We start from the raw sequence: 57,671 nt of genomic DNA, 5'->3' as shown, positions 1-57,671 counted from the left end.
TTTTGTATCAACACGGCCAGTGCGGTCATAATTTCCGCAATACCGGCTTTATCATCCGCACCCAGCAGCGTTTTGCCGTCTGTGGTGATCAACGTCTGACCCAGAAGTTGATGCAGCACCGGGAACATTACCGGCGACAGAACCTCATCGCCAATACCGAGCGCAATATCGCCGCCACGGTAATTTTCAACGATTTGCGGATTGACGTTTTTGCCACTGAAATCCGGTGAGGTATCCACATGGGAAATAAAACCGATAGCGGGAATATTACCGGCAACGTTTGCGGGCAACGTTGCCATCAACGTCCCCTTGTCGCTCAAGGTAATATTGACCAGCCCCATCTCTTCGAGTTGCTGCTTAAGCAACTGCAATAACTTCCACTGTCCTTCAGTGCTGGGTACCTGCCGCACGCCCGATTTTGATTGGGTGTCCAGCGACACGTAGTGTAAAAAACGCTCAAGTAGTTTATCCATGCAGTCACCCTCACTTTTTGTGACAACATTATCAATAAGCAACAAAAGACAAATATTGCGTCAGGTCACTTTTATCCCCGCAAGTGAGAATATTTCGCCATGACATCCTTCTGAATATAAAGCTAAGTCAGTAATTCGCAACAAGGATTGGCGATTACAACGCTTTGCCGTAGAATAACGGCCCTCATTAAGAGTCATCAAGGTGGTTAACCACAAACCCCGCATCGGTCAGCCATCCGTTGCGTTTACATGGGACAGAGTAAAAAATTGAATAAACAACCGCGTTCGCTTTCTCCACTGGTGCAACTAGCGGGAATTCGCAAGAGTTTCGATGGCAAAGAGGTGATTTCCAACCTGGATTTGACCATCAATAATGGCGAATTTCTCACGCTACTTGGCCCCTCTGGCTGCGGTAAAACAACCGTTCTTCGCCTGATTGCCGGTCTGGAAACGGTTGATTCCGGTCATATTATGCTGGACAACCAGGACATCACTCACGTTCCTGCGGAAAACCGCTACGTGAATACCGTATTCCAAAGTTATGCCCTATTCCCCCACATGACCGTGTTTGAAAATGTGGCCTTTGGTTTACGCATGCAAAAAACCCCCGCAGCCGATATTCCTCCGCGCGTCACCGAAGCCCTGCGCATGGTGCAACTGGAAGAGTTCGCTCAGCGAAAACCGCATCAACTCTCCGGTGGCCAACAGCAGCGCGTGGCGATTGCCCGTGCGGTGGTCAATAAACCGCGTTTGCTTCTGCTGGATGAATCTCTCTCTGCGCTGGACTATAAACTGCGTAAGCAGATGCAGAACGAACTGAAAGCGTTACAGCGTAAACTCGGTATCACTTTTGTTTTTGTCACCCACGATCAGGAAGAAGCACTGACAATGTCAGACCGTATTGTGGTCATGCGTGATGGCAAAATTGAGCAGGATGGCACACCGCGAGAAATCTACGAAGAACCGAAGAATCTGTTCGTCGCCGGGTTCATCGGTGAAATCAATATGTTTAACGCGACGGTCATTGAACGTCTGGACGAACAGCGTGTCCGTGCTAACGTTGAAGGTCGCGAGTGTAATATTTACGTGAACTTCGCGGTAGTCCCCGGACAGAAGCTACACGTACTGTTGCGTCCGGAAGATCTGCGTGTTGACGAGATCAACGACGATAATCATATTGAAGGACTTATCGGTTACGTGCGTGAACGTAACTATAAAGGCATGACGCTGGAGTCAGTTGTTGAACTGGAAAATGGCAAGATGGTAATGGTCAGCGAATTCTTCAACGAAGACGATCCTGACTTCGACCACTCGCTCGACCAGAAAATGGCGATTAACTGGGTAGAAAGCTGGGAGGTCGTACTGGCTGATGAAGAACACAAGTAAATTCCAGAGTGTGGTGATCGTCACCATTGTCGGTTGGCTTGTGTTGTTTGTCTTTCTGCCCAACCTGATGATCATCGGCACCAGCTTTTTGACCCGTGACGACGCTAATTTCGTCAAAATGGTCTTTACGCTGGAAAACTATGCTCGCCTGCTCGATCCGCTCTATTTTGAGGTGCTGGTTCACTCCCTCAATATGGCGCTGATTGCCACACTCGCCTGCCTGGTACTCGGCTATCCGTTTGCCTGGTTTTTGGTAAAGCTGCCGGAGAAAGTGCGTCCACTGCTGCTCTTCCTCCTGATTGTTCCGTTCTGGACCAACTCGCTTATTCGCATCTACGGACTCAAAATTTTCCTCAGTACCAAAGGCTATCTCAACGAGTTTCTACTCTGGCTCGGCGTGATTGATACGCCCATTCGCATTATGTTTACCCCCAGCGCGGTCATTATTGGCCTGGTGTATATCCTGCTGCCATTTATGGTGATGCCGCTCTACTCCAGCATTGAGAAACTGGATAAACCGTTACTCGAAGCTGCGCGCGATCTGGGCGCCAGCAAACTTCAGACCTTCACCCGCATTATTATCCCGCTGACAATGCCGGGAATTATTGCCGGATGTTTACTGGTTATGCTGCCAGCCATGGGCCTGTTTTACGTATCCGACCTGATGGGCGGCGCGAAAAACCTGCTGATTGGTAATGTGATTAAAGTGCAGTTCCTGAACATCCGCGACTGGCCGTTTGGGGCCGCCACCAGTATTACCCTGACCATCGTCATGGGGCTGATGCTGCTGATCTACTGGCGCGCTTCCCGCTTGCTGAACAAGAAGGTAGAACTCGAATGATCGGTCGACTGCTTCGCGGCGGTTTTATGACCGCTATCTACGCGTACCTGTACATTCCAATCATCATTTTGATTGTGAACTCCTTTAACAGCTCGCGCTTTGGCATTAACTGGCAAGGCTTTACCACCAAATGGTACGGCCTGCTGATGAACAACGACAGTTTGCTGCAGGCGGCACAGCACTCACTGACGATGGCCGTGCTCTCCGCGACCTTTGCCACACTGATCGGTTCACTGACTGCGGTCGCTCTGTATCGTTACCGTTTTCGTGGCAAGCCATTTGTCAGCGGCATGTTGTTTGTGGTGATGATGTCGCCGGATATCGTGATGGCGATTTCGCTGCTGGTGCTGTTCATGCTGATTGGTATTCAGTTGGGCTTCTGGTCGTTGCTGTTTTCGCATATTACCTTCTGCCTGCCTTTTGTGGTGGTGACAGTCTACTCACGTTTGAAAGGCTTCGACGTACGTATGCTTGAGGCAGCAAAAGACCTGGGTGCCAGCGAAGTGACTATTCTGCGCAAAATCATTCTGCCACTGGCCATGCCTGCAGTAGCTGCGGGTTGGTTGCTGAGCTTTACGCTGTCGATGGATGATGTCGTGGTTTCGTCCTTCGTCACCGGACCCGGCTATGAAATTTTGCCATTAAAAATCTACTCAATGGTTAAAGTCGGCGTATCACCAGAAGTGAACGCACTGGCAACCATTTTGTTGGTTCTGTCGCTGGTTATGGTGATCGCCAGCCAGCTTATTGCACGTGATAAAACCAAGGGCCGTTGAGGCCCTTCATTCAGGGGACGTTAAATGAAAAAATGGTCACGCCACCTGCTCGCGGCGGGTGCTCTGGCACTGGGCATGAGCGCCGCTCACGCTGATGATAACAACACGCTGTATTTCTATAACTGGACCGAGTACGTTCCGCCTGGGCTACTGGAACAGTTCACTAAAGAGACCGGGATCAAGGTCATCTATTCGACCTACGAGTCGAATGAGACCATGTACGCCAAGCTCAAAACCTACAAAGACGGTGCGTACGATCTGGTGGTGCCTTCCACCTATTACGTCGACAAAATGCGCAAGGAAGGCATGATCCAAAAGATCGATAAGTCGAAGTTAACCAACTTCCACAACCTCGATCCGGAAATGCTCAATAAGCCGTTTGACCCGAACAACGACTACTCAATCCCGTATATCTGGGGTGCGACAGCCATTGGTATTAACAGTGATGCCATTGATCCCAAAACCGTGACCAGCTGGGCTGACCTGTGGAAACCGGAATACAAAGGCAGCCTGCTGTTAACGGATGATGCCCGCGAAGTATTCCAGATGGCGCTGCGCAAGCTGGGATACTCCGGGAATACCACCGACCCGAAAGAGATTGAAGCCGCGTATAACGAGCTCAAGAAGCTAATGCCTAACGTTGCAGCCTTCAACTCCGATAACCCGGCTAATCCGTATATGGAAGGCGAAGTTAATCTGGGGATGGTGTGGAACGGTTCTGCATTCGTGGCGCGTCAGGCAGGTACACCGCTGGAAGTCGTCTGGCCGAAAGAAGGGGGTATTTTCTGGATGGATAGTCTGTCTATTCCAGCAAATGCCAAAAACAAAGAAGGTGCGCTGAAGCTAATTAACTTCCTGCTGCGCCCGGATGTTGCGAAAGAAGTCGCGGAAACCATTGGTTACCCAACGCCAAACCTGGCGGCACGTAAGCTGTTAAGCCCGGAAGTGGCGAACGATAAAACGCTCTACCCGGATGCGGAGACCATCAACAAAGGAGAATGGCAGAACGATGTTGGTTCCGCCAGCGCCATCTATGAAGAGTATTATCAGAAGCTGAAAGCAGGACGCTAATTGCCCTCCTCGTAGGCCGGATAAGACGCACCAGCGTCACATCCGGCGTATCATCACTGCCCGATGGCGCGATGCTTATCGGGCCTACGCCATCCGTGCTCACAGCCCTTTTAATAACTTCTCAACAAACTCAGGCACCACCTGGCTTGCCGGGCCGTAATACTTCTCTTCAAACTCGCTACCCACCTGGCTTGGCTCAAGATTTAACTCCACCGTATGCGCCCCATGCAAACGCGCTTCGTGGACAAACCCCGCGGCCGGATAAACATGTCCTGACGTGCCAATGGCAATGAAAACATCTGCCATCGCCAGTGCCATATAAATTTCATCCATCCCCAGAGGCATTTCACCAAACCAGACAACGTGCGGTCGCAGTGGCGCTGGGAACTGGCAGCAATGGCATTTGTCTTCCGGCGTGACGTCCCCTGTCCAGTCTAAAATCTGCCCGCTTTGCGAACAGCGAACCTTAAGGAGCTCGCCGTGCATATGGATAACGTTCTGGCTACCCGCACGTTCGTGCAGATTATCGATATTTTGCGTTACCAGTAGAAAGCGATCACCCAGCTCGGCTTCGAGTTTTGCCAACGCAATATGCGCCGCGTTTGGCTGAATTTCGGGCTGCTGCAACTGGTGACGACGGGCGTTATAAAATGACTGAACCAATCCAGGATTACGGCTAAATCCTTCCGGCGTTGCCACATCCTCAACCCGGTGTTCTTCCCAAAGACCATCCGCAGCACGGAAGGTACGAATCCCTGATTCAGCAGAAATCCCCGCACCAGTCAGGACTAACACCCTTGGTTTTTCCACCAGTTCAGGCACCACTCTGTCTCTGAAAAAGATCCGTTGACGCAGGCGATCGCGCAAATGGCGTTTATTTTTACGAAAACGGCTTAATCGATGACCCCGACGCGACAGCATAACAACCTCTTTGTATTAATCGGTAAGATGTAGGAAAGCGGCTCCGCGCATCCCACCCGCATCACCGTGTCGTGCCTGCTCAATACGCGGCACACGGGCAACGGGCAGCAAATGACGTGGCAGTCGATCCGCCAGTTGCGTCGTAATAGCGGTAAAGTTCGACAAGCCACCGCCAATCACCACTAAATCTGGATCGACGATAGTCAGGATATTCCCCAGGCAAACGGCCAGCAAATCCAGATAACGCTCTACATGCGCACGCGCATGCTCATCGCCTTGCTCCCAGAGGGCGATAATTTCACGGGCATCCAGAGGTTGATGGTAGTAATGCTGGTACAACCATGCAAATCCGCCACCGGAAAGATAGCTTTCGATGCACCCCAGTTGACCACATCCGCAACGACGCAGTGGGAAATCAAATCCCATCAACGTCAACGCATCAACAGGCAAACGGATATGGCCGAACTCGCCGGTAATATAGCTACGTCCAGTGATAGACTTTCCGTTAAGCACCAGGCCACCACCGACACCAGTGCCGAGGATTAAGCCCATGACTAACGGATACTGGGTGAACTCATCGTCCCAGGCTTCGGAGAGTGCAAAACAGTTGGCATCATTATCCAGACGCACATCGCGATCCAGTCGTGCGCTGAGATCGGCCCGCAGCGGTTTGCCACTGGCGGCAGGAACGTTAGCCGCATACAGCGTGCCGTCTTCGGTCTCGGGCATGCCCGGAATACCAATCCCTACTGACCCCTTAACGCCAAAGCGCTGGTCCGCCTCTGTCACCAGAGCGCACACCGCATCAAGGAAAGCGTCATAGCTGTCGCGTGGCGTAGGGACACGTTTCTCCCACTGCAACCGACGGTGATTATCGAAGACGCCTAACGCAATTTTTGTTCCGCCAATGTCAAACCCGTAATACATCACCGCTCCTTGATACACGTCTTCCTTCAGGCTGCCTCTGCGTTGGCTGCACCCTCACACCCCGTCACATCGTTGTTTATGCGTCTGGTGATTTTCGGGCTTGCCGCCTTGAGACAGCATGAATGCCTTAGTGTATATCTTGTTGTTATTGGCCGCTAAGTACTCTCGCAGGGTCAATATTGCTGGCGCGACGCGCCGGATACCAACTTGCCAAAAGACTCAGCAACAATGCTGTCACCAACACGTAAATCACATCCAGCCAGTGCAATTCAGATGGCAGGAAGTCAATAAAATAAATATCGCCCGAAAGGAACTGATGGCCGATAAGCGCCTCAATACCATTGATGATCGGTGTGAGCTGCAGAGAAACAACAACACCAATAACCACACCTATCAGACTACCGAACAGACCCGCCAGCAGTCCATACCAGACGAAGATAGCGCGGATCAACCCGTCTTTCGCCCCCAGCGTTCTTAATACCGCAATATCACCGCTCTTGTCTTTTACCGCCATCACTAACGTTGAAACGATATTGAAACAGGCAACGCCAATCACCAACACCATGGCCAGATACATAATGGCGCGAATCATCTGGATATCGCGATACATATAGCCGTAAGTACCGATCCAGCTCTTAATGTAGACATAGTTGTTGGTCACTTCACCGGCGTCTCTGACCAACTTATTGGCGTTAAAGACATCGTTGACCTTCAGGGCAATCCCGGAAACGCTGGAGCCCATATCCAGATACTGCTGCGCGTCTTCCATTGGGATCATGGCGAAGCTGTGATCGAGCTGACCGCTCAGTTGCAGAATACCGGTAACGTGCAAACGCACACGTTTAGGCTGCTGTAGCTTGTGATCGGCGCTGGCATTGGGGATCATAATCGACACCCAATCCCCCTGCTTCACCTTCAGCGCGTCAGCAATCCCCTTACCAATAATGACCTGCTGCTCACCCGCTTTGAAATTATCCCAGGCATGGTTTTGCACAAATGACGGTAGCGCACTTAAACGTTGCTCCTGCTTCGGATCCACGCCTTTTACCTGTACGGCACGCAAGTTCGCCCCACTCTCCACCAGCCCGGTGAAATTGATATACGGCGCTGCAGCGACAATACCCGGTACCTTCTGCACGTTGACCAGCGCTTCCTGCCAGTTATTCCACGGCTGGTTCACCGCTTCTATCTCACCGTGCGGCACAACCGCCAGAATACGGTTGTTCAGCTCGCGCTCAAAACCGTTCATGGCGCTCAAACCGACAATCAATACCGCCACACCTAATGCAATACCGATGGTGGAGATGACGGAAATCAGCGAAACCATACCGCCGCGCCGCCGACCACGGCTAAAACGTAACCCAATCAATAACGATAAAGGCGAAGCCATTACTCTGCTCCCATCAGGCTCAGTTCGGCCGTCAGGCGACCATCGCGCATTTCAAGCTGGCGGCTCATGCGCTTCGCCAGTTGCAGATCGTGCGTCACAACCAGAAATGCTGTGCCCTGAGAACGGTTCAACTCACCCAGAAGCTCAAAAATACTGTCCGCGTTACGCGCATCAAGGTTACCTGTTGGCTCATCTGCCAACACCAGACGCGGGTTATTCACCAGCGCACGGGCAATCGCAACACGTTGACGCTCGCCGCCTGAGAGTTCGGACGGACGGTGGCTGGCACGGTGATCCAGCCCAACCGCTTTCAGCATGTCACGTGCGCGCTCGGTAATTTCAGCCGGCTTCTTCTTGCCAATCAGTAGCGGCATCGCCACGTTTTCCAGCGCGGTAAAGTCTGGCAACAAATGGTGGAACTGGTAAATAAATCCGAGCTTCTGATTACGCAGTTCCGCTTTCGCCGCTGACGAGAGTTTGCTCATCGGTTGACCGCTAAAAATGACGTCGCCGGAAGTCGGCGTATCCAGCCCGCCGAGCAGATGAAGCAATGTACTTTTGCCGGAGCCTGAGCTGCCGACAATCGCCATCATCTCACCCTCGCCGACGCAAAAACTGACATCGTGCAGAACATCAGTCTGCACCGTGCCTTCCTGATAGCGTTTGCACAGGTTGTCGCATTGCAACAGGATCTTATTCATAACGTAAAGCCTCAGCGGGTTGAGTGGCGGCAGCGCGCCAGGAAGGATAAAGCGTAGACAGCAGTGCGATGGCCATTGCCACCAGTGCAATAACGATCACCTGCAACGGCTCAATAGCGACAGGCAACGCGGCACCGTCCAGCAGCACGCCGATAATCGGCATCAGGTTGTTCAGTTGGCTGGCAAGCAACGTGCCCAGCACGGCCCCCAGCAGCGCGCCGATAATCCCGGCACTGGCCCCTTGAACCATAAACACCATCATTATTTGCCGCGGCGTGAGCCCCTGCGTTTGTAAAATCGCCACTTCCCCTTGCTTCTCCATTACCATCAGACCCAGCGAGGTAATAATATTAAACGCCGCTACCGCCACGATCAGGCTCAGCAACAGCCCCATCATGTTTTTTTCCATTCGCACCGCCTGGAACAGCTCACCTTTACGCTCGCGCCAGTCCTGCCATTTGGTGCCTTGCGGTAACGTTTGTTGACTCAGCGTATCAACCTTGAGCGGTTCATTTAGCCACAGACGCCAGCCGGTGATATTGCCTGCCGGATAACGCATCAGACGTGACGCATCCTGGATGTTGGTCAACATCTGATAACCATCGACTTCACTATTGGCGGCAAAGGTACCAATCACCGTAAACAAACGCTGGCTCGGCAAGCGTCCCATTGGCGTAAACTGGCTGGCAGAAGGCACCATCACGCGAATTTGATCGCCGCGATTCACACCTAACTGTCCGGCAAGCTGCTCACCGAGGATGACATTATACTTACCCGGTTCGAGATCTGTTTGCTTCACATTGACCAGATACGGCGTTAACGGATCTTTTTGCGCCGGGTCGATGCCCAGCATCACCCCGACTGCCACGCTACGCGCACTCTGCAGGACCACATCGCCCGTTGTTAGCGGCGCAACACGGTTGACGCCGTTCAATACCACGGCTTTTTCCGGCAACTGCTGCGGGTTAAGAGAGCCTTGCTCAGCCGAGAGAATAGCCTGAGGCATCAGACCAAGGATGTTATTTTGCAGCTCGCGCTCGAAACCGTTCATCACCGACAATACCGTGACCAGCGCCATTACCCCAAGAGTAATGCCAATGGTAGAGAGCCAGGAAACGAAACGACCGAAGCGATCTGCTGCACGCCCACGCATATAACGCAGGCCAATGAATAGAGCGACAGGTTGGTACATGAAATCCGTCTGGTTGCTGTTAGCAAAGTCACGAGTATATAAGCGAAAGCGGGATGGGTAAATGACTGAACCGTAAGTGTTCGTCAGCATTGTTCTGAAAAGTATAACCAAATCAATTCGCTAAAGTTTCCACTTTTCCCTCATCCTTTGTTCCTGATCTTTATCTTAAAAAAATAAAAAGCAGACGGTTACGCATTACAGCGAAGGAAGGGTTTTGCAGGATGGCAGGCTATCTCACACACTATGGATACGCCACTGCAATGAATAAAAAAGAGTTATGGATTAATCAAATCAAAGGGTTATGTATCTGCCTGGTAGTTATTTACCACTCGGTCATTACCTTTTATCCCCATCTCACCGCCTTTCAGCATCCACTCTCACAGGTGCTAACCAAATGCTGGATCTACCTCAATCTGTATCTGGCACCGTTTCGCATGCCAGTCTTTTTCTTTATTTCGGGCTATCTGATCCGCCGCTACATTGCAAACATCCCGTGGACAACCTGTGTAGACAAACGCATCTGGAGTATTGCCTGGGTGCTGATACTGTGGGGAATCGTGCAATGGCTGGCGTTGACCACGCTCAATAACTGGCTGGCTCCGCAACGTGACCTGGGCCATGCGGCCAATGCAGCCTATGCCGGTTCACTGGGAGACTTTACCCGGGGAATGCTCACAGCCAGCACCAGTCTGTGGTATCTGTATGCGCTGATTGTCTATTTTGTCTTGTGTAAGATCTTCAGCCGCTGGGCATTACCGCTACTGGGACTGTTTGCATTGCTGAGTGTGGCAATCAACTTTTTCCCGACCCCATGGTGGGGGCTAAACAGCGTAATACGTAATTTGCCCTGGTACAGTCTCGGCGCCTGGTTTGGCGCAACGCTGATGACGTGGATCAAAGACGTTCCCCTGCGCCGTCACGCAGTCATCGTAGCGGTGAGTACACTGGTGGCTGTCATCGCCTGGCGGGCAAATATTTCGCTATTACTCTCACTGGTTTCCATCGTACTCATCATGAAGTTGTTTTATCAATTTGAACAACGTTTTGGCATGAGTGCATCCAGTCCATTAAGCGTGATAGGTTCCAATACTATCGCCATCTACACCACCCACCGAATTCTGGTGGAACTGATTAGTTTAACGCTGCTTCCCAAACTCAATCATACCGTCTGGTCCGCAAACGCAGAGCTGGCCCTGCTACTGATGTACCCGTTCGTCTGCTTACTGTTGTGTACGCTGGTCGGACTAATGGTTCGAAAGATTTCACAAAAAACCGTTGCCGACCTGCTCTTCTCACCGCCGTCTTTCTCCATCGTTTCCCGCTAAACCTTACGCGCTTTTTGCCCCCATCCGGGGGCGAATCAATTTGCTTATGAGAAACGATCACGGATAATAAAGAAACATTGCTTATCAGACGTATATCCAAACGAGATCCTGACAACCGAATGCCTGAACAACATCGTTACACGCTTCCAGCCGGCGCTTCCGATCTGCGCCAGTTGGGTGAACTTACCGGTGCCGCCTGCGCGACGCTGGTCGCAGAAATCGCCGAACACCATCCGGGACCCGTGGTGCTTATCGCGCCAGACATGCAAAATGCCTTGCGTCTGCATGATGAAATTCGTCAGTTTACCGACCAGATGGTGATGAATCTGGCTGACTGGGAAACACTGCCCTATGACAGTTTTTCCCCGCATCAGGAAATTATCTCCTCGCGGCTCTCCACGTTGTATCAACTGCCCGCGATGCAACGCGGTGTGCTGATCGTACCGGTCAACACGTTGATGCAGCGCGTCTGCCCGCACAGCTATCTACACGGTCATGCGCTGGTGATGAAAAAGGGCCAGCGCCTGTCGCGTGATGCCCTGCGTGAGCAACTGGACAGCGCCGGTTATCGCCATGTTGATCAGGTTATGGAGCACGGTGAATACGCCACACGTGGTGCGTTGTTGGACTTGTTTCCAATGGGCAGTGAACTGCCTTATCGCCTTGATTTCTTTGATGACGAAATCGACAGCCTGCGTCTGTTTGACACCGATACACAACGCACGCTGGAAGAAGTCGACGCCATTAATTTGCTGCCTGCCCACGAATTTCCTACCGATAAAACAGCCATTGAGCTGTTCCGCAGCCAGTGGCGCGATACCTTTGAAGTTAAACGTGACGCCGAGCATATTTACCAGCAGGTCAGTAAAGGCACGTTACCTGCCGGGATTGAATACTGGCAACCGCTGTTTTTCAGTGAACCGCTACCACCGCTGTTCAGCTACTTCCCTGCCAATACGCTGTTAGTGAATACCGGTGATATTGAAACCAGCGCAGAACGTTTCCAGGCAGATACACTGTCACGCTTTGAGAATCGGGGTGTCGATCCGATGCGCCCACTGCTGCCGCCAGAATCGCTGTGGCTACGGGTTGATGAGCTTTTTTCTGAACTTAAACGCTGGCCTCGCGTCCAGCTCAAAACCGAAAGTCTGGCAAACAAAGCGGCAAACACTAATCTGGGATTCCAGAAGCTGCCGGACATCGCCGTACAAGCGCAACAGAAATCGCCACTGGATGCGCTGCGTAAATTTCTGGAAACCTTTAACGGTCCGGTCATTTTCTCGGTAGAGAGTGAAGGCCGCCGTGAAGCACTCGGCGAACTTCTGGCTCGCATCAAAGTTGCGCCAAAACGTATTTTACGCCTTGATGAAGCCGCCGACAGCGGTCGTTATCTGATGATTGGTGCGGCAGAACATGGTTTCATTGATACCAAACGCAACCTGGCACTGATTTGCGAAAGCGATCTCCTTGGTGAGCGCGTGGCACGCCGCCGCCAGGATTCCCGCCGCACGATTAACCCGGATACATTGATCCGAAACCTCGCTGAGCTGCATCCGGGGCAGCCCGTCGTGCATCTTGAGCACGGCGTGGGTCGCTATGCAGGGATGACCACGCTGGAAGCAGGCGGCATTACTGGCGAATACCTGATGCTCACCTACGCCAACGACGCCAAATTGTATGTACCGGTGTCATCGTTGCATTTGATAAGCCGCTATGCCGGAGGCGCGGAAGAGAATGCCCCGCTGCATAAACTTGGCGGAGATGCCTGGTCGCGCGCCAGGCAGAAAGCCGCCGAGAAGGTGCGTGACGTCGCGGCGGAGTTGCTGGATATTTACGCCCAGCGTGCGGCAAAAGAAGGTTTTGCCTTTAAGCACGACCGCGAGCAGTATCAGCTGTTTTGTGACAGCTTCCCGTTTGAAACCACACCCGATCAGGCGCAGGCCATCAACGCGGTACTCAGCGATATGTGCCAACCGCTGGCAATGGACCGTCTGGTGTGTGGTGACGTCGGCTTCGGCAAAACCGAAGTGGCGATGCGCGCCGCATTCCTCGCCGTCGAGAACCACAAACAGGTGGCCGTTTTAGTGCCGACTACCCTGCTCGCTCAGCAGCATTTCGACAACTTCCGTGACCGCTTTGCCAACTGGCCCGTGCGCATTGAGATGTTGTCCCGTTTTCGTAGCGCCAAAGAGCAAGCACAGATTCTGGAGCAGGTTGCCGAAGGTAAAATCGATATTCTCATCGGCACGCACAAACTGCTGCAAAGCGATGTGAAACTCAAAGATTTGGGTCTGCTGATTGTTGATGAAGAGCACCGCTTCGGTGTCCGTCACAAAGAGCGTATTAAAGCGATGCGCGCCGATGTTGATATTCTGACGCTGACCGCAACCCCGATCCCGCGTACGCTCAATATGGCGATGAGCGGCATGCGCGATCTGTCCATTATCGCCACACCGCCCGCGCGTCGTCTGGCCGTCAAAACCTTTGTGCGCGAGTATGACAATCTGGTGGTACGCGAGGCTATCCTGCGTGAAGTGCTGCGCGGCGGTCAGGTCTACTATCTGTTCAACGATGTGGAAAACATCCAGAAAACCGCTGACAGGCTGGCAGAGCTGGTACCGGAAGCACGTATCGGGATTGGACACGGGCAAATGCGCGAACGCGAGCTGGAACGTGTGATGAACGATTTCCACCATCAGCGCTTCAACGTGCTGGTGTGTACCACCATCATCGAAACCGGGATCGACATTCCAACCGCTAACACCATTATTATCGAGCGCGCTGACCATTTCGGGTTGGCACAATTGCACCAGCTACGCGGACGCGTGGGACGTTCACACCATCAGGCCTATGCCTGGCTGTTGACGCCGCATCCGAAAGCGATGACCACCGATGCACAAAAACGCCTTGAGGCAATTGCCTCACTGGAAGATTTGGGTGCAGGTTTTGCGCTGGCCACTCACGACCTCGAGATCCGCGGCGCGGGAGAACTTTTGGGTGAAGATCAGAGCGGTTCGATGGAAACCATCGGCTTCTCACTGTACATGGAACTGCTGGAAAATGCGGTTGATGCGCTAAAAGAGGGACGCGAACCGTCGCTCGAAGATCTCACCAACCAGCAAACTGAAGTCGAGCTGCGGATGCCTTCGTTACTGCCAGATGACTACATTCCCGATGTGAATACGCGACTGTCGTTCTACAAGCGTATTGCCAGTGCAAAAGGCGAAAACGAGCTGGAAGAGATTAAAGTTGAACTGATTGACCGTTTTGGTTTGTTGCCTGACCCGGCCCGTACGCTGCTGGATATTGCCCGTTTGCGCCAGCAAGCGCAAAAACTGGGTATCAGAAAGCTAGAAGGCAATGAAAAAGGCGGGACGATTGAGTTTGCCGAGAAGAACCACGTCAACCCGGTGTGGCTGATTGGCTTACTACAAAAGCAACCCCAACACTTCCGTCTGGATGGCCCAACCCGGCTGAAGTTCATGCAAGATTTGAGCGAGCGTAAAACCCGTATCGACTGGGTACGTCAATTTATGCGTCAACTTGAAGAAAACGCCATAGCGTAGCGTTCCTGCCGGGTGAGCGCGGTGCTTACCCGGCCGATGAATTTACAAACTCTTTGCACTTCCCTGCACTTCCCGACACAGCAAACCGCCATAATTCCTGTTTACTTTTACATTATAAAAACCACGTAAAAACAATGGATTTATGGTGATGTTAAACAATAAACAACTCTCTCGCTGGCTAACGCTTTTTACGCTCGCGGCGACCGTCGCGTTAGCGCTTCCGGCTAAAGCGAATACCTGGCCGCTCCCGCCGCCAGGCAGTAAACTGGTGGGTGAAAATGCCACTCACGTTGTCGAAAACAACGGCGGATCGCTGGAAGCCATTGCGAAAAAATACAACGTCGGCTTTTTAGCGCTGCTGCAGGCTAACCCCGGCGTCGATCCATACGTACCTCGCCCGGGCAGTGTTTTAACCATCCCATTGCAAACTCTGCTGCCGGATGCCCCACGCGAAGGGATTGTCATTAACCTCGCCGAACTGCGTCTTTACTATTACCAGCCAGGGACAAAATCGGTGACCGTGTATCCCATTGGCATTGGCCAGTTAGGCGGCGACACCCTGACCCCAACAATGGTCACCACCATCTCTGATAAGCGTGCCAACCCGACCTGGACACCAACGGCGAATATCCGCGCACGGTATAAAGCCAATGGTATCGACCTCCCTGCTGTAGTACCTGCCGGGCCAGATAACCCGATGGGGCATCATGCTATCCGCTTAGCGGCTTACGGCGGTGTGTATTTGCTGCATGGGACCAACGCGGATTTTGGCATCGGTATGCGTGTCAGTTCTGGGTGTATTCGCCTGCGTGACGGTGATATTGAAACCTTATTCCGTCAGGTTACGCCGGGAACCAAAGTGAACATCATCAACACGCCGATTAAAGCCTCCGTTGAACCTAACGGTATGCGCCTGGTTGAAGTACACCAACCGCTGTCAGAAAAGATTAATGACGACCCGCAGTTACTGCCAATCGTGTTGAATTCATCAATGCAGAGCTTTAAAAATGCGGCACAGACAGACGCCGCTGTAATGGAGCATGCAATGGAGCTACGCTCAGGCATGCCGGTAGACGTGACACGCCACCACGATGTTCCCGCACAAACGCTGTAAATTCAGGTTATAAAAAAACCCCCGCCGGTTTGTTCCCGCGGGGGTTTTTTATTGAATTCGCAGTGGCATGCGAGGGTTTACAACTTATTTGTAGATAACTGCAGTCCCGTGAAGGGTGTTAGGACCGGTAACAGAAGTAATACGGAATGACTTCGCACCCATTTCATCGGCTTTCTGTGCCAGTTGATCTTCCAGAGAACCTAAGTTAGTCCCGGCGTTGGCAGAGATAATACCGACTTTCTGTTGGCCTGCAGGTGTAGCCTGAACTTCAACAGCGGCAAAGCTTGCAAATGAAAGTGAGCTCAGGACAGCAGCGACAAAAAGAGTTTTTACGTTTTTCATGATAGTGACCTTTAGCAGATGAATGTATGCCGTAAGCGATTAACTTAACGATCGATAGGTAAATCATAGATGTGATCCAGGTCACACGTCAACATTTTTTTATAACGATTGTTATTTAAAACATAAAGGCCTTATTTTTCATATCAATAGCATTGAATTATTTTTATCGTGAATGCACTGGAGTGTCTGCACGATTATTTTTATAATGGTTATTCAATAAACCCAACCAGGTACAACGGCACCATGACAACTGAAACGACAAGTTGTGCAAAAAAAAGCCGTGGCCGACCAAAAGTGTTCGACAGGGAAGCCGCGCTTGATAAGGCCATGACACTCTTCTGGCAGCACGGATATGAAGCGACATCGCTCGCCGATCTCGTAGAAGCAACCGGGGCAAAAGCGCCGACGCTGTATGCAGAATTTACCAATAAGGAAGGACTGTTTCGTGCCGTACTGGACCGCTATATCAGTCGCTTCGCGGCAAAACACGAAGCCCAACTGTTTTGTGAAGAAAAAAACCTCGAATCCGCACTCGAGGACTATTTCACTGCCATAGCGACCTGCTTCACCAGTAAAGACACGCCTGCGGGATGCTTTATGATTAACACATCCGCCACGCTGGCCGCCTCCTCCCGGGACATTGCGCACACGGTTAAATCCCGTCACGCCATGCAGGAGCAGACGCTGGCTCAGTTTCTGCATCAACGACAAGAAAAGGGCGAAATACCGACACACTGCGATGTACAAAAGTTGGCTGAATATCTGAACTGTATTTTGCAGGGTATGTCGATCAGCGCCCGCGAAGGAGCCACATTCGAAAAACTGATGCAAATCGCGCACACCACGTTACGATTGTGGCCTGAACTGATTAAAGATTAACCCTTTCAACACGACCCACGTCTTAATGTCATCACCGGGAGCTTACGCTGCTCCCGGTAGAAACGGCACTTCTTAATCCCTACATTCTTTATTGTTTTCATTAGGTTAATGCATTTCTTTTGTAAAATATATTGATAATGTCAATCATTATTAGCAATATTCGCATTTGCCTTAATACCTGTTTCATAATGTAACGATCGGTTTCTATCGCCGTAAAAATAAAAACAGACCAACAAATTTTATAAGGAATACAAATGAATAAGCATCTCTGGGTGCTCAATCCTCTGTTACTGTCTTTAACCCTACCGGCAATGGCAGCAGAAGAAGAAGATCTCATCGTCAGCGCCAACCGTAGTCAACGTACCGTGTCTCAAATGGCACAAACTACATGGGTTATCGAAGGTAGAGAGATTGAACAGCAGGTTCAGGGGGGGAAAGAGTTTAAGGATGTTCTTGCTCAGTTGGTCCCCGGAATCGACGTCAGCAGCCAGGGACGGACCAACTACGGGATGAACATGCGTGGTCGCGCCATCGTTGTGCTTATTGACGGTGTTCGTCTCAACTCTTCCCGCACTGACAGCCGTCAGCTCGACTCCATTGATCCGTTTAATATTGCACACATTGAAGTCATCTCCGGGGCAACATCGCTGTACGGCGGCGGAAGTACCGGTGGTTTGATCAACATCGTCACCAAAAAAGGTCAGCCTGAGCGTGAAGTTGAACTCGAGCTGGGCAGCAAAAGCGGATTCAACAACAGTAACGATCATGACGAACGGGTTGCCGCCGCAGTTAGCGGAGGAACCGACCGCGCATCCGGACGCATGTCTGTCGCTTATCAACGATTTGGTGGTTGGTATGATGCCAACCACGATGCCTTAATGCTCGATAATACCCAAACCGGGCTGCAGCATTCCGATCGCCTGGACCTGATGGGTACCGGGACGATTGAGCTTGATGACGACCGCCAGCTGCAGTTGGTTACGCAGTACTACAAAAGCCAGGGCGATGACGACTACGGACTGAATCTCGGCGAGAACATGTCCGCCGTGACGGGAACCGGTAACGCTACTACCAGCAGCGGTCTCAATTCCGACCGAATCCCCGGCACGGAACGGCATCTGATCAGTCTGCAATATTCCGATGCCAATTTCTTCGGCCAGAATCTGGTCAGCCAGATCTATTACCGTGACGAATCACTCAAATTCTATCCTTTCCCTACGCTGAGCAAAGGTAAGGTCACCAGTTTCTCCGCATCACAACAGGATACTGACCAGTTTGGTGCCAAAATCACCCTCAACAGCCAGCTGATGGAAAACTGGGAGCTGACATGGGGGATCGACGCCGATCACGAAACATTCTATTCCAATCAAGAATTCTTCGATCTGGCTTATTCTCTCCCCTCCGGCGGTATGGATAACCGAACGGCCTACACCACCGGGCGCTATCCCGGTTACAGCATCACCAACTTTGCGCCTTTCCTGCAAAACAGCTACGACATTAATGACATCTTTACGCTTAGCGGCGGTATCCGCTACCAGTGGACTGAAAACCGCGTTGATGATTTTGTCGGCTATACGCAACAACAAGGCATCGCAACGGGCCTGGCGAACTCTGCTGATAGTATCCCGGGTGGCAAAGCAGATTATGATAACTTCCTGTTTAACGCGGGCATCCTCGCACACCTGACCGACCGCCAGCAGACCTGGTTCAACTTCTCTCAAGGTGTGGAACTTCCCGACCCCGGAAAATACTACGGCAACGGTACCTACTCGCTGGTTGGCGATCATTATCAGCTCCAGCGCAGCGTTAACGTAGCGGATTCACGCCTGGAAGGCATTAAAGTTAACTCTTACGAACTGGGGTGGCGCTACACCGGCGATAATCTGCGTACACAGCTCGCCGCTTACTATTCCACGTCTGATAAATCGATCGTCGTTAACCGCGACGATATGACCATTAACGTAAAGCCCGACGATCGCCGGATTTATGGCCTTGAAGGCGCGGTGGATTATTTCATTGCTGATACGGACTGGAGTCTGGGAAGTAACTTCAACATCATTAAATCGGAAGTGAAGCAAAACGGTAAATGGCAAAAATGGGATGTCACTCTGGCTTCGCCATCTAAAGCCACCGCATGGGTTGGCTGGGCACCGGAACCGTGGTCGCTGCGTGTACAGAGTCAGCAGACATTTGACCTAAGCGACGCCAATGGCAACAAGCTGGATGGGTACAATACGATGGACTTTATCGGCAGCTATCAGCTCCCGCTGGGTAAACTGACCTTTAGCGTTGAGAACCTGCTGAATGAAGAGTACACCACCCTGTGGGGACAGCGTGCACCGTTACTCTACAGCCCGACCTATGGCAGTCCATCCTTGTATGAATACAAAGGCCGGGGTCGCACCTTTGGTTTGAACTATGCCTTAACCTTCTAATAAAAAAAGCCCCCCATCCTGAGCGATGGGGGGCTAATGTTCAGGATAACGCTATTTTACGCCTTGTTATTCAGAACCAACTGGCCGTTGTTATCCAGCGGAATTTGCGTACCGGGATCTTTATCCATACGGATTTTGCCCTGCTGATCGCCAATTTTATACGTTACGTCGTAGCCCAGCATTTTTTCTGATTTGTCATACACTGTTTTACAACGTTGTTGTGTGGTCGTGTACGTATCGTTTTCCTGCATTGAACCCTGAATCTGGTTACCTGCATAACCGCCACCTAACGCACCGGCAACGGTCGCAATGTCTTTTCCGCGTCCACCACCAAACTGATGACCAATTACGCCCCCGGCAACCGCACCCAGCACGGAACCGGCAATACGGTTTTCATCCTGTACAGGTTTACGGTGAGTAACCGTCACGTTACGACACTCCTGGCGCGGTGTTTTTACCGTTTCTTTAATCGGTGTTGCAGAGACGACTTGTGCAAACTGTGGGCCACGCTCAAAAACGTTTAGACTGGCCACCGCTGCCACACCCAGCGCAGCAGCTACGCCAATCCCTATACCCGCCAACATTGATTTATTCACGGGACTTCCTCCTTTTTTGCTATTAGCAACAACTTTGCAACAGAAGGTAAATAATGCCAATCAGATTACGGATGAAAATCGCGGAGAGAGGGGGTAAAGCAGCATGATTCAGAGAACTCTGAAAGAAAGTGCCGGATGAACCTTTCCATCCGGCATTACAAGCCAGTATTAGTGCAGTTTAAGACGCGGACGAATCACACGGTTGATGCTGCCAACCAACATCATCAGGCCGGTTTTGAAGTAACCGTGCAGCGCAATCTGGTGCATACGGTACAGTGAAATGTAGACAAAGCGCGCAATACGCCCTTCCACCATCATTGAGCCACGCGTCAGGTTCCCCATCAGGCTACCCACGGTAGAGAAGTTGGAGAGAGAAACCAGAGAACCGTGATCTTTATACTGATACGCTTTCAGCGGTTTACCGTTCATCTGTGCCAGAATGTTGTTCATCGCGCAGGATGCCATCTGGTGCGCAGCCTGGGCACGCGGCGGCACAACCCCCCCTTCCGGACGCGCACAGGAAGCACAGTCACCAATCGCATAGATGTCCGGATCACGCGACGTCTGCAGGGTCGGTTCAACCACCAACTGGTTGATACGGTTGGTTTCAAGACCACCAATTTCTTTCATAAAGTCTGGCGCTTTGATACCTGCTGCCCACACCATCAGATCGGCTTTGATGTACTCACCCTCTTTGGTATGCAACCCACCTTCGTCAGCACTGGTTACCATCGTCTGAGTCAGTACACGTACGCCCAGTTTGGTTAATTCGTTATGCGCAGCACTGGAGATCCGTGGCGGCAACGCTGGCAGAATGCGTTCACCGGCTTCCACCAGTGTGACGTTCAGCGCTTCGTTGGTCAGCCCTTTATAACCATAGCTATGCAACTGTTTTACCGCATTGTGCAGCTCAGCGGAGAGTTCTACTCCCGTTGCACCACCACCGACGATAGCGATATTCACTTTGCCGTTCGCGCCCAGATTTGCGGAATACTTCAGGAACAGATTCAGCATTTCCTGGTGGAAGCGACGCGCCTGGTGCGGGTTATCGAGGAAAATACAGTTTTCTTTGACACCTGGCGTGTTGAAATCGTTGGACGTACTGCCCAGCGCCATCACCAGCGTGTCATACGGCACTTTACGCTCGGGGACCAGCAGATCGCCCTTCTCATCTCGCAACTCAGCAATCGTAATAGTCTTCGCTTCACGATCGATATCCATCACCGACCCCAACTGGAACTGGAACCCGTGGTTACGGGCATGCGCCAAATAGCTCAGCGCATCAACACCTTCATCCAGCGATCCTGTTGCCACTTCGTGCAGCAACGGTTTCCACAGGTGGCTGTGGTTTCTGTCTACCAGCGTGATTTTTGCCTTTTTCTTACGACCCAGTTTTTTACCCAACTGCGTCGCCATTTCCAGTCCGCCAGCACCGCCGCCGACAATCACGATCCTTTTCAATGGTGTAGTCAACGTGCCCCCCTCAAATTTATTAACCAATTGTTAATTAAAAGTTATGCGCATAGCCTTTAATTAACAACAAGTTACGATAATGAAAATGTTCTTCGAGACTGAGAATAACACGAACGGTGCATTGGTCATACCAAAATTGATATGTATCAAGTTTTGATGCTGAAAAGATAGACAACCCAGACTTTTAGGACAAAAAAACCAGCCCGAAGGCTGGTTTTTTAAACGCTCATTGGAGATTAACCTAACGTTTTGAACGCTTTGATTCGCTGCAAATGTGGGGAGATATTTTTGAATTTATGGGTTTGTTCTTCATCCCATACAATTTCATAGTAATGATGCAGTTCCTCCGACGAACGCTGGCTGTTCAGGGCTTCATCATGGCGTGACAGAATAACCAGGCAGCGATCGCGATTCTTCTCGCGGAAGTTGGTCACACATTTTGTAGCGATATCAGCATACTCTTCCGGCCTGTCGATTTTCCCTTCCATATTCTCATACGGAAACAGGTTAGGGTTAAACACCACCTGACGAATATCACACAGGAAACCAATCCGCTCAGCCCAATACCCTCCCAACCCAACGCCGCAAATCAATGGTCGATCATCCACATTAAGCTGCAACATTTTGTCCACTTCTTTCAGCAGATGCTGCATATCATGTTTAGGATGCCGCGTACTGTAGCTAATCAGCCTGACATCTGGGTCAATGAATTGCAGTTGCAATACTTTCTCGTGGTTGCCCGGACTGTTAGAGTCAAAACCGTGTAAATAGATAATCATCGCATCCTCGCCAAACTTGCGTTAATGACCTGCTTTCTCTTCCTGCCAACGCTCATGAAGCTGGTTGAGCTGGGCGCTTACTGTCTTCCAGCGAGCCGAGTCCATCAGTTCCTGACGTGAAAATGAACCTTTATGATACAAACGTGTAACACGTTCTGCATTGATCGGCGACAGATTATCTAAAACACTGACCGCACCCTTACGATTATTGCAGACCAGGATCATATCGCAACCTGCATCCAGTGATGCCTGCCCGCGCTCTGCGTAGCTCCCCATAATTGCTGCGCCTTCCATCGACAAATCGTCGGAGAAAATCACGCCATCGAAACCGAGCTCCTGGCGAAGCACTGTTTTCAGCCAGTGGGGTGAGCCGCTCGCGGGTCGCGGGTCTACATCACTGTAAATAACGTGCGCCGGCATAATTGCATCCAGTTTGTTTTCAGTGATTAACGTCTGGAATACCGACATATCTTTCGCACGGATCTCGGCTTCCGGACGCGGATCGGTTGGCGTTTCTTTATGCGAATCCGCCGTCACTGCACCATGTCCTGGGAAGTGTTTACCGGTCGTTTTCATGCCGGCCGCATGCATGCCATCAATAAAGCGGGTTGCCATCGCCAACGCTTTCGCGGGTTCGGCATGATAAGAACGTTCACCAATCGCAGCACTGATATGTCCCACATCCAGAACGGGCGCAAAGCTAATATCAATATCCATTGCGATCATTTCACTGGCCATCAGCCATCCAGCTTCCTGAGCCAGTTTGCCCCCCTCTTCCAGCCCATGCAGTGCAGAAAAAGATTGCGCCGCAGGCAGACGGGTAAAACCTTCACGAAAGCGCTGGACGCGTCCCCCTTCCTGATCCACTGCCACTACCAGATGATTGCGCGACGCGGCACGGATCTGGCGAACCAGTTCACGTAGCTGTTCCGGGTCATGATAATTTCGGGTAAAGAGGATTAACCCGCCTACCAGTGGATGCGCCAGAATCTCACGCTCTTCAGCGTCCAGCTCATACCCTTCGACATCCAACATTACTGGGCCCACACTGCTCTCCTTATCCTTTTATTGTTAGCTGCCGCCAGGTTTCATCGGCCAGCCTGATAAATTGCCGATCGCCGGTTTGTTGCCAGCGATACTCAAACCATCCCACCTTCAGCATCATCACCCACAGCTGCCAACGTCTGACCTGCCGCCACAGGGCATCGGGTTCAATATGCGCATGTTTGGCGTAGGCATCGACCAACTGTCGGTGCTGGGATTCATCCGCGGCCCACACTGCCGCGAGTTCAAGAGCAATATCACCGTCTCCGGCGTATTCCCAGTCGATTAACCGCAGTCCCGACGCCGTGCGTACAATATTGTCGCCGTGAACATCCATATGCAATGGTCCCAAACGTAAGGGATGCGGCTCACCTTTGGTTCTTAGTCGCTTTAGCAGTCGCAACCAGCGCGGCGTTCGGCGCGCCGGATCGCTACACTGCCAGTACTGTTCGAGCAGTGGCAACAGGTTGATTCGCCAGCCCAGACGGGGTTGCTGATGCAAATAATACAGCAAGCCTGCGAGTTCGTCGGCTTCCGGTAATCTGGATTCTACCTTACCGTGAAAAAAATCGACTGCCATCCATCCCCGCGTATAAAAACGAGGTCTGGGGGCAAGATTCTCAGGCAGATGTTTTAACGCGTGATACTGACGTAGAAAATGCGATTCTGGCGCGTAAGGATCGTGATGACAGCGCAGCACTAAACGGTGGGCTTGATGTTCGATGATGCAGCTCCCGCCGCTCAAACCGCTTTGGCTGGAGACGACGGGATGATACTGCGGGAAATAGCGCGACAGAACTTCATCGCGCGTCAGTCTGTTATTGTTGCTGAACGGCACCTTTACCTGACCAGATTATCTCGCCAGTTTGTACCAGCATTAATTGCATTTGCAGAGCAGGTGAATTGACGTTACCAGAAGCGCTGGAATAGAGCACATACTGAGCGCCAACGTTACGGGCAATACCAATCGCTTTGCTGCGTGTTCCCAGGCTGTCGTTCGGCGACAGACCTAACTGCTGCTTGGCTACTGCCAACTGCTGCGCAGAAACCAGGGTAAATTTACCATTATTCGCCAGTGCATTTCGCAAAGTCTCGGTGGCTTCACCTGCGTTTAACGAGCCGTTGGTACGGTTATTTACGCTATCAACCAGCAGTACCCCCCCAGCTTTCACACCCTCAGCCTGCAGCATTTTGCCGACCATCGGCTGCATTGCCCCGTTCCAGTCATAATGACGCTGACGTGGGGTTGGCTGCGCCGTTTGGTCCTCGTGTTCAATCGGACCCGGCTGCTGCGGTATGGTTGGCACCGTTGGTACCACCGGAACTGGCTGTTGCGGTTGTACGGGTTGTTCCGGCACCGGCTTCACTTCCTCTACTGGCGCTGGCTCACGTTGAGCCACACAACCAGAGAGAAACATCGCCAGCGCGGCAATCAATGCGTAGCGATTCATTTTGATCTTCAAGATTCACCCCTTACAAATAAAGATAAAGCCTAACCTTGTGCGCCCCCAGATAATTGGCGCTGCCGTACAGCGTTACCGACGAACGAGCCGGAATAGTGATGCTGCGTGGCGCTTCCAGAGGGTGCATCTCCAGCCCTCTGGCGTCATACCAGTAAAACCGATAATGAACGGTGACAGGTTCTTGTCTTTCGTTATAGAGTCGTGAGGATGCAGAGGCCTGAATATCAGACGTTGTTAACTCAGGCGGCTCTGCGGTGATACCCGCCGCCAGTATTGTTGATTCCATCACCAGAGACTGTTCATCACTGACCGGAATTTCCGGGTGTGAACGGCAGCCAGCCAGCAACAGCAGACCCAACGTAAGCGCAATGCATCCTCTGGTCATTATTAAAGACCTTTATGCGCGAGCATTGGACCAAGCGCACGTCCACCCAGCAGATGCATATGAATGTGATACACCTCCTGACCGCCGTGACGGTTGGTATTCATAATCAAACGGTATCCATCTTCGGCAATGCCTTCCTGCTCAGCGATTTTCGCCGCCACTGTAATCATTCGTCCCAGCGCCTGCTCATGCTCTGCCGTCACATCGTTAACGGTTGGGATTAAAACGTTCGGGATGATCAGAATATGCGTTGGTGCCTGAGGTGAAATATCACGAAACGCAGTGACCAGCTCATCCTGGTATACGATGTCCGACGGAATTTCACGACGAATAATTTTGCTGAATATAGTTTCTTCTGCCACGACGTTTTCCTTTTTCATTAAGAGCCCATGCGTTGTGCCATGCTACGCCGGGTGACTCTGCGAGTATAGAGTATGAGCGAGTTACTCACGCTCTTTCAACTTTAACCCTCGATTTTTTAAGCAAAAAGCCCTGCCAGTGCTGTTCTTATAACCATTTCCCGGCGCTATCGCTCAGACATAGTACTGAAACAATATTTCATTTATGCGTAGCATTTGTTTACACATTGAATATGAATGCGTATATTTCGCATTTGCATTCTCATGCAAGAAAAATAATTAACAGCCAAAGGGTTCATTACGCACTCACGTGATTCGAACTTAATATTAATAATTATCAAGGACTTTCCGATGTCTTTCACAACACACTATAGGGACGAACAGCATCGTTCTGCCATTGTCCCATCCCTCCTGACTGCCTGCATCGCGGCTGCGTTATTGCCTTGTACCAGCCTCGCCGCCTCCGCAGAAGAGACGGTGATCGTTGATGGTTCAGCCTCCGCCACATCCAGTGATGAGCAGGATTACAGCGTTAAATCGACATCCGCAGGCACAAAAATGCAGATGACACAGCGAGATATCCCGCAATCCGTCAGCATCGTCAGCCAACAGCGTATGGAAGATCAGCAGCTCCAGACACTGGGCGATGTGATGGACAATACACTGGGGATCAGCAAAAGCCAGGCGGACTCTGACCGCAGCAGCTATTTCTCTCGCGGATTCCAGATCGATAACTACATGGTCGATGGGATCCCGACCTATTTTGAATCCCGTTGGAATCTCGGCGATGCCCTTTCTGACACGGCTTTGTTTGAACGTGTAGAAGTGGTTCGTGGTGCAAACGGGTTAATGACCGGCACGGGGAATCCTTCGGCATCGATTAACATGATCCGTAAACATGCAACCAGCCGCGAGTTCACGGGGAATGTCTCCGCGGAATACGGCAGTTGGAATAAGCAACGCTATGTGACGGATTTGCAAAGCCCATTGACGGCAGACGGCAACGTGCGCGCTCGCATCGTGGCAGGTTATCAAAATAACGATTCCTGGCTTGACCGCTACAACAATGAAAAAATGTTTTTCTCGGGGATTGTCGATGCCGATCTGGGCGACACCACCAGCCTGTCGGCAGGTTACGAATACCAGCGTATTGATATCAACAGTCCAACCTGGGGCGGCTTGCCGCGCTGGAATACCGATGGCAGCAAAAACAACTACGACCGCTCGCGCAGTACCTCGCCGGACTGGACCTACAATGACAAGGACATCAACAAAGTCTTCGTGACACTCAAACAGCGTTTCGCGGATACCTGGCAAACAACCCTGAATGCCACACACTCCGAGGTCAAGTTCGACAGCAAGATGATGTACGTCGACGCTTACGTTAATAAAGCTGACGGCACACTGATTGGTCCCTATGGCAACTATGGACCGGGCTATGATTACGTTGGTGGAACAGGCTGGAACAGCGGGAAACGTAAAGTCGATGCCGTCGATCTCTTTGCCGATGGTGGCTACGACCTGTTTGGTCGTCAGCATAACCTGATGCTGGGCGGCAGTTACAGCAAGCAAAATAACCGTTATGAAAGCTCGTGGGCAAATGTATTCCCTAACGAAATAGGTAGCTTCTATACCTACGACGGTAACTTCCCGGAAACCAACTGGAATCCACAATCGCTGGCCCAGGACGATACCACGCACATGAAATCGCTGTATGCCGCGACACGCATTTCGCTGGCCGACCCATTGCATTTGATCGTCGGCGCGCGTTATACCAACTGGCGTATCGATACCCTGACCTACAGCATGGAACAAAACCACACTACGCCCTATGCGGGTCTGGTTTATGACATCGATGATAACTGGTCCACTTACGCCAGCTATACCTCTATCTTCCAGCCGCAAAACAAACGCGACAGTTCCGGTAAATATCTCGCCCCGATTACCGGCAACAACTACGAGGTTGGTCTGAAATCAGACTGGATGAACAGCCGTTTAACCACAACCCTCGCTGTATTCCGCATTGAGCAGGATAACGTGGCGCAATCAACCGGCGTACCAATCGCCGGTAGCAATGGCGACACCGCCTATAAAGCGATGGATGGAACGGTCAGCAAAGGCGTTGAATTCGAAGTAAACGGTGCGATCACGGATAACTGGCAGATGACTTTCGGTGCAACGCGGTACGTTGCGGATGACAACGAAGGCAATGCCGTCAATCCGAACCTGCCGCGTACTACGGTAAAATTGTTCACCCGTTATAACCTGCCTGCCCTGCCGGCACTGACCGTGGGGGGTGGAGTTAACTGGCAGAATCGCGTGTATAGCGATACCGTGACGCCATACGGCACGTTCCGTGCAGAACAGGGAAGCTACGCGCTGGTGGATTTATTCACTCGCTACCAGGTAACGAAGAACTTCGCCATCCAGGGCAACATCAACAACCTGTTCGATAAAACCTACGATACCAATGTCGAAGGCTCTATCGTCTATGGTGAGCCGCGTAACGTCAGCCTCACCGCCAGCTACCAGTTCTGATAATACCCAGTCTGTAAATCCACTTGCATGTCAGGTGGATTTACCGAAAAGCTAAAAAGCAAAAAGCCCGCTTAAGTTTCCTTAAGCGGGCTTCTTAAATATGGCTCCTCTGACTGGACTCGAACCAGTGACATACGGATTAACAGTCCGCCGTTCTACCGACTGAACTACAGAGGAATCGTTGTGGAGGCTTATCTTAGCGGCGAAAAAACTTTTGTCAAACCCCAATTCCTACATTGGGGATCAATTGATGCTTCTCTCGACAGTTTGTTGCATTTACAGACATTTTAAATGGAAAAAACTTTGCAGCTTTTTTGATTCTCCCTCATCATTTGAAATGAGGTTTCAACTTTCTTCATTAAGGTCCACTTTGAACGTCTCCGCAGCCTTACGCCAGGTCGCATCCCGCACGCCCTGGTATGCCAAACGCAAGCGTTATAAAGTTCTCTTTTGGCGCGAAATTACCCCGCTTGCTGTCCCCATTTTTCTGGAAAACACCTGTGTACTCTTGATGGGAGTACTGAGCACCTTCCTGGTGAGTTGGTTGGGTAAAGAAGCGATGGCAGGCGTCGGGCTTGCCGATAGTTTCAACATGGTCATCATGGCATTTTTCGCCGCCATCGACCTTGGCACGACGGTGGTGGTTGCTTTTAGTCTCGGAAAGCGCGATCGCCGACGCGCCAGAGCCGCAGCCAGACAATCACTGGTGATCATGACGATATTTGCTGTCGTACTGGCGGCGGTGATTCACTATTTCGGTAAGCAGATTATTGATGTCGTTGCAGGAGAAGCCACCCCTGATGTAAAAGCGCTGGCGCTAACCTATCTGGAATTAACCGTGCTTAGCTACCCTGCTGCGGCAATTGCGTTAATTGGCAGCGGCGCACTGCGCGGTGCCGGAAATACCAAAATACCGTTATTGATTAACGGTGGTATGAATATTCTGAACATTATCATCAGTAGCATCCTGATCTACGGCATTTTTTCCTGGCAAGGGCTGGGATTCGTCGGCGCAGGTCTGGGGTTGACGATTTCACGTTACATTGGTGCCATCGCCATTGTATGGGTGCTGATGATTGGATTTAACCCCGCGCTGCGCATTCCCCTGAAGAGCTATTTTAAGCCGCTGAATCTTGCCATCATCTGGGAAGTCATGGGGATTGGTATTCCTGCCAGTATAGAGTCAGTCCTGTTTAACGGTGGCAAGTTACTTACGCAGATGTTTGTTTCAGGTATGGGTACCAGCGTAATTGCCGGTAACTTCATTGCCTTTTCGATAGCGGCACTGATCAACCTGCCGGGAAACGCTTTAGGTTCCGCGTCTACCATCATTACTGGCAGACGTCTGGGAAATGGACAGATTGCTCAGGCGGAAATCCAGTTGCGGCATGTATTCTGGCTCTCCACAATCGGATTAACCGCCATCGCCTGGTTAACCGCCCCGTTTGCTGGCGTGATGGCTTCGTTTTATACCCACGATCAGGATGTAAAAGAGGTCATTGTCATCCTGATTTGGCTGAACGCGGCATTTATGCCGATATGGGCAGCATCATGGGTTCTTCCTGCTGGATTTAAAGGTGCACGTGACGCCCGTTTCGCTATGTGGGTCTCCATGTTGGGGATGTGGGGCTGTCGTGTTGTCGCCGGCTACACCCTCGGGATCGTATTAGGATGGGGTGTCGTAGGCGTCTGGATGGGGATGTTCTTCGACTGGGCAGTACGGGCCGCGTTATTTTACTGGCGCATGATCACAGGCCGGTGGCTGTGGAAATACCCACGTCCTGAACGTGAAAAGTGTATAAAACAACCGTCTGCGTCTGAATAAGCGACGAAATGAAGAATATTTCAGCAAACGATCGCAAATATTTATTCAGGCTTTGACAATGCAGACAGGCATCGCTAACATTCGCCCCGTTCACACGATTCCTCTGTAGTTCAGTCGGTAGAACGGCGGACTGTTAATCCGTATGTCACTGGTTCGAGTCCAGTCAGAGGAGCCATATTTAAGAAGCCCGCTTAAGGAAACTTAAGCGGGTTTTTTGCTTTTCTGCCACTGCTCATTGCGCATATTAAAGCATCAGGCCAGGCTGGCTTTCGTCTGCAGATTGTTAATCTACTCTCATCTGTCTTTTTCGAAATAGAACCATTGCAGGTACGGTATGAATCAGCAGCATACGAATAATATGGTTAGCCATAACAAAACTCGCGTCTGCTTTTAACGCCAGCGCTGCAAATGACATCGATTCCACGCTGCCAGGCACCCAGGAGAGCATTAACACCGGGAAAGGATAGTCCAGCAAACGCGCGGTGATAAATGCCATGAATACCGTCACCCCTACCCCTATCAAGACAAGCTGAGCCGATGACCAGAGATGACGGCCAAATTCAGCCATCGAAAACGTCGTAAAATGGTGCCCCAGCACGATCCCCATCAACACCATGCTAAGTTGGTTAAAAAGATCGGGAAAAATGAGCGGCTGCGAAGATAACGTGTGCAACGCCGCTGCGCAGATCAGCGAGGTGATCATATAGGGCGCCGGAAAATGTAAGCGCGCCAGGAATTTCCCCGTTATATATCCTGCTACTACCATTCCCGCTAACCACAGCAGATTGTGGCCGGAGAAAAAAACGGCTGGAGTCGATGCCAGAACATCTGTGGATGCGCCACGGGTGAAATAGCCGGCCAGAAACGTCAGGGTAATGAGACGCAGAAAATGCGAGATAACAATCTTTTGTGGCGGAGTCTTAATATGGGAGGCTAGCGCCAGTACCGCCGCCATCGCTCCGGGCACCGCCCCCAAAAGCGCCTCCTCTTTACTCCAACCCAACCGCCGTACACACCAGAAGTAGCTCAAGGTAAATTGTAAAGATAAGCAGAGTAATAACAGAGCAAAAAAAAGACTGAGCTGATGATGTTCTCCATATGAAAAATCCCTAAACATCATCCCGATTGAGATACCGAGAGAAAGCTGGATAACCGTTATACTCCCCGGCATTGAGGCTACGGAGATCCCAACCCGCTTAAGTATAATTACGGTAAAGAGGGCACCAAACATCATACCTAGTGGAACATAGCAGAAAGTGAACCCCTGCCCGACAAGAAAACAGAGGATAATACCTGCCAATACTCTCATCGACGCCCTCTCCAGGCCGATTGTTCAATCACAAACTGATATCTGGCGAGGAACCCACGTTCCCCACCATCAGATTCACCCTTTACTGGCTTTTTTACGCAATTCAGTCACCGGTACGCCACCAATCCCCCAGTTATCGGTTTCGACTTCGTCAATAACCACAATAGTTGTATTGGGATTTTTGTTAAGCACATCCACCAGTAACTGAGTTACACCTTCCATCAGCTGTTTCTTTTGTTTATCGGTAGCACCTTCTTTGGTGATCTTAATATTTACGTAGGGCATAGAAACTCCTGTAAACCAGATAATTATGGGAAATGCGCACAGATAGAACAGCACACACGTTAAACGGCAGAACAGAGTCATAATGCTTTTGAAAACGAGTTCTGCCGGAAGAACTATTAAGGACACTAGCTGAAATATAACTATTGTCATTATTTTCTAAAATAACCAGAATATTTAACTTTGTTGTATTGTAAATAACTCATCGCTGCGGCGATAAATAACGAGGCGGCCCCCAGCAATATGGAGTAAGTCATGCCATTTTTATTACTCTGAAAGACACTGACGACTAATGGGCCGAGGATTTGCCCTATCCCATATGTCAGCGTAACAAGACCGAGGAGATTAATTTTTTGGGGCGCGCTTATTTTTCTAGCCAGCGGCATGACTAATGAGCTTGTACCCATAAATGTGCCACCAAATCCAATGCAGCTAATGGTTAACAGCAGTGGCGAGTTAATAAATATGGCCATGACTACGCAACTCGCTTGCACAATTAAGTTAATACTCAGGCAGAATAATATATTCCATTTGCGAGCCGCCCAGAGCCAGCCATAGCAGCCAGGAATAACGGCAAGACCGACAATAGACCAGATATGGTCGGCTAAAAAAGTGTTGCCAACACCCCGGGCCATTAACGGCAAATACGTGGCGACAATAATATAACCGAACCCCGCCAGGCCATACAGTAAGGCTAAATTCCACCACTGGATATCCGACTCCGCGCCTGCGGCAGCTTTTACTGGGGGGATCATATGTTTATCTTTCGGCAATAGCATCGTCAGTATGACGAAAAGTATCGCTGAAACGATGGCTGCGCCAATCCACAACACATGTGAATTTAAGGCGTAGGATACGCCAGCAATGACATATTCATTGCCGATAAAAATGCCCATTCCTACGCCCGAAAACAAAGAGGCGATAACAAAAGGGTTATGGGTATGCTGCAAGACCAGCATTGAACCAAATATCATCATTCCCGCGCTTGCCACACCTGCGAGGAACCTGATTAACAAAACAATTTCTGGCTGGGTCACTTTTGCCATCAAAAAAATCAGCATGACGGTAAGTAGTGCTGAGACCAGTAACGACACTCTTAATTTATTGACCGCGCTAAAAATACCAAAAGAAAAAAGGAGGCTGCCAACAAGGTAACCTGCGTAGTTGGCGCTGGCAATTATAGATAATTGTGAAAAGGTGAGCAGTCCTTCATGAAGCATAACCGGGAGCATAGGCGTATATAAAAAGCGCCCAATGCCCATTCCTAAGGTCAAGACGACCATACCAAATACAGCAGTACGCAACTGACGGAGGCCAACAGCACTGTGATCGAGATCCATATTTTGGCCTCAAAAGACGAATTAAGTTTGATTGTTATCTTACACAAGGAAATGATAATAAAAAGTTAATAAAAATGACGAAAACATTCACTTTGAGTGATGCTTCTATGAACAGTACCTCTCTGAATTTGTTTAAAACGGTGGCGGAAACGGGCTCCATATCCGCTGCTGCACGCAGTCTGCACTGCGTTTCTTCTAATGTCACAACCCGCCTTAAACAGCTGGAAGCCAGCCTTGATGTCTCTCTGTTTGTGCGCGAGAAAAATCGACTCTACATTACCCCTGAGGGCGAGCTGCTTCTGCGCTACGCCAACAAAATTCTGGCGTTGTTAGAGGAAGCGGAATTGTCCATGCTGGGAACAAAAGTGGCGGGGCCATTGCGTATTGGTGCAATGGAAACGACCGCAGCGGTACGTCTCCCTTCGATACTGGCGAATTTCCACCGAGAAATGCCTTCCATTGAGTTAAACCTGAAAACCTCCCCTACTGAGGTGCTGGTGCAACACATTCTGAACAATGAACTGGAAATCGCATTCGTTGCCGATCATCAGGGGCTGCATATGGAAAATTCGCCCCTGCAATCACATGTGTTATGTCAGGAAACGCTGGTACTGGTAACGGCGGCAGAGCACCAGAATGTCATTACTGGCGCTGACCTCCAGGTGACAAAGCCGCTGGTCTTTGTTAAAGGGTGTAACTATCGCTCCCGCCTGGGAGAATGGCTGCGCCTACAGGGGGTCGATTACGCCGATCCTCTGGAATTTGGCTCTTTTCAGGCGATCCTTGGTTGTGTGAGTGCCGGGATGGGGATTGCGCTGTTGCCGGAAAGTGTTGTCAGACAGTATGAAAATAACTTCCCTATCCGAAGTCATACGATTACGCCACAGATAGGTAAAGTGAACACCATGATGATATGGCTAAAAAGCCGCGAAGTCAGCCGGGTACTTAATCACTTTGTCTCGTTTATTACACGGGCTTAAGCGATTGCATCTGGTAACGCCAGGCAGACGGCAAACCTGTGTATTCATGGATGCTAAATATCTTATCCATAACAGGGGCAGGCAACTTCACACCGTTGATTAAAGTTATGTAAATGTAAATTATTTACACTTTGCAATGATTGTAATTGCTAGTGATTATCATTTATTGTACGCAGGCAAAAAAATGAGCCCCTGCTCGGGTCACTGTACGTTCCAATTACGCTGGGATATAAACGATGAATGCTCTGCCTCGCACTGGACTGCGCCGTATCACGCTTGCTTCTGCTCTGGTCCTCTCTGTCAGCCTGCCGGCTTTCGCTCAGGATGCGTTAACGCTGTATACCACCCGTGAACCGGGTCTGATTCAGCCCCTGCTGGATAGCTGGACGAAAACCAGCGGTATAAAAGTCAACACGGTCTATATCAAGGACGGCATGCTTGAGCGTGTTAAAGCGGAAGGTAAAAACTCCCCTGCCGACCTGCTGATGACCGTTGACGCCGGGAATCTTATCGATTTAGTTGACGCTGGTGTGACACAACCCGTAGAGTCAGAAGCACTGAAAGCTGCTATTCCGGCCAATCTCCGCGGTGCAGATAACCAGTGGTTTGCGCTGTCAATGCGTGCGCGTGTGTTGTACGCCGAGAAGTCAATGCCAATCGATAACTGGCATTACGAACAACTCGCCAACCCTGAGTACAAAGGCAAAGTCTGTATCCGCTCCGGACAACATCCGTATAACACTGCATTGATTGCCGCCATGATCGCACATCACGGTGAAGCAAAAACGGAAGAATGGCTGCGTGGCGTGAAAGCGAACCTGGCACGTAAAGCGACCGGCGGCGACCGAGACGTTGCCCGTGATATCCTCGGGGGCATTTGCGATATTGGCCTGGCGAACTCCTATTACGTCGGCCATATGAAAAATGCCAAAGAAGGCAGCGATGCACGCCAATGGGGTGATGCAATTAAAGTCGTCAAGCCGACCTTTGAAAATGGCGGCACGCACGTCAATATCAGCGGCGCTGCAGTAGCACGCTATGCCCCCAATAAAGCCGATGCCGTTAAGCTGATGGAATATCTGGTTTCCGCACCTGCCCAGCAGCAGTACGCGAAAGCGAACTTCGAATACCCGGTACTGAAAGGCGTCACTCTCGACCCAGTGATCAACGCGACAATTGGTGAAATCGACGTCGATAAAATTCCGTTAACCGAAATTGTGAAATACCGTAAACAAGCAAGTCTGCTGGTAGATAAAGTTGGATTCGATCAATAAACTTCTGCAATTTCCGACGTTACGCGGCCTGGTTTCCGGGCCGCAGTCATTATTAACGCCGTTGCACCTTGGGGCGCTTTGCATTGCGCTTGGCGTCCTGACTCCCATCATTGCGCTTATCTGGCAAGCTACCCAGTCGGATTTATCACACTGGGACAATCTCATTACGTTTGTACTACCTGCAGCATTAAAAAATACCGTGCTGCTATTAGTCGGTGTTGCCGTATTGGTTGGCGTGATTGGTGTAGGCAGCGCCTGGGCCGTCACAGCATGGGACTTTCCTGGACGTAAGATCCTCAGTTGGGCGTTGCTGCTGCCGCTGGCGATGCCAACCTACATCGTCGCCTTTGCCTGGCTCGATCTGCTGCATCCGATCGGCCCTCTGCAAACCTTTATCCGCTTCCTGCTGGGCTTTGACAGTCCACGACAGTTCCGGCTACCGGATTTGCGCTCGCTTGCCGGCGCGATTATTTTGCTCGGTTTAGTGCTCTACCCTTACGTCTATCTGACGACCCGCGCCACCTTTATAAGTCAGCCGGCCCATTTACTGGAGGCTGCCCGCACGCTGGGATGTAGCGCTACCGGGACGTTCTTCCGTGTCGCCCTGCCAATGGCGCGCCCGGCACTGGCTGTCGGCATCAGCCTGGCACTTCTGGAAACGCTCAACGATATTGGTGCATCGGAGTTCCTCGGCGTACAAACGCTAACCGTTACCGTCTACACTACGTGGATCTCTCGCTCTGATTTATCCGCCGCTGCACAAATCGCCTGCATGATGCTGATGTTTATCTTCTTCATTCTGACGCTGGAATTTTACGGACGCAGAAAGCAAGGATTCAGCAGCCGCAGCCTGCGGGAAATCCAACCTACTCGCGTGCACGGCTGGCGTGGCTGGCTACTTGGCGCTGTCATTTCGCTACCCGTTATATTGGGCTTTGTGGCCCCGGTTCTCTTTTTGATGTGGGAAAGTGCCAAACGCTTAGGGGACACGAGCCCACTGTCCGCCTCGTTGCTTTCAGCATTACAAAATACGCTCTTGCTGGCAGCAGGCACCACGCTGGTGGTGATTTGCGTCAGCTTGCTGGTCGCCTGGAGCGCACGCCATAGCGCGGCAGACAACGCGATGCCAGGCTTTCGTCGTGGCGTGATGCGTCTGGCCTCCCTCGGTTATGCGGTGCCCGGAACGATTCTGGCGATTGGTTTTTTGCCCCCAGCGATGGCTGTCGATCGTTGGCTGGCCGACTTACTGGATATTCGCGGGTTACCGCTGATGTCTGCCGGTATTTTGTTGGTCATTTGCTGCGCGATGCGCTTCCAGGCAATTGCCATCGGCGCGCTGGACTCCGGTCTGGGCCGCATTCCGCCGTCACTCGAACAGGCTTCACGCTTGCTCGGCGAAAACGGTGCCGGAACATTTGCCCGCGTTCATTTTCCGTTACTGCGTCCGGCATTAGTGAGCAGTGCATTGCTGGTTTTTGCCGATGCGATGAAAGAACTGCCAACAACGCTGCTGTTGCGCCCGGTAAATTTCGAAACACTGGCCACTCTGCTGTATGCAGAAGCCGCCCGCGGAACCTATGAAGAAGGCGCGATTGCCGCGCTGCTGATTGTTTTAGCAGGTACACTGCCCGTTATATTGTTGGTGCGTCACCAGATGACTCGCCGTGGTTAAGAGAGCAACAATGTCAGAAATCGCATTACGACTCCAGGACGTGCACGTTGCCTACGGCAACAGCCAGCAACCGGTCCTGACCGGATTCTCAATGTCGGTACGCAAAGGGGAAATTGCTTGTCTGCTTGGCGCTTCAGGCTGTGGGAAAACAACGGTATTGCGTGCAGTTGCCGGTTTTGAACGACTGCAGTGTGGAGAGATCTATGTCTCAGAGCGCCGTATCGCTGGCCCCGGCGTTCATTTGCCGCCGGAAAAACGTCATGTCGGCATGGTCTTTCAGGAATACGCCTTATTTCCCCATCTGACAGCACAACAAAACGTTGCCTTCGGTTTACGGCGTATGCCACGCGAAGCGCAGCAGGCCAGAGTGACAGAGCTGTTGAAAATGGTGGAATTGCACAGTCATGCTAACCATTACCCCCATGAGCTTTCTGGCGGGCAGCAGCAGCGCATCGCGTTAGCCCGTGCGCTGGCGCCACACCCGGAAATTTTACTGCTGGATGAGCCCTTCTCCAGCCTGGATAAGCGCACACGCGAGCGCCTTGGTAATGAGGTTCGGGATATTTTACGGGCTGCCGGCCAGACCGCGCTGCTGGTTACCCACAGCGAGCACGAAGCTCAGTTGATGGCGGACCATATCGGTTTTGTAAAAATGGGGCAGTATCAGCTTAAAAAAGCGGCCCACCATAGCCAGAGCTAAGAAAGAGCCGCGTAGTAACATTGCTAATGTGCCTGCACCAGACTGATATTCACCGGCATCCCGGAACGGCGTTCCAGTGCCTGATTCCCACGATTCACATCCACGTCATTCCCGCTGATAAACGTACGCAAAACGGGGGTGACGGGCAGCGGAACCTTTCTGTCAGATTCATATTCGGAGCGATTGCGGGACAGCGGTTCATGAACCTCAACCCAATGGCTACCGTCTGGCTCGGTGCTGAATTTTACCGGTCGGTCAATAATCTGAACACGCGTGCCAACCGGCACAGTATCAAACAGGTATTTGATGTCGTCATTACGCAGACGGATACAGCCCTGGCTCACGCGTAGCCCAATACCGAAGTTGGCATTAGTACCATGAATGGCGTACAACCTGCCGATATAGATAGCGTACAGTCCCATCGGATTGTCTGGCCCGGCAGGCACAAACGCCGGTAAGCTTTCCCCACGAGCAGCATACTCCCGCCGGGTATTTGCCGTGGGCGTCCAGCTTGGTGCTTCCTGTTTACGTTCGACCGCCGTGACCCAGTTGCGCGGCGTTTCCCTCCCGGCCTGCCCAATACCAATAGGTAACACCTCTACCGTATTGGCGCCCTCAGGGTAATAGTAGAGCCGCATTTCCGCGACGTTGATAACGATGCCTTCACGTACGGTATCAGGCAATATCAATTGTTGTGGCACCACCAGTGTGGAACCCGACTTTGGCAGAAACACATCCACACCAGGATTGGCTTCGAGCATGTTGCTCAATCCCTGTCCATACTGTGCGGCAAAAGCCTCCAGGGGCTGAGTGTTACCAGCGGGAATTGTTATCGTCAGAGGACTTCCCACCAGACGGCTGCCCTCAGGAGGCAATGGGTAGCTCACCGCCTGCGATCCCTGACTCGCGAGCAGCATAACAAAAGCACACAGCAGTTTTACACGACGCATCTTTTTCCTTTCCTTCGTCGCAGCAGACATCCGTTAAGTATAGCTTTTTTATCTGTTTTAGGGGGTTACGACGAGAATGCACATGAAAAACCCCGCCTTAAAGCGGGGTCGTGGGCGGCTACACTTCTTTGCCATCCGGTAATATAATATTACTGGCAGCTAACTGCCCCATATTGCTATACATCGCGCAGGCAGCTTCAACAATGGGCATCGCCAGCGCGGCACCACTGCCTTCGCCTAAACGCATTCCCATGTTGAGATACGGCTCCAGTTCCAGGTGCGCCAGTGCAGTACGAGCGCCCTTTTCGGCGGAGAAATGCGACGGGATCAGATAAGGTTTAATCTCCGGCGCTATCTGACAAGCAGCCAGTGCCGCTGAATAAGACAGGAAACCATCCAGGATGACCGGCAGACCGCAAGACGCCGCACCTAACATCACCCCCGCCATACCGACAAGATCAAAACCACCTACTTTTGCCAGCACATCAATACCATCACGGCTGTCCGGCTGGTTGACGGCAATGGCCCGGCGAACAACATCGACCTTATTTCCTACCCTTGAGAGCGGAAGGTTAGCACCAATACCCACCACATCCTCTGCATCGCTACCGGTTAACACACTGACAATCGCCGCCGCCGGCGTGGTGTTTGCCATGCCAAGCTCACCGACGCCAAACAATGTTACGCCATCATCCGCCAGTTCTCGGGTATACCGAATCACTTCCAGCAGCAGCTCTTCGGCTTGTGAGCGACGCATTGCCGGCCCTTGTGCAATATTGCCGCAACCGCGTGCTACGCGCATGTTCACTACGCCAGGAATGAGTTCGGCGTCAATTCCCACATCAATCACATGCACCTTTGCGCCAGCCTGAGCGGCCAGCACGCAGACACCGGTCGTTCCGCGCGTCATATTGGCCGCCTGAATCGCTGTAACGATCTTAGGCGAAACAGCAACACCTTCATCCCACACTCCGTGGTCGGCGCACATCACCAGCATCGCTTTCCCCCAGACATGCGGCACGCCTTTCAGGCCTGGCATACCGGCCAGTTGCACAGCGAGAGATTCGAGTCGCCCAAGACTTCCCGGCGGTTTAAGCAGTCCATCAATATGTTGCTGTGCGCGCAACATTGCAGCGCTATCGGGTGAAGGGATCGCGTGAAGTAAAGAGGATAAAGTCTGCATAAGGGTTCCAGTATGTTGACTGACTCAAAGCAGAGCCAGCAGGAAAACCAACTCGCCAAGTTCAATGGCCGCACCCAGCGTATCGCCGGTTTGCCCACCTAACGTGCGTTTTAATAACTGCCCAAGAATGAAGATCGCCACCAACGTAACGACCAGTGCTGCCACACCGCGCATGCCAGGAAGCAGGACGGCCGCCAGGATCGCCGTGAACCCCAACGTGACACAGGTTTGTCGTCCGGTAACTTTGCCAATAAAGACATTTCCCAGCCCTTCTTCGCGGGCATAACGGTGTCGATACATCAGCAAAACAGCACTACCCCGCCCAGCGACGCAGGCTGCAGCCAGTGCTGCCAGCATCGGCGTTCCGCGCAGCGCCAGTTCGCTCACCACCAGCACTTTGGCCAGTAGCACAAAGATCAGTGCCAGTCCGCCATGGGTCCCGAGTCGACTGTCGCGCATGATTTCCAGCATCCGTTCGCGTCGACGTGCAGAAAAAATGCCGTCACAGGTATCCGCCAGTCCATCAAGGTGAAAGCCACCGGTTAGCAGCGCCAGCGCCAGCACGGCAAACAGGGCGGCCAGAGGAATACCACACCAGGATTGCAGCACCATAAAGACCAGTCCCGCCAGCCCACCCAGCACAACACCTATAAGGGGGAACATAACGATACCGCGTGAATAATGCTCGAAATCCAGCCCTTGCGACCAACGCGTTGGAACGGGCAAACGGCTGATAAAAGAGAGCATTGCCCAAAACAACTTACTCATTTAATTTTGACTCCAATTCCTGATACCACCAGCCAGACCTCATCCGCTGCCGCCGCCAGGCGTTGGTTAACACGTCCGGCAATATCGCGGAAATGCCGCGCCAGACGGTTCTCCGGAACGATCCCCATCCCCACTTCATTTGTCACCAAAACAACTGTAGCCGGACAGCGCTGACAGGCCTCAATCAGCGTACGGATCTCCGCCTCAATGGCGCGTTCCATTGCTGCGTAATCCCAGCCGTCAGGATCGCTGTCACCGCCCAGTGCAAACAACTGGTTGGTCACCATCGTGGTGATGCACTCCAGCAGAATGGCTTCCTGCGGATCGTTCGCCGCCGTGATCAGTTCATCAAGATGTTGCCAACGCTCAGCAGTACGCCAGTGCGCGGGACGCCCATCGCGATGGTGCTGAATACGTGCTGCCATCTCCTCATCAAAAATCTGCGATGTGGCGATATACAGCACCTGCGGGGAATCGGCAATTAACGCTTCCGCATGTCGACTTTTTCCGCTGCGGGCACCGCCCGTCACCAGAATCATCATACGGGCTCCCGGTGCTGCTGCATGATGGTATAAATTTTCTCAATATCGATGTGTTGTCGCATCGCATCCGCCAGCAGATCAAACTGCTGCGATTTATATTGCGCGTATTGGAAAGTGGAATCCAGCGCGGTTAGCCCTTTGCGTTCACGCAGGCCGTTGACCAGCGCACGGGTGAATTCATCACTGTCAAACAGACCGTGCAGATAGGTACCCAATACCAGTCCATCTGAGCTCACCGCACCGTCAGCCATAGCACCACCGTTTTTATGCAGCGTCATGACGGGCTGGCAGTCATCTGTTAATTGCGTTTCACCCATATGAATTTCATAGCCGCGTACGGATAGCTCCGCAACACCCGCCAGCCAGTCCGGCAGCGTGGAAGACATCACCCCTGCCACCTGGGTCGTCGTTTTATGCTGGGCAAAATGGGTCACGATATTCAGCAGCCCGAGCCCCGGCAGCGTGCCGAGTCCTGACTCCACATCATCAATGATGGTGTCTCCGAGCATCTGGTAGCCACCGCAAATTCCGATCACCGGTACACGCTGACGGTGTAATTGCAACACGCCGTGGGCTATACCGCTTTCACGTAACCAGACCAGATCGCCCAGCGTATTTTTACTGCCCGGCAGGATCACCAGATCGGCTCCCGCCAGCTCCTCCGGGTGGCGCACATAGCGCACACGAACATCCGGTTGAGCGGCAAGCGCGTTGAAGTCGGTAAAGTTTGAGATATGTGGCAGTTGGACTACGGCTATCTCTATATCTCGCTTATCCGTGCGTATGTACTTCCCTTTTTGCAGTGCGACGCCATCCTCGTCTTCGAGGTCTACATCCAGCCATGGCATCACGCCCAACACCGGAACGCCGGTCAGCGCCTCAATTTGTTCAATGCCGGAGTGCAACAACGCCACATCACCGCGAAACTTGTTGATGATGACCCCTTTGACTCTGGCGCGTTCATGGTCGTGCAGCAGCGCCAGTGTGCCGTAAATGGAGGCAAATACCCCACCGCGATCGATATCCGCCACCAGGACGACCGGGCAGCGCGCCATCTCCGCCATCCCCATATTGACGATATCGCGATCGCGCAGGTTGATTTCAGCCGGGCTGCCCGCCCCTTCCAGCACGACAACGTCAAACTCCTGCGCCAGACTGTTATAAACTGAAATAATCTGTTCACGCAGCCGCGGTTTGTACTCGTGGTAACTGACCGCATCCATATCAGTTGCCACTTTGCCCATCAACACGACCTGTGCTTTACGATCGCTGGTCGGTTTAAGCAGCACAGGGTTCATACGCACATCCGGCGTTATCCCTGCCGCCTCAGCCTGAAATATTTGCGCGCGCCCCATCTCCTTTCCTTCCGGCGTAATGCCTGAGTTCAACGCCATGTTCTGCGATTTGAACGGCGCGGTACGCAATCCATCCTGATAAAAAATACGACACAGCCCGGCGACGAGCACGCTTTTGCCAACATCAGATGCCGTTCCCTGCAACATTATTGCCTGCGTCATGACGCCTCCTTCAGTGCGTTCTTTCGCATACAGCTAAAAAATTCAGCCTCTGTTTTACACAGCGGGAAACCCAGCTCGGTGTGCAATTTCACCAGCCATGGCTGAGTTAACCCAGCTTGTTCAATAAGATCGGTACGGGCGAACACGTCACCCGGCGTACCGTGCGTCAGCACTTCTCCGCGACGTAAAACGTACACCGCATCGCTGACTTCATAGATGAGATCGATATCATGGCTGGAAATAACCACATGATTACCTTGCGCCACGATGCGTTTGATAATCTCGATCATCTGCGTACGCCCTGATGGGTCGAGACCGGCGGTGGGTTCATCCAGTAACAAATACTGCGCTTGCAGCACCAGCGCCCCCGCAATCGCCACGCGCTTTTTTTGTCCGTGGCTGAGACACTGAATGGGCTGATGGCGAAAATGTTGAGCATCGACCAGCGTTAAGGCATCGTCCACCCGACGGGTAATTTCAGCCTCGTCCACGCCCAGATTACGCAGGCTAAACGCGATGTCACTATCGATATCGGTATAAAAGATTTGCTGATCGGGGTCCTGAAATACCGTTGCCACCTGCTGACGTAGCGCCAGCAGGCCGCGCTTGCTGTAATCCAGTGGTTTTCCTTGCCACATCACCGCCCCCTGTTGTGGGCGCAGTAAACCACTCAGGTTCATAAACAGCGTGGACTTCCCGCAGCCATTGGCCCCCACCAGTCCGGTGACGGCATGTTGAGAAAAGTCCAGCGTTAGCCCTTTGAGAATCGGGTCATCCTGGTAGCGAAACCAAAGCGCTGAGGTGGCAAGCATACTTTTCCTTACAGGTGAAAATCACCCTGATACAGTTTGATATCCAGTGTGGTGGTCATTTGCTGATAACGGATCAACACGCGGGTAAACAATAATCCCACCAGCATCGCCAAAGAGCGATAGCCCAACGGCAAGCTACGATAACCAAAACGCAGCGTTTGTGCGCGATGAATGGCGAGTGCCTCGTCTAACAGGATAAAAATAAATCGCCAGGTCAGCAGAATCAGCTCGGTCATCAGCCGTGGGACATGTGCACGTTTGAGCAGGATAATTAACTGCGGAAACGGTAAATTCAGCACCAGCCAGAACGTTGCAGCCAGCGCCGCAAGGCTTCGCCAGAACGTCTCATTGGCCGTGTGTATGCCCGATGCGGTGATCCCCAGCCAGAAACTGCCCACGGGCATGCTGGCCAGTAAGGTATGCGGGTCGCGACTGACGCTAAACAAAATCGTCACAACGCCCACCAGCAGAAAGCCAAACGGTAACGCCATCCAACGACACCAACGCCAGAAAGAAACCCGCAGTAACCAGCAACTGAGTACCGCTATCAGCAACATCTCGATACCCTGCCCCAGCGGGGGCAGAGTAAAGGCCAGAACCATCATCACCAGCCAGAGCAAGAATTTTCGCTGCGGTGAGACATGAAACCAGCGGCTCTGGTAGCTGAGTCTGTCAAGCCCGGTCATCACGGCGCTGCCTGCCCTTGGTATACCCCAGGATATAGAAAATCACGGCAGCCCCCAACGAACCCTGTAGCGTAAACAGCAGGCTTTCAATTTCACCGCTTGCAGGTTCATACAATGGCTGGAACCACGGCTCATAATGTGGCGCGATAGCCTGAATCTGGCTTTCCGCTTCACCGTCCGAACCGCCGTATTCTCCACCGTGGTTGATGAAAAACGGCAGGACCACCAGCGCAATGACCATCCCTAATAAAATCAGCGTCTTTTTCATCGTTAATGTCCTTGTGCGGTAATCAACTGGCGTTTGGTTAACTGGTCATAAATCATCACGGTTAGCAGCCCCTCTGCGATCGCAATTGGAACCTGCGTCAGACAGAAGATACCCATGAATTTGATAATTGATCCCATCGCCCCCGCAGAGGGATCCGGGAAGGCGACGCCCAACTGCACAGAGGTGACGAAATAGGTCACGAGGTCTGCCAGCATGGCGCACAGGAAGACGCAAACATCACGACGGAACCCCGCGCGACAGGCCATCTTCCACACCATATACCCAACAACCGGGCCGATTACCGCCATCGACATACCGTTCGCACCAAGCGTTGTCAAACCGCCGTGGGCCAGTAACAGCGCCTGAAACAGCAAGACGATTGCCCCAAGAATCGCCACCACCCCCGGCCCGAACAGGATAACCGCCAGCCCCACCCCTGTCGGATGTGAGCAGCTCCCGGTAACGGAAGGAATTTTTAGCGCCGACAGGACAAAAATGAAGGCTCCACACAGGGCCAATAGGACTTTCTGGTGGTTATCTTCCTGTACGATCTGGCGCAGACGCACTAACCCGTACCACAGGCAAGGCAGAAACAGCAGCCACCAGGCCAGCGCCCACATCGGTGGCAAAAAGCCTTCCATAATGTGCATCGCAAACGCCTGCTCAGGAACAATCATCAGTAATAGTGCCGCAGCTAACCCGCTGAAAGACAGCTGTTTGAGCTGTTGTTCAAGCTTCATTGTGCATACTCCCACTGTTTATTAACCAGAATGGTTGAGAAATAAGGCAGCGGCTGATCGTCGCTCACTTCATTCAGATGGCGCCAGCACTGCTCACCTGGCAGCGTGGCTTCAGACATCATCAATGCGCAGTCCAGCAAGCCTTCTTGTTGCAGCAGCGCTTTGATGCGCGCAAAACGACCGTACACCTTCATCAGCACCAGGCTGTCATGCTGTGTTAAAGCATGCTGGATTTCACTTTCCGGCGCGGTACAGGAGACCACTGCCAGGGACTGTTGCTCCATAGCAAGCGGCGTTTTTGAACGTGCCGCAATCGCGGCAAACGAGGTGACGCCGGGGACAATTTCTAACCAGTCTGGATGACCAATACGCTGGAGTAAAAAGATCCAGGTACTGAATAACATGGCATCGCCGAGGGTAATAAAACCAACCTGTTTACCCGCGTCCACTTCCTGAACCAACGCAGCGGCGACCTCATCCCAGACAGCCTCTTTTTCAGCACTATCAGCACTCATCGGGAAATGGCAGCAGCGAACTTCAGTTTGCTGACCGATATATTCACGTACGATCGACAACGCCAGACTATCGCCACCTTTACGCCCGGCCGGCGCATAGAGAATATCCAGCGTCCCAAGGGTGCGTGCTGCACGCACGGTGACCAGATCGGCAGCACCGGGCCCGGTGCTCAGTGCATACAATTTGCCACTCATGCTGCTTCCTCCAACGCTACGCTCAGCGCTTGCTGTAAATGGGCGACGAACATGGCACGAACCGCCGGATTCTCACCCAGACCGCTGAGCCATGGCGTAGCCGGAATGCCTGCTGCGTTAAACAACGTTTTCCACGAATCCTCTTCATCAGAGGCCATATCATTGATAGCGTGGTCACCTGCAACCAGCATTAGCGGCATAAGATGAACCGCCGTCACACCTTCCTGGCCTAAGCTTTCGATCAGCACCTCAACTTCCGGGTAGCTTTCTACTGCACCTACGCGAGCCGGGAAGCGCTGCGCTGTCATCATGTGATCGAGACAGGCATAAGCAGCAAAGGCGTGATGACTGGCACCGTGACCCATAAACACGACTTTTTCACGCTCACTTAACGTCGGCATCTGCTGTTGCAGCGCCAGCATCAGTTGTGCGTAATCATCGTGACTGCTCAACAACGGCACCCCCAAAGTCAGGCGTGAAAACAGCGGGCGCATACTTTGGACTTCACGAACAATTTTCTCGTATTCGTCACCATTAATGATGTGCAGCGACTGAATAGCCACATCCTGATACCCCTGCTCCGCCAGCTTTTGCAGCGCCTGCAGTGGCGTGTCGATCTCAATACCGTCCCGCTGTTTGAGCTTGCGGATGATCATCCCGGAGGTAAATGCCCTGAACAGATCGCGGTCGGGGCAACTGGCCGCAAGGTCGCGCTCGCAGGCCACAATATTCTTCTCACAGGTGTCGTGATAGCTGGTGCCAAAGCTGACCACCAGAAGCGCCTTTTTCATCTCTTACTCCTTAAGCAGCGGCCAGCCAGCGCGTTAAACGCGCCCCAAATGCGGCCTGACTTTCCAGTAATTCTTCTCCCGTCACCAACGGTGCCGGGCGTGTAATCACGATGCAGGGAATACCTGCATCCAGACAGGGCTGAACTTTTTCCTGATAACCCCCTTCCGCGCCTGACGCTTTGGTGATCATCACATCCGCCCGACACTGGCGATAAAACGCGGCATTGAACTCGGCGCTAAACGGCCCACACAGCGCGAAGATTTCGCCCACGCCAAACCCCAGATCCGCGCACTGTTGAATCACCTCTGGCACAGGCAGTACGCGTGCCAGCAGCGTTTTTTCAGGCAAGCCTGCACGCCAGATAGCCAAATCTTTACTGCCGGTTGTCAGCAACACGCGTTCGCCAAAACGACGTGCTGTTTCACATGCTTGCTGGATGCTCTGTACGGTGTGCAGATGCGGGTGAGTTAAATCACTCAACTGTTCAGGTCGCTGATAGCGGCTCAACAACACGCCGGCCGCTTCACAGGCGTTCATGATGTTGCGGCTCACCACCTCGGCATAAGGATGTGACGCATCAATCACCCAGCGCGTCCGGTTTTCCTGCAACCAGGCAATCATTTGTTCGCGTTCCAGACGCCCGCAGCGAACCTGACCTTTGATGTCACCTGCCAGTTGCTTACCTGTCGGCGTCGCCACCGACAGGGTGTAAGCGACATTTGCCGCATCCAGTTGCTGGCACAGCATGCGCGCATCGCTGGTGCCACCCATAACCAGCACATCACCGTAATTCACAGCACATAACCCCGTGGTGTAATCATCAGCCCATCCTGTACATAGGTGGTTTTGTTGCCGACAATCACCAGACTGGTCATATCCACCGGTTCAAAATCCATATCACCGAGCTTAGTCAGCCATTTTTCCTGTTTTTTACGACCGGCCGACTTCACGATACCTACGGGTGTTTGTGCGCTCTTGCTGGCGGAAAGCAGTTCAAATGCACGCGCCAGATGACCTTCACGACCGCGACTGCGCGGGTTGTAGAAACAGATAACGAAGTCAGCTTCACCGGCGGCAATAATGCGTTTTTCAATTACCGGCCACGGCGTTAACAGGTCACTCAGGCTGATATGGCAAAAATCGTGCATCAGCGGTGCGCCAAGCAATGAGGCGGCGGCAATACTTGCCGTCATCCCAGGGATCAGCCGAACCTCAACATCCAGTTTTTGCTTGCTGACCAGCTCAAGCACCAACCCGGCCATACCGTAAATCCCGGCGTCGCCGCTGCTAATCAGCGCCACGTTGTGGCCAGCCTGTGCTAGTTCAATTGCGGCCTGGCAACGTTCAATCTCTTTGCACATCCCGGTTTTGATCACCTGCTTATCGCCGGTGAACGCCTTTACCAGATGGGTGTAGGTTTTATAGCCAACAATGATTTCCGCCGCCTGGAGAGCTTCAACGGCTTCCATGGTCATCATTGCCTGCGAGCCTGGTCCAATTCCAATTACGCTTAACATCAGTGTGAAACTCCCAAAGTGATCGTGACGCCCTGTTCGCGCAGGGTCTCGCCTAACAGTTGTCCGTGGCTCAGCAGCCAGGCTGCAGGACCAGAAACGCTTCCTGTACCCACCGTTTTGCGTACAAACGATGAGGCCGGAAAACGGTGTTCATGCTCACGCAGCGCGTCAGCGGTAAAGGTTTCGAAAGGCACACGACAACAGGAGGCCAGTTGGATAAGCCCCTGTTCGTCTTTTTTCAGCGTGATGCTGCCAATTGCTTTTAACGCCAGTGGGTCGAAGCGTTGGGCTTCGAGTTGGCGTGCCAGCAGCGCAGCTAACAGTGGGAACGGCGTATCCCGACGACAGCCAATTCCGGCAACCACTCGCTGCGGTACCAGCTTCCAGTGCACAACGGGCAGCTCAGGCAGATTGTTGCGCAAGGTAATACAAATCAGCGCATCCAGTTCAGGCAGCTGATTGAGATCGGTCACCGTGATAAATCCACGGCGGTCGCAATGGCTGACGTCCTGTGCCAGTTCGTCGTCCCACCACAGACCAACCCGTTTGTTGCTGACCAGCATCTGGTTAACGATTTTGACCGCCGAGCGGAAATCATTCATACGGGCATTTAACTGAAACGCCAGTGTGTCCAGCGCCGCCATATCGTTAACATCCGTCGCGGTGGTAATGACCGGGTCAGCCCCCAGCATTCCCGCCAGATAACGCGCCAGTGCGTTAGCGCCCCCCGCATGGCCGGAGAGCAGGCTAATGACATGCTGGGCACGTTCATCAATGACCACCACCGCCGGATCGCAAAATTTGTCATTGACCAGCGGAGCCAGCACACGCACGGCAATGCCGGTTGCACCGATAAAAATCAGCGCTGAGTAATTCGCAAACGCATCGCGCGCGGTGTTAGCAAAACCGTTGTCGAAAGGAATAAATCCCTCCTCCAGCAGTTTTTCACTGGTGAAACAGGTTACCGGCAGCATCGCCGCCAGACGTTTAGCAAGCACAACGCCGCCGGGGGTCAGGCAAAATAGCGCGAGTGATTCAGGCTTTACGGTATTCATGGCTAAAATCCGCCGCATAGAGTTTGGAGTAGTGATACTCCGAGCCCAGGAAGTTACCGACCAGAATGAGCGCCGTTTTACGGATCCCTGCGTCGCGAACTTTGTCGCCAATATCTGCCAGGGTACCGCGCACGGTCTGACTTTCCGGCCAGGTTGCCTTGTAGATCACCGCCACTGGCGTGGCCGCCGGGTAACCGCCTTCAATCAGACGCTCAGCAACCCGGTGGATGCGTTGGACGGAAAGATAAATCGCCATCGATGTCTGGTGACTGGCAAACGACTCCAGTTGTTCACGTTCCGGTACCGGCGTGCGACCTTCCAGACGGGTAATGATGAGACTCTGCGACACTTCCGGTACGGTATACTCGACGCCCAACTCCGCAGCCGCGCCCAGGAATGCGCTAACGCCAGGCACCACCTGCCAGTCGATCCCGCGTTTGGTCAGCTCTTCGCCTTGCTCACGCACAGAGCCATACAAGGAAACATCACCGGTTTGCAGACGCACGACGGTTTTACCGGCTTTCACGCCCGCTTCCATCAGATCAAGGATCTGCTCCAGATGCAGTTCGGCGCTGTCATGACATTCCGCTCCGGCCGGGCAATATTCCAGTAATTCAGTGTTAATCAGCGATCCGGCATAGATAACCACCTGTGCCTGCTGGAGCAACCGGTAACCTTTGAGGGTAATCAGCTCGCGATCGCCAGGACCTGCGCCAACAAACCACACACTACGGGGATCAAAAATCTCAGACATGGGTTCCTTCCTTCTGACAGGCGATAACAAATACGGAGTTATTCGGTTTGAAATAGTGACCACTACCCAGCGTGGCAAGTGAGGAAACCTGCAGTTGCAGGCAATCCACACCCTGAATGCCAAGGTGGTCCAGATGAGCCAGAGCGGTGTTGAGGTTTTCCTGAAGGATAAATGTCATCACCAATCGCCCTGCGGGATGTAACTGACGCATTGACCAGTCGATCAGATCGGTCAGATGGCCGCCGCTACCACCCATGAAAATGGCATCGGCTTTTTCCGCAATCGTCATCGGCGCGATACCGGGAAAAATATCGATGTTTGCGCAGGCAAAATGCTGACGGTTTTCATCCAGCAGCCTGAGTGCATCCGGATTACGCTCGATCGCCGTGATACGCAGCCCTGGATATTGCAACGCCGCCTCAATCGACACGCTGCCGGTTCCCGCGCCGATATCAATCAGATGGCTGGCGCGGTGTAATTCAAGTTTTGAGAGGGCGAGTGCACGTACCGCTTCTTTGGTCATCGGCACTTTCTCTCCACGTAGAAAAAGCTCATCTTTCATCGAGGATCACCACTGCATTCATGTCATAGTCGGCTGTAATTTTGCTTACAGGCAGGCAGTGGATACGTTCATTGTCCATCGCCAGGTTTTCGCCAATCACCATCCAGCGATGTCCTTTGCCTCTGGCCACCAACTGCTGTGCAATTTCACGCGGGCCACACAGCGCATCAGTCACCATCGCAACCTTGTTGTGTCGAGCCAGTTCATCAAAACAGACACTGCGACCGTGGCTACTGGTGAGCCACATGTCGTTCATATCAATACCAGCTTGTGCACACAGATACTGAACGGCGCTAATACCGGGAATAATGCGCACATTTTCAATACCAAAATGCGCCACCATCCGCGTGCCAATGCCGTAGAACAGCGGGTCGCCTGAGGCCAGTACCACCACGTTTCGCGCCTGATGTTCGCTTATCCAGTTCAATAGATCCGGAATATTGGCGCCAAGAGCAAACCGTTCACCGGCAAAATCCGGGAACTGCTGCAGATGCCGCTTACCACCGACCAGCACATCGGCCTTTGCAACCGCGTCGCGCGCCACCGGCGTCATCAAATGCAACCCAGCGGGTCCCATCCCAACAACAGTTAACATTCCATCTCCTCTGCGATCTCCGCGACCGGACGATTGCTGCCGAGGACCTGATTATCAAAAGAGAACATGATGGCGTCGCAGGTCGGGGGATTTTTCGTAAAACGCAGGGTTTGCAGGACGCGCATACAAATACGCTTCGCCAAATGGTTGTAAATGTGTTGAAAACCGTATGCTTCGATATGTTCCATCGCAGCTTCGGTCGTGTCACAGTCGCTGACCAGCGTCAGCAGTTCCAACGGCGCGCCAAGTAATGCGAGGTGAGCCACCAGCGTTTCCATGCGGGCATCAGCGATATGACTGTGGGTATGGAAGATCCCTGCCGCGATTTTGATAAGTTTGCCAGGGTGGCCAACCAGCACGATCTGGCGGAATCCCAGGCGCACCGCTTCTTCAATCATGTAACCGACAAAGTTGCTCATAGTGACTACAACCTGTGTGTCGATCCCCATTTGTTCACGCACAAAACGTTCACCGTGGTTACCCGGTACCAGTACGACGCGATCCAGTCCTGCCGCGCGTTTGATCTCCAGTTCCAGCGATAGCGAACGTTTCCAGCTCTCTTCCGACATCGGCGTAACAATGCCCGTGGTACCAATGATCGAAATACCGCCCAGAATCCCCAGGCGCGAGTTGTAGGTTTTTTGCGCCCGTTCTTCACCTTCAGGCGCAAAAATCTCGATGTTTGCCCCACGATTTGGTCCAATCGCTTCACGTACTGCGGACTCAATGGTCTGACGAGGTGTCCGGTTAATCGCCGAACTGCCCACCGGCAAACCAATCCCTTTACGGGTCACCGTACCGACACCTTCACCGCCCTGTAAGACAATTTCTTTGCTATCGTCTAACGTCACGCGGGCAAAGATCAGCATCCCATGCGTGGCGTCCACATCATCACCACCATCTTTGCGGATGGCGGCAATCGCCTGTTGCCCTTCGATATGCGGTGATTCCACGTTCAGGCATAACGTCACCCCGGAAGGCGTCACAATGGAAACCTGATGGATCAGATGCTGGCGCAGCACCATCAACGCAGCGACTTTTGCCGCCGCCGTCGCACACGATCCCGTGGTGTACCCTTTACGCAGCGCTTTACCGTTGTGCCACACTGGCGTATCGAAGGACTGGTCGCTCATCGCGCCCCCTGCATGTGATAAAGCATGGCGTTGACGATAGCGGCAGCGACGTTACTGCCACCTTTGCGACCTAATGCGGCAATGGCGGGCAGATGACTTTGTGTCAGTGCGTCCTTCGACTCCGCCGCGCCAACAAATCCTACCGGTACGCCAACCACACCGCTGACAGGTGCATCATGTTCCAGCAGCCGGAACAACGCGGTTGGCGCGTTGCCAAAGACAAACAGTTTTTCGCCTTCTTCCTTCACGGCAATGTCGACTGCAGCCATTGAACGCGTGATCCCCTGTTCTTTTGCTGCCCGCACCACGCGTGGGTCGCTGATGTAACAGCGGCATTCGCCACCGAATTTTGCCAGCAGGGTTTTGTTGATCCCGGAAAGCGCCATCGTGGTATCGGTATAAATCACACTCGGGCGACTCAATGCTGCGCAAAACTGTTCCAGTACACCGCTGGAAAACCACAGAATGTCCAGCCAGTCGAAATCCGCGGTTGTGTGGATCACCCTCTTGATGATGGCTTCATGCAACGGACTGGCAAACTGATAATCCGGGCGGGTTTCACTGATAATCTCACCAATGATGTCGAAACTTTTGGCCTCAATCGCTTGAGGTTGCTGGATATAGTGCATTTTGTTGTCCTCAGGCGACACCGACCCACAGCCAGCGCAGCGCAATAAAAAGCGCCAGTGCCAGGGTCGATGCTACCCACATCAATCGAATCGTTTGGGAAATGTCGTCTACAGAAATGTCTCGTTGTTGATCGCCAATCCACGGTTTCTCAACGCGTTCGCCAAAGTAGTCATTGGGTCCCCCCAGGCGAATACCTAATGCGCCGGCCACAGCAGCTTCCGACCACGCGCAGTTTGGGCTGCTATGGTTGTAGCGATCACGCCAGCCAATCTGCAAAGCGCGTGCGCCGTCCTGGCGGCATAAAAACGCCGCCACACCCAGCAACAACCAGCTCAGTCTTGCCGGAATAAAGTTAGCGACATCGTCCAGACGGGCGCTGACCATGCCGATAGCACGGTACTTTTCATGTTTGTACCCCACCATTGAATCGAGGGTATTCACCGCTTTGTAGGCCATCGCCAGCGGCGCACCGCCCAGTAAGAGAAAGAACAGCGGCGCGATGATGCCGTCAACGGTGTTTTCCGCCACGGTTTCCACCACGGCGCGGTTGATCTGTTTTGGTTGCAGCTGTGAGGTATCACGTCCCACAATCCAGGAAAGTTTTTCCCGACTTTCGGCGAGATTATTGGCACGCAATGGACGCTCAACATCCAGCGCAGCATTCGCCAGACAACGCCCCGCCAGCACGGTAAAGATCATCCACACCTCTACGCCCCATCCCAGCCACGGATGAATGGAATTCGCCAGCGTCAGCACTCCCCAGGAAACGCCCCATGTCACACCGACCACCACGATCCACATCACGGCACCGCCGATTCTCAGCGTGCTATCACGATGGCAATAACGCCGAATGACTCGCTGGACTGCGGAGATAAGGTTGCCAATCCAGCGCACCGGGTGAGGCCAGTTCTGCGGATCGCCAATGATAAAATCCAGCAGCCAGGCAACGCACCATGCAAGTATCGTCATAGCGCGTTCCTCGCAGCGGCCAGCCAGTGATTGAGCATTTCGGGGCGCTGGGCAAAATGAACGTGCAGGTAGCTGGCGAAGGTATTTCCGACCTGCCATCCGCCTGACCAGGCCTGCAGCGTTTTGCCATCACGCACCTTGCGGCAACTCATTACCGCCGGAGTTTCAGGGGTAAAATCGGAATAGTGGAATTCATGCCCGCGCAGGACTTCACCGGCCGTTGCCAGCAATGTTTGCTGTGTGGCTTGCGCCTCGCAGTAACCAAACCGGGTCAGCCGTTTGCCCATTTTGCTGTGCCCCGGAATGATATCTACCATTTGCCAGCGATCGCCGTTGCTGTCCTCCAGCGAGCTACCGAGATACATCAACCCTCCGCACTCTGCATAAATAGCGACGCCACGCTGATGTGCCGCTCGCAATTGCTCCAGCATGGTGACATTACGGGCCAGGGCCGCAGCATGCAGTTCCGGATACCCACCGCCTAACCAGATCATCTGGCAGTCCGGTAAACAGGTATCGTGCAGCGGGCTAAAACGAACAATGTTGAGGCCCGTACGCGCCAGTAACGTAATGTTATCCGGATAATAAAAGTTGAACGCCTCGTCATCAGCAATGGCCAGCGTTAACCCTGCGCCTGCGTCTGCAGCAGGCAGGGCGGGCCATTCACCAACAGGAAGGTTGTCTGACGCACTTAAGGCCAGCAGCGCGTCGATATCCAGCGTCTGTTCCAGCATCGCGGCAAAATCCTGCCACGGCTGCTGGTTGATAACTGACTCACGAGCGGTAACCAGCCCCAAATGACGCTCAGGGAGCGCGACGCCCTCCATGCGAGGAACATAGCCCAATACAGGCACGGAGCAATAACGCTCAATCGCAACTTTGAGTAGCTGGTAATGTGTTTCGCTGTTGACCCGATTAACAATCACGCCTGCAATGTTCAGACTGGGATCAAAATGCTGGAATCCCATCACCGTGGCGGCTATCGAAGTGGAAACCGCCTTACCGTCAACCAGCAAGATGACCGGGCAGCCCAACTGTTTCGCCATCGCCGCAGTACTGCAGTAATCAGGGTCTGTGCCATAGCCGTCATATAACCCCATAACGCCTTCGATAACGGCAATATCCGCGTGCCGCATCTGCTCGCAAAATAAGGCATTCAGTGTAGAGGTGGGTAGCATGAAGCTATCAAGATTGCGGGAAGCCGTACCACATACCGCGGTGTGCCAGCCAGTATCAAGGTAATCAGGACCGACTTTGCATGGCTGGACGCGTAAACCGCGCTTTTTCATCAGGCTCAACAAGCCCAGCGTTACCGTGGTTTTGCCACAGCCGCTACCGGTACCTGCAAGAACAAATGCGTGAAAACTGGCCGCCATACCCTGATCCTGTTCAGGGTGGTAGGGGTGTATAGATACCCAGTCTCTCGACTGTATGCATCTGCGCAACCCACTTCCCACCGAAGTTGTTGGTAGTCACCGACAGGCAGGTCTTCTGGCTTAGCGTCGTCCTCGCCCGTCCTTCCCAATCTTGCGATCAGTGGTCTATACGGGGTCGTCAGCATCACAGCAGCGGGGGCTGCGGGGGATTCTCACCCCCTTCCCTACCACAAATGTGGCAAACCTGTCAGTTCAAGAGCCGATTTAATTTGGCTCTGTGTCTTGAGGCAAATTCACGACCTCATGACAATAATTCAATTTAATATCTTGCCGGGTACATTCAACCAATGTTATGGCCTCAACCCGTTTATTCATATGTTCATTTTTTGAATGAAAGCGTCATTAAAGAATAAAGAAAGTCTTTCACACAGACACTGTATCTCATCACAAAAATAAAAACTGGTGCAGTTTATCCTTCAAATACCATTATTTTGTTGCGCTATGACAATTTATTGACTGCTGTAGTTATTTTTCATTTTATAATGACTGACATAGCATACGATATCAAAAATCGGCAATAGCAAATTATTGCTATTTAAGCTGTCTCTTCAGATGAGATGACATTTATTTGCTGACGGAAAGCCTGCGGCGTAACCTGGTACGTTTGACGGAAAACTTTGCAAAAATAACTGGTTTGTGAGAAGCCTAAATTTCGCGCGATACTGGCAATGCTCCAGTCGCTATGACAAAGTAACTCTTTGGCACTCGCCATTCGCTGTTGATTTACCCATGCGTTAAATCCTATCCCCTGATATTTTTTGAACAATTTGCTGAAATAGTAAGGGCTGAGATAAACATGAGAGGCAACATCTTCCAGACGAAGCTCGTCCGATAAATGCGCATCAATATAACGCAAGGCTTTCTTCATTTTACTGTCATGAGGGTTCGGACTACGATTAGCCCGCACCGGCTCTGACTGTTGCGGATTGTCTTTAATTACGACGAAATTCAGTTGTTTTTTAAGACAATTTTCTACAATGAGCTTTAGCAAATCAGCAGAGGCAATAACCCGCGAATAGTCCATTTCCGGTACATTACGAAATTCACTCACCAGTTCGGGATCGGCTTGCCAACGGTCGTCCACGTTCAGAATATCCACCAGCCCCACGTCATTACTTAAGCGCACCTGACCACATAAGACAAACCCTACCAGATGTCCCGCAATGACCAGCGGAATGGAGAAGTCGGTAAGTCCGGCATGGCAGCGATAAATGCAAGGTTGATCGGATTTTGAAGCTTCCAGTCCCCCACAGCGATCGCTCATACGACATCGCGTACTATGTTGAGGATGCTGGCGCATCAACTGGCAAAAAGGGGTGAAATTAAAAAGCTCAGAAATTTCATCACCGTGAATATTGACAACCACAACAGCCAGACTGGTGGCCTGCGCAAAATCCTGTGCGATTTTATTAATGAGTTCTGAGTTCAGGGCACTCGCAGAAATCATGATAAAACCTCTCAGTTAATTTATTGTTATAAATAAAACATATTATTTACATCCGCTTTCATCTCGCTATCCAAAGCAATGATAAAAGGCGTATTCGAACATAACAAAAGTCTCCCATTCTTGGGAGACTTTTTAAGCGGTTCAGGAAACCTGATCACGAAAACAGTTATTACATTTCAAAAATAAACATTTTCCATGAAGCTAACGCTCATTTTCCTCCAGCTTACAGCTATTACACGGTAAGTTTTTGCCAATAAAGTAACGATAAATTGCTGCCCCCGCACAAGCACCAATGATAGGTGCCACGATCGGGACAATAAAGTAAGGAATATCACGCCCCCCAGTCATCGCGACATCCCCCCAGCCCGCCATCCATGCGAACAATTTAGGCCCAAAATCACGAGCCGGATTCATGGCAAATCCGGTAAGCGGCCCGGTAGAAGCCCCTAGAACAGCAACCAGAATACCGATCAGTAGTGGTGCTAACGGCCCCCGGGGAATCCCATTGCCATCATCGGTGAGCGCCATGATCATTCCCATCAGAATGGAGGTAATCACAACTTCCACCAGTGCAGCCTGCCAGACGCTGAGTGCAGCGGCAGGATAAGTACTAAATATGCTGGCAAGCTGCAAACTTTCGAGGCTGCCCCGCACCATGTGGTGGGCGGTTTCGTACTCGATAAACAAACTGCCATACAACAAATAGGCGAGCAGAGCGCCACCAAAGGCACCAGCCACCTGAGCAATGGAGTACGGCAACACTTTACGGCCAGGAAAACAGGCAAACAGCCACAGTGCGATGGTGATAGCGGGATTGAGATGTGCACCCGAGATCCCTGCAGTCAGATAAACTGCCAGTGAGATCCCCAGCCCCCATATAATGCAGATTTCCCACAACCCTAAACTGGCACCGGCTACTTTCAAGGCGCTCAGGCATCCAATGCCAAAAAACAAAAATAGCCCGGTACCCAAAAACTCGGCAATGCATTGCGCTTTTAGTGAATCGTTCATTGTGACACCTTCTAAGCAGAGTTCGTGTCTTTACCAGCGGTCTCCTTGCTGGCTCGTAGAATACTTCGAGACTTACTATAAAAAGCGGTGTCGGCAAATTGTTGGCAACCTGAAGGCTGTATGTGCGTCAAAATCGTGTTGTGATAGCAAATTCTTGTCATCATCTTTATAAAAACACGCCGCCGAATGGGCCGAATTCTTATTAAATGCATATTTATAAAATAATAAAATATTGC

57 protein-coding genes, 2 tRNA genes and 1 riboswitch (1 of these 60 running past the window's edge) are annotated in these 57,671 nt (G+C 52.1%); of the genes, 17 read left to right on the top strand and 42 right to left on the bottom strand.

Annotated elements, in window-relative coordinates; all coding sequences use genetic code 11:
- Positions 1–473, bottom strand: the start of a protein-coding gene (gene pepT, locus NNO08_RS16675; protein ID WP_137382942.1) for a peptidase T. The gene continues 751 nt to the left of window position 1, outside the view; only the first 473 of its 1,224 coding nucleotides appear in the window; its start codon is at positions 471–473; its stop codon lies beyond the left edge, outside the window.
- 249 nt (positions 474–722) lie between these two features.
- On the opposite strand from pepT, the gene potA reads away from it, so the two are divergent.
- The 4 genes from potA to potD are packed head-to-tail and all read left to right on the top strand — an operon-like array spanning position 723 to position 4,547.
- On the top strand, positions 723–1,859 hold the full coding sequence (potA, locus tag NNO08_RS16670; protein ID WP_202038886.1) for a spermidine/putrescine ABC transporter ATP-binding protein PotA: 1,137 nt from the start codon (positions 723–725) through the stop codon (positions 1,857–1,859).
- The gene (gene potB / locus NNO08_RS16665; protein WP_137382944.1) at positions 1,843–2,700 is read left to right on the top strand and encodes a spermidine/putrescine ABC transporter permease PotB; all 858 of its coding nucleotides are present in this window, start codon (positions 1,843–1,845) and stop codon (positions 2,698–2,700) included. Before potA ends, potB begins: the two co-directional genes overlap by 17 nt.
- Positions 2,697–3,476, top strand: coding sequence for a spermidine/putrescine ABC transporter permease PotC (gene potC, locus NNO08_RS16660; protein WP_003030794.1), 780 nt, complete (start codon positions 2,697–2,699; stop codon positions 3,474–3,476). The genes potB and potC overlap by 4 nt, the downstream gene beginning before the upstream one ends.
- 24 nt (positions 3,477–3,500) lie before the next feature.
- Positions 3,501–4,547 (top strand): spermidine/putrescine ABC transporter substrate-binding protein PotD, encoded by a 1,047-nt coding sequence (potD, locus tag NNO08_RS16655; protein WP_005121082.1) that lies wholly within the window; start codon positions 3,501–3,503, stop codon positions 4,545–4,547.
- 99 nt (positions 4,548–4,646) lie between these two features.
- Here the strand turns inward: potD and cobB are convergent, their stop codons facing one another.
- The 5 genes from cobB to lolC form a co-directional block, all read right to left on the bottom strand.
- Positions 4,647–5,468: a Sir2 family NAD+-dependent deacetylase gene (gene cobB, locus NNO08_RS16650; protein ID WP_040231971.1), complete on the bottom strand. Its 822-nt coding sequence runs from the start codon at positions 5,466–5,468 to the stop codon at positions 4,647–4,649.
- A gap of 15 nt (positions 5,469–5,483) precedes the next feature.
- Entirely contained in the window at positions 5,484–6,395 is a 912-nt protein-coding gene (gene nagK / locus NNO08_RS16645; RefSeq protein ID WP_137382946.1) for an N-acetylglucosamine kinase, read from the bottom strand.
- Between the two features lie 145 nt (positions 6,396–6,540).
- Positions 6,541–7,785, bottom strand: a complete 1,245-nt coding sequence (gene lolE, locus NNO08_RS16640; protein WP_271457132.1) for a lipoprotein-releasing ABC transporter permease subunit LolE — start codon at positions 7,783–7,785, stop codon at positions 6,541–6,543.
- Positions 7,785–8,486 carry a lipoprotein-releasing ABC transporter ATP-binding protein LolD gene (gene lolD, locus NNO08_RS16635; RefSeq protein WP_003832278.1) on the bottom strand — a complete coding sequence of 234 codons (702 nt, stop codon included), beginning with the start codon at positions 8,484–8,486 and terminating at the stop codon, positions 7,785–7,787. The genes lolE and lolD overlap by 1 nt, the downstream gene beginning before the upstream one ends.
- A complete protein-coding gene (gene lolC, locus NNO08_RS16630) occupies positions 8,479–9,678 on the bottom strand; it encodes a lipoprotein-releasing ABC transporter permease subunit LolC (protein WP_271457131.1) in 1,200 nt (399 codons plus the stop codon). The genes lolD and lolC overlap by 8 nt, the downstream gene beginning before the upstream one ends.
- A gap of 260 nt (positions 9,679–9,938) precedes the next feature.
- Between lolC and NNO08_RS16625 the strand changes: the two genes are divergently transcribed.
- From NNO08_RS16625 to ldtC, 3 genes are all read left to right on the top strand, one after another.
- Positions 9,939–11,003 carry an acyltransferase family protein gene (locus NNO08_RS16625; protein WP_271457134.1) on the top strand — a complete coding sequence of 355 codons (1,065 nt, stop codon included), beginning with the start codon at positions 9,939–9,941 and terminating at the stop codon, positions 11,001–11,003.
- A 119-nt stretch (positions 11,004–11,122) separates the two neighbouring features.
- Positions 11,123–14,569 (top strand): transcription-repair coupling factor, encoded by a 3,447-nt coding sequence (gene mfd, locus NNO08_RS16620; RefSeq protein ID WP_271457130.1) that lies wholly within the window; start codon positions 11,123–11,125, stop codon positions 14,567–14,569.
- 148 nt (positions 14,570–14,717) lie between these two features.
- A complete protein-coding gene (gene ldtC, locus NNO08_RS16615) occupies positions 14,718–15,683 on the top strand; it encodes a L,D-transpeptidase LdtC (RefSeq protein WP_271440877.1) in 966 nt (321 codons plus the stop codon).
- Between the two features lie 84 nt (positions 15,684–15,767).
- On the opposite strand, the gene bhsA is transcribed toward ldtC, so the two are convergent.
- On the bottom strand, positions 15,768–16,025 hold the full coding sequence (gene bhsA / locus NNO08_RS16610) for a multiple stress resistance protein BhsA (protein ID WP_040231961.1): 258 nt from the start codon (positions 16,023–16,025) through the stop codon (positions 15,768–15,770).
- 243 nt (positions 16,026–16,268) lie between these two features.
- Here bhsA and comR point away from each other — a divergent pair, with 243 nt between their 5' ends.
- Positions 16,269–16,904, top strand: coding sequence for a TetR family copper-responsive transcriptional repressor ComR (comR, locus tag NNO08_RS16605; protein WP_202038893.1), 636 nt, complete (start codon positions 16,269–16,271; stop codon positions 16,902–16,904).
- Positions 16,905–17,158: 254 nt separating this feature from the next.
- Positions 17,159–19,339: a TonB-dependent siderophore receptor gene (locus NNO08_RS16600; protein ID WP_271457129.1), complete on the top strand. Its 2,181-nt coding sequence runs from the start codon at positions 17,159–17,161 to the stop codon at positions 19,337–19,339.
- A 56-nt stretch (positions 19,340–19,395) separates the two neighbouring features.
- Here the strand turns inward: NNO08_RS16600 and NNO08_RS16595 are convergent, their stop codons facing one another.
- The 8 genes from NNO08_RS16595 to hinT form a co-directional block, all read right to left on the bottom strand.
- Positions 19,396–19,935, bottom strand: coding sequence for a glycine zipper 2TM domain-containing protein (locus NNO08_RS16595; protein ID WP_048211960.1), 540 nt, complete (start codon positions 19,933–19,935; stop codon positions 19,396–19,398).
- A gap of 168 nt (positions 19,936–20,103) precedes the next feature.
- Positions 20,104–21,408: an NADH-quinone dehydrogenase gene (gene ndh / locus NNO08_RS16590; protein WP_271457128.1), complete on the bottom strand. Its 1,305-nt coding sequence runs from the start codon at positions 21,406–21,408 to the stop codon at positions 20,104–20,106.
- A 236-nt stretch (positions 21,409–21,644) separates the two neighbouring features.
- Complete coding sequence (gene ycfP / locus NNO08_RS16585; RefSeq protein ID WP_061067733.1) at positions 21,645–22,187, bottom strand: alpha/beta hydrolase YcfP; 543 nt, start codon at positions 22,185–22,187, stop codon at positions 21,645–21,647.
- A 21-nt stretch (positions 22,188–22,208) separates the two neighbouring features.
- Positions 22,209–23,234 (bottom strand): beta-N-acetylhexosaminidase, encoded by a 1,026-nt coding sequence (nagZ, locus tag NNO08_RS16580; protein WP_271454597.1) that lies wholly within the window; start codon positions 23,232–23,234, stop codon positions 22,209–22,211.
- Between the two features lie 10 nt (positions 23,235–23,244).
- A complete protein-coding gene (thiK, locus tag NNO08_RS16575; RefSeq protein ID WP_271457127.1) occupies positions 23,245–24,069 on the bottom strand; it encodes a thiamine kinase in 825 nt (274 codons plus the stop codon).
- Positions 24,050–24,682 (bottom strand): penicillin-binding protein activator LpoB, encoded by a 633-nt coding sequence (gene lpoB, locus NNO08_RS16570; RefSeq protein ID WP_048212601.1) that lies wholly within the window; start codon positions 24,680–24,682, stop codon positions 24,050–24,052. Before lpoB ends, thiK begins: the two co-directional genes overlap by 20 nt.
- Positions 24,683–24,704: 22 nt before the next feature.
- Positions 24,705–25,079 (bottom strand): YcfL family protein, encoded by a 375-nt coding sequence (locus tag NNO08_RS16565; protein ID WP_137382959.1) that lies wholly within the window; start codon positions 25,077–25,079, stop codon positions 24,705–24,707.
- Between the two features lie 2 nt (positions 25,080–25,081).
- Positions 25,082–25,441 carry a purine nucleoside phosphoramidase gene (hinT, locus tag NNO08_RS16560; RefSeq protein WP_005121105.1) on the bottom strand — a complete coding sequence of 120 codons (360 nt, stop codon included), beginning with the start codon at positions 25,439–25,441 and terminating at the stop codon, positions 25,082–25,084.
- A 348-nt stretch (positions 25,442–25,789) separates the two neighbouring features.
- Between hinT and fhuE the strand changes: the two genes are divergently transcribed.
- Positions 25,790–27,976, top strand: a complete 2,187-nt coding sequence (fhuE, locus tag NNO08_RS16555) for a ferric-rhodotorulic acid/ferric-coprogen receptor FhuE (RefSeq protein ID WP_271457126.1) — start codon at positions 25,790–25,792, stop codon at positions 27,974–27,976.
- Positions 27,977–28,077: 101 nt separating this feature from the next.
- On the opposite strand, the gene NNO08_RS16550 is transcribed toward fhuE, so the two are convergent.
- A tRNA-Asn gene (locus tag NNO08_RS16550) sits at positions 28,078–28,153 on the bottom strand.
- Between the two features lie 6 nt (positions 28,154–28,159).
- Between NNO08_RS16550 and NNO08_RS23215 the strand changes: the two genes are divergently transcribed.
- The 3 genes from NNO08_RS23215 to NNO08_RS16540 all read left to right on the top strand — a co-directional run bounded on the left by NNO08_RS23215 (position 28,160) and on the right by NNO08_RS16540 (position 29,976).
- Positions 28,160–28,267: a DUF5951 family protein gene (locus NNO08_RS23215; RefSeq protein ID WP_353655416.1), complete on the top strand. Its 108-nt coding sequence runs from the start codon at positions 28,160–28,162 to the stop codon at positions 28,265–28,267.
- A gap of 46 nt (positions 28,268–28,313) precedes the next feature.
- Complete coding sequence (locus tag NNO08_RS16545) at positions 28,314–29,801, top strand: EmmdR/YeeO family multidrug/toxin efflux MATE transporter (RefSeq protein ID WP_333908955.1); 1,488 nt, start codon at positions 28,314–28,316, stop codon at positions 29,799–29,801.
- Between the two features lie 99 nt (positions 29,802–29,900).
- Positions 29,901–29,976, top strand: a tRNA-Asn gene (locus NNO08_RS16540).
- Positions 29,977–30,084: 108 nt separating this feature from the next.
- On the opposite strand, the gene NNO08_RS16535 is transcribed toward NNO08_RS16540, so the two are convergent.
- From NNO08_RS16535 to NNO08_RS16525, 3 genes are all read right to left on the bottom strand, one after another.
- Complete coding sequence (locus NNO08_RS16535) at positions 30,085–31,110, bottom strand: AbrB family transcriptional regulator (RefSeq protein ID WP_271457124.1); 1,026 nt, start codon at positions 31,108–31,110, stop codon at positions 30,085–30,087.
- A 75-nt stretch (positions 31,111–31,185) separates the two neighbouring features.
- Positions 31,186–31,395, bottom strand: coding sequence for a 4-oxalocrotonate tautomerase family protein (locus NNO08_RS16530; RefSeq protein ID WP_271441843.1), 210 nt, complete (start codon positions 31,393–31,395; stop codon positions 31,186–31,188).
- 149 nt (positions 31,396–31,544) lie between these two features.
- Entirely contained in the window at positions 31,545–32,732 is a 1,188-nt protein-coding gene (locus NNO08_RS16525; RefSeq protein ID WP_271457123.1) for an MFS transporter, read from the bottom strand.
- 107 nt (positions 32,733–32,839) lie between these two features.
- On the opposite strand from NNO08_RS16525, the gene NNO08_RS16520 reads away from it, so the two are divergent.
- From NNO08_RS16520 to NNO08_RS16505, 4 genes are all read left to right on the top strand, one after another.
- Positions 32,840–33,712, top strand: a complete 873-nt coding sequence (locus NNO08_RS16520) for a LysR family transcriptional regulator (protein ID WP_271457122.1) — start codon at positions 32,840–32,842, stop codon at positions 33,710–33,712.
- 236 nt (positions 33,713–33,948) lie between these two features.
- Positions 33,949–34,986 (top strand): extracellular solute-binding protein, encoded by a 1,038-nt coding sequence (locus tag NNO08_RS16515; protein ID WP_271457121.1) that lies wholly within the window; start codon positions 33,949–33,951, stop codon positions 34,984–34,986.
- Complete coding sequence (locus tag NNO08_RS16510; RefSeq protein ID WP_271457120.1) at positions 34,970–36,658, top strand: ABC transporter permease; 1,689 nt, start codon at positions 34,970–34,972, stop codon at positions 36,656–36,658. Before NNO08_RS16515 ends, NNO08_RS16510 begins: the two co-directional genes overlap by 17 nt.
- 10 nt (positions 36,659–36,668) lie before the next feature.
- Complete coding sequence (locus NNO08_RS16505; RefSeq protein WP_271457119.1) at positions 36,669–37,358, top strand: ABC transporter ATP-binding protein; 690 nt, start codon at positions 36,669–36,671, stop codon at positions 37,356–37,358.
- A gap of 23 nt (positions 37,359–37,381) precedes the next feature.
- Here NNO08_RS16505 and ldtA read toward each other — a convergent pair whose 3' ends face one another.
- The 23 genes from ldtA to pduF all read right to left on the bottom strand — a co-directional run bounded on the left by ldtA (position 37,382) and on the right by pduF (position 57,435).
- Positions 37,382–38,308, bottom strand: a complete 927-nt coding sequence (ldtA, locus tag NNO08_RS16500; RefSeq protein WP_271457118.1) for a L,D-transpeptidase — start codon at positions 38,306–38,308, stop codon at positions 37,382–37,384.
- 118 nt (positions 38,309–38,426) lie between these two features.
- On the bottom strand, positions 38,427–39,491 hold the full coding sequence (gene cobT / locus NNO08_RS16495) for a nicotinate-nucleotide--dimethylbenzimidazole phosphoribosyltransferase (RefSeq protein ID WP_271457117.1): 1,065 nt from the start codon (positions 39,489–39,491) through the stop codon (positions 38,427–38,429).
- A 24-nt stretch (positions 39,492–39,515) separates the two neighbouring features.
- Positions 39,516–40,259, bottom strand: coding sequence for an adenosylcobinamide-GDP ribazoletransferase (cobS, locus tag NNO08_RS16490; RefSeq protein ID WP_271457116.1), 744 nt, complete (start codon positions 40,257–40,259; stop codon positions 39,516–39,518).
- Positions 40,256–40,801 carry a bifunctional adenosylcobinamide kinase/adenosylcobinamide-phosphate guanylyltransferase gene (gene cobU, locus NNO08_RS16485; RefSeq protein WP_271455290.1) on the bottom strand — a complete coding sequence of 182 codons (546 nt, stop codon included), beginning with the start codon at positions 40,799–40,801 and terminating at the stop codon, positions 40,256–40,258. Before cobU ends, cobS begins: the two co-directional genes overlap by 4 nt.
- Entirely contained in the window at positions 40,798–42,318 is a 1,521-nt protein-coding gene (locus NNO08_RS16480; protein ID WP_271457115.1) for a cobyric acid synthase, read from the bottom strand. Before NNO08_RS16480 ends, cobU begins: the two co-directional genes overlap by 4 nt.
- Positions 42,315–43,130, bottom strand: coding sequence for an energy-coupling factor ABC transporter ATP-binding protein (locus tag NNO08_RS16475; protein ID WP_271457114.1), 816 nt, complete (start codon positions 43,128–43,130; stop codon positions 42,315–42,317). The genes NNO08_RS16480 and NNO08_RS16475 overlap by 4 nt, the downstream gene beginning before the upstream one ends.
- Positions 43,131–43,138: 8 nt before the next feature.
- Entirely contained in the window at positions 43,139–43,816 is a 678-nt protein-coding gene (locus NNO08_RS16470) for an energy-coupling factor ABC transporter transmembrane protein (protein ID WP_271457133.1), read from the bottom strand.
- Positions 43,803–44,084 carry an energy-coupling factor ABC transporter substrate-binding protein gene (locus NNO08_RS16465; protein WP_202038914.1) on the bottom strand — a complete coding sequence of 94 codons (282 nt, stop codon included), beginning with the start codon at positions 44,082–44,084 and terminating at the stop codon, positions 43,803–43,805. The genes NNO08_RS16470 and NNO08_RS16465 overlap by 14 nt, the downstream gene beginning before the upstream one ends.
- Before the next feature lie 2 nt (positions 44,085–44,086).
- Positions 44,087–44,824, bottom strand: coding sequence for a cobalt ECF transporter S component CbiM (gene cbiM, locus NNO08_RS16460; RefSeq protein WP_271441833.1), 738 nt, complete (start codon positions 44,822–44,824; stop codon positions 44,087–44,089).
- Positions 44,821–45,534, bottom strand: a complete 714-nt coding sequence (locus NNO08_RS16455; RefSeq protein ID WP_271457113.1) for a cobalt-factor II C(20)-methyltransferase — start codon at positions 45,532–45,534, stop codon at positions 44,821–44,823. Before NNO08_RS16455 ends, cbiM begins: the two co-directional genes overlap by 4 nt.
- On the bottom strand, positions 45,531–46,325 hold the full coding sequence (gene cbiK, locus NNO08_RS16450; RefSeq protein ID WP_271457112.1) for a sirohydrochlorin cobaltochelatase: 795 nt from the start codon (positions 46,323–46,325) through the stop codon (positions 45,531–45,533). Before cbiK ends, NNO08_RS16455 begins: the two co-directional genes overlap by 4 nt.
- 10 nt (positions 46,326–46,335) lie before the next feature.
- Entirely contained in the window at positions 46,336–47,121 is a 786-nt protein-coding gene (locus NNO08_RS16445; protein WP_202038918.1) for a cobalt-precorrin-6A reductase, read from the bottom strand.
- On the bottom strand, positions 47,118–47,843 hold the full coding sequence (locus tag NNO08_RS16440; protein ID WP_271457111.1) for a precorrin-3B C(17)-methyltransferase: 726 nt from the start codon (positions 47,841–47,843) through the stop codon (positions 47,118–47,120). Before NNO08_RS16440 ends, NNO08_RS16445 begins: the two co-directional genes overlap by 4 nt.
- Positions 47,843–48,898, bottom strand: a complete 1,056-nt coding sequence (gene cbiG / locus NNO08_RS16435; protein ID WP_271448963.1) for a cobalt-precorrin 5A hydrolase — start codon at positions 48,896–48,898, stop codon at positions 47,843–47,845. Before cbiG ends, NNO08_RS16440 begins: the two co-directional genes overlap by 1 nt.
- On the bottom strand, positions 48,879–49,652 hold the full coding sequence (locus tag NNO08_RS16430; RefSeq protein ID WP_005123046.1) for a cobalt-precorrin-4 methyltransferase: 774 nt from the start codon (positions 49,650–49,652) through the stop codon (positions 48,879–48,881). The genes cbiG and NNO08_RS16430 overlap by 20 nt, the downstream gene beginning before the upstream one ends.
- Positions 49,645–50,214 carry a decarboxylating cobalt-precorrin-6B (C(15))-methyltransferase gene (locus NNO08_RS16425; RefSeq protein WP_271457110.1) on the bottom strand — a complete coding sequence of 190 codons (570 nt, stop codon included), beginning with the start codon at positions 50,212–50,214 and terminating at the stop codon, positions 49,645–49,647. Before NNO08_RS16425 ends, NNO08_RS16430 begins: the two co-directional genes overlap by 8 nt.
- Entirely contained in the window at positions 50,204–50,809 is a 606-nt protein-coding gene (locus tag NNO08_RS16420; protein WP_271448964.1) for a cobalt-precorrin-7 (C(5))-methyltransferase, read from the bottom strand. The genes NNO08_RS16425 and NNO08_RS16420 overlap by 11 nt, the downstream gene beginning before the upstream one ends.
- Entirely contained in the window at positions 50,803–51,942 is a 1,140-nt protein-coding gene (gene cbiD / locus NNO08_RS16415) for a cobalt-precorrin-5B (C(1))-methyltransferase CbiD (RefSeq protein WP_137382362.1), read from the bottom strand. Before cbiD ends, NNO08_RS16420 begins: the two co-directional genes overlap by 7 nt.
- Positions 51,939–52,571 carry a cobalt-precorrin-8 methylmutase gene (locus NNO08_RS16410; protein WP_271448965.1) on the bottom strand — a complete coding sequence of 211 codons (633 nt, stop codon included), beginning with the start codon at positions 52,569–52,571 and terminating at the stop codon, positions 51,939–51,941. Before NNO08_RS16410 ends, cbiD begins: the two co-directional genes overlap by 4 nt.
- Positions 52,572–52,581: 10 nt before the next feature.
- Positions 52,582–53,541 (bottom strand): adenosylcobinamide-phosphate synthase CbiB, encoded by a 960-nt coding sequence (gene cbiB / locus NNO08_RS16405; RefSeq protein WP_271455295.1) that lies wholly within the window; start codon positions 53,539–53,541, stop codon positions 52,582–52,584.
- Positions 53,538–54,917 (bottom strand): cobyrinate a,c-diamide synthase, encoded by a 1,380-nt coding sequence (locus NNO08_RS16400; RefSeq protein WP_271457109.1) that lies wholly within the window; start codon positions 54,915–54,917, stop codon positions 53,538–53,540. The genes cbiB and NNO08_RS16400 overlap by 4 nt, the downstream gene beginning before the upstream one ends.
- A gap of 88 nt (positions 54,918–55,005) precedes the next feature.
- Positions 55,006–55,180: riboswitch (cobalamin riboswitch) on the bottom strand.
- A gap of 332 nt (positions 55,181–55,512) precedes the next feature.
- Positions 55,513–56,424, bottom strand: a complete 912-nt coding sequence (pocR, locus tag NNO08_RS16395) for a transcriptional regulator PocR (protein WP_005123057.1) — start codon at positions 56,422–56,424, stop codon at positions 55,513–55,515.
- A gap of 201 nt (positions 56,425–56,625) precedes the next feature.
- Positions 56,626–57,435, bottom strand: coding sequence for a propanediol diffusion facilitator PduF (gene pduF, locus NNO08_RS16390; protein ID WP_048211992.1), 810 nt, complete (start codon positions 57,433–57,435; stop codon positions 56,626–56,628).
- Between the last annotated feature and the right edge of the window lie 236 nt (positions 57,436–57,671).

The organism is Citrobacter sp. Igbk 17, assembly GCF_028069775.1.
Lineage (GTDB): Bacteria > Pseudomonadota > Gammaproteobacteria > Enterobacterales > Enterobacteriaceae > Citrobacter.
This window is presented reverse-complemented; position numbering and strand designations above follow the sequence as displayed.

What these genes read in the sequence shown, in the direction of transcription:
- nagK (WP_137382946.1), bottom strand. Translation starts at nt 6,395, where the DNA reads ATGTATTACGGGTTTGACATTGGCGGAACAAAAATTGCGTTAGGCGTC.
- cobU (WP_271455290.1), bottom strand. Translation starts at nt 40,801, where the DNA reads ATGATGATTCTGGTGACGGGCGGTGCCCGCAGCGGAAAAAGTCGACAT.
- NNO08_RS16480 (WP_271457115.1), bottom strand. Translation starts at nt 42,318, where the DNA reads ATGACGCAGGCAATAATGTTGCAGGGAACGGCATCTGATGTTGGCAAA.
- potA (WP_202038886.1), top strand. Translation starts at nt 723, where the DNA reads ATGGGACAGAGTAAAAAATTGAATAAACAACCGCGTTCGCTTTCTCCA.
- fhuE (WP_271457126.1), top strand. Translation starts at nt 25,790, where the DNA reads ATGTCTTTCACAACACACTATAGGGACGAACAGCATCGTTCTGCCATT.
- pocR (WP_005123057.1), bottom strand. Translation starts at nt 56,424, where the DNA reads ATGATTTCTGCGAGTGCCCTGAACTCAGAACTCATTAATAAAATCGCA.
- cbiM (WP_271441833.1), bottom strand. Translation starts at nt 44,824, where the DNA reads ATGAAGCTTGAACAACAGCTCAAACAGCTGTCTTTCAGCGGGTTAGCT.
- NNO08_RS16400 (WP_271457109.1), bottom strand. Translation starts at nt 54,917, where the DNA reads ATGGCGGCCAGTTTTCACGCATTTGTTCTTGCAGGTACCGGTAGCGGC.
- cbiD (WP_137382362.1), bottom strand. Translation starts at nt 51,942, where the DNA reads ATGAGCGACCAGTCCTTCGATACGCCAGTGTGGCACAACGGTAAAGCG.
- NNO08_RS16425 (WP_271457110.1), bottom strand. Translation starts at nt 50,214, where the DNA reads ATGAAAGATGAGCTTTTTCTACGTGGAGAGAAAGTGCCGATGACCAAA.
- NNO08_RS16600 (WP_271457129.1), top strand. Translation starts at nt 17,159, where the DNA reads ATGAATAAGCATCTCTGGGTGCTCAATCCTCTGTTACTGTCTTTAACC.
- NNO08_RS16515 (WP_271457121.1), top strand. Translation starts at nt 33,949, where the DNA reads ATGAATGCTCTGCCTCGCACTGGACTGCGCCGTATCACGCTTGCTTCT.
- ycfP (WP_061067733.1), bottom strand. Translation starts at nt 22,187, where the DNA reads ATGATTATCTATTTACACGGTTTTGACTCTAACAGTCCGGGCAACCAC.
- bhsA (WP_040231961.1), bottom strand. Translation starts at nt 16,025, where the DNA reads ATGAAAAACGTAAAAACTCTTTTTGTCGCTGCTGTCCTGAGCTCACTT.
- potD (WP_005121082.1), top strand. Translation starts at nt 3,501, where the DNA reads ATGAAAAAATGGTCACGCCACCTGCTCGCGGCGGGTGCTCTGGCACTG.
- cbiB (WP_271455295.1), bottom strand. Translation starts at nt 53,541, where the DNA reads ATGACGATACTTGCATGGTGCGTTGCCTGGCTGCTGGATTTTATCATT.
- lpoB (WP_048212601.1), bottom strand. Translation starts at nt 24,682, where the DNA reads ATGAATCGCTACGCATTGATTGCCGCGCTGGCGATGTTTCTCTCTGGT.
- NNO08_RS16470 (WP_271457133.1), bottom strand. Translation starts at nt 43,816, where the DNA reads ATGACCGGGCTTGACAGACTCAGCTACCAGAGCCGCTGGTTTCATGTC.
- NNO08_RS16440 (WP_271457111.1), bottom strand. Translation starts at nt 47,843, where the DNA reads ATGTTAAGCGTAATTGGAATTGGACCAGGCTCGCAGGCAATGATGACC.
- pduF (WP_048211992.1), bottom strand. Translation starts at nt 57,435, where the DNA reads ATGAACGATTCACTAAAAGCGCAATGCATTGCCGAGTTTTTGGGTACC.
- lolE (WP_271457132.1), bottom strand. Translation starts at nt 7,785, where the DNA reads ATGGCTTCGCCTTTATCGTTATTGATTGGGTTACGTTTTAGCCGTGGT.
- NNO08_RS16565 (WP_137382959.1), bottom strand. Translation starts at nt 25,079, where the DNA reads ATGACCAGAGGATGCATTGCGCTTACGTTGGGTCTGCTGTTGCTGGCT.
- NNO08_RS16410 (WP_271448965.1), bottom strand. Translation starts at nt 52,571, where the DNA reads ATGCACTATATCCAGCAACCTCAAGCGATTGAGGCCAAAAGTTTCGAC.
- NNO08_RS16530 (WP_271441843.1), bottom strand. Translation starts at nt 31,395, where the DNA reads ATGCCCTACGTAAATATTAAGATCACCAAAGAAGGTGCTACCGATAAA.
- NNO08_RS16535 (WP_271457124.1), bottom strand. Translation starts at nt 31,110, where the DNA reads ATGAGAGTATTGGCAGGTATTATCCTCTGTTTTCTTGTCGGGCAGGGG.
- potB (WP_137382944.1), top strand. Translation starts at nt 1,843, where the DNA reads ATGAAGAACACAAGTAAATTCCAGAGTGTGGTGATCGTCACCATTGTC.
- NNO08_RS16545 (WP_333908955.1), top strand. Translation starts at nt 28,314, where the DNA reads ATGAGGTTTCAACTTTCTTCATTAAGGTCCACTTTGAACGTCTCCGCA.
- cobS (WP_271457116.1), bottom strand. Translation starts at nt 40,259, where the DNA reads ATGAGTAAGTTGTTTTGGGCAATGCTCTCTTTTATCAGCCGTTTGCCC.
- cobT (WP_271457117.1), bottom strand. Translation starts at nt 39,491, where the DNA reads ATGCAGACTTTATCCTCTTTACTTCACGCGATCCCTTCACCCGATAGC.
- lolC (WP_271457131.1), bottom strand. Translation starts at nt 9,678, where the DNA reads ATGTACCAACCTGTCGCTCTATTCATTGGCCTGCGTTATATGCGTGGG.
- cbiG (WP_271448963.1), bottom strand. Translation starts at nt 48,898, where the DNA reads ATGAATACCGTAAAGCCTGAATCACTCGCGCTATTTTGCCTGACCCCC.
- mfd (WP_271457130.1), top strand. Translation starts at nt 11,123, where the DNA reads ATGCCTGAACAACATCGTTACACGCTTCCAGCCGGCGCTTCCGATCTG.
- ldtC (WP_271440877.1), top strand. Translation starts at nt 14,718, where the DNA reads ATGTTAAACAATAAACAACTCTCTCGCTGGCTAACGCTTTTTACGCTC.
- ldtA (WP_271457118.1), bottom strand. Translation starts at nt 38,308, where the DNA reads ATGCGTCGTGTAAAACTGCTGTGTGCTTTTGTTATGCTGCTCGCGAGT.
- NNO08_RS16625 (WP_271457134.1), top strand. Translation starts at nt 9,939, where the DNA reads ATGAATAAAAAAGAGTTATGGATTAATCAAATCAAAGGGTTATGTATC.
- NNO08_RS16455 (WP_271457113.1), bottom strand. Translation starts at nt 45,534, where the DNA reads ATGAGTGGCAAATTGTATGCACTGAGCACCGGGCCCGGTGCTGCCGAT.
- NNO08_RS16475 (WP_271457114.1), bottom strand. Translation starts at nt 43,130, where the DNA reads ATGCTTGCCACCTCAGCGCTTTGGTTTCGCTACCAGGATGACCCGATT.
- cobB (WP_040231971.1), bottom strand. Translation starts at nt 5,468, where the DNA reads ATGCTGTCGCGTCGGGGTCATCGATTAAGCCGTTTTCGTAAAAATAAA.
- NNO08_RS16465 (WP_202038914.1), bottom strand. Translation starts at nt 44,084, where the DNA reads ATGAAAAAGACGCTGATTTTATTAGGGATGGTCATTGCGCTGGTGGTC.
- NNO08_RS16525 (WP_271457123.1), bottom strand. Translation starts at nt 32,732, where the DNA reads ATGGATCTCGATCACAGTGCTGTTGGCCTCCGTCAGTTGCGTACTGCT.
- NNO08_RS16420 (WP_271448964.1), bottom strand. Translation starts at nt 50,809, where the DNA reads ATGTTAACTGTTGTTGGGATGGGACCCGCTGGGTTGCATTTGATGACG.
- cbiK (WP_271457112.1), bottom strand. Translation starts at nt 46,325, where the DNA reads ATGAAAAAGGCGCTTCTGGTGGTCAGCTTTGGCACCAGCTATCACGAC.
- lolD (WP_003832278.1), bottom strand. Translation starts at nt 8,486, where the DNA reads ATGAATAAGATCCTGTTGCAATGCGACAACCTGTGCAAACGCTATCAG.
- NNO08_RS16520 (WP_271457122.1), top strand. Translation starts at nt 32,840, where the DNA reads ATGAACAGTACCTCTCTGAATTTGTTTAAAACGGTGGCGGAAACGGGC.
- NNO08_RS16505 (WP_271457119.1), top strand. Translation starts at nt 36,669, where the DNA reads ATGTCAGAAATCGCATTACGACTCCAGGACGTGCACGTTGCCTACGGC.
- NNO08_RS16430 (WP_005123046.1), bottom strand. Translation starts at nt 49,652, where the DNA reads ATGTCTGAGATTTTTGATCCCCGTAGTGTGTGGTTTGTTGGCGCAGGT.
- potC (WP_003030794.1), top strand. Translation starts at nt 2,697, where the DNA reads ATGATCGGTCGACTGCTTCGCGGCGGTTTTATGACCGCTATCTACGCG.
- comR (WP_202038893.1), top strand. Translation starts at nt 16,269, where the DNA reads ATGACAACTGAAACGACAAGTTGTGCAAAAAAAAGCCGTGGCCGACCA.